45 protein-coding genes and 3 pseudogenes are annotated in these 56,909 nt (G+C 71.3%); 18 read left to right on the top strand and 30 right to left on the bottom strand.

Translation table 11 applies throughout. The features are described from left to right. Window positions 1-121: 121 nt before the first annotated feature. Window positions 122-904, top strand: a complete 783-nt coding sequence (locus ACWDR4_RS15095) for a helix-turn-helix domain-containing protein (protein ID WP_450408525.1) — start codon at window positions 122-124, stop codon at window positions 902-904. After that, window positions 883-1,079, top strand: a pseudogene (locus ACWDR4_RS15090) (DUF397 domain-containing protein). The gene ACWDR4_RS15095 and the pseudogene ACWDR4_RS15090 overlap by 22 nt, the downstream one beginning before the upstream one ends. Before the next feature lie 87 nt (window positions 1,080-1,166). On the opposite strand, the gene ACWDR4_RS15085 reads toward ACWDR4_RS15090, so the two are convergent. The 6 genes from ACWDR4_RS15085 to ACWDR4_RS15060 all read right to left on the bottom strand — a co-directional run bounded on the left by ACWDR4_RS15085 (window position 1,167) and on the right by ACWDR4_RS15060 (window position 9,973). Further along, on the bottom strand, window positions 1,167-3,419 hold the full coding sequence (locus tag ACWDR4_RS15085; RefSeq protein WP_450408522.1) for a protein kinase domain-containing protein: 2,253 nt from the start codon (window positions 3,417-3,419) through the stop codon (window positions 1,167-1,169). A 119-nt stretch (window positions 3,420-3,538) separates the two neighbouring features. Next, window positions 3,539-6,655, bottom strand: a complete 3,117-nt coding sequence (locus ACWDR4_RS15080) for an efflux RND transporter permease subunit (protein ID WP_450408519.1) — start codon at window positions 6,653-6,655, stop codon at window positions 3,539-3,541. A 180-nt stretch (window positions 6,656-6,835) separates the two neighbouring features. Continuing rightward, complete coding sequence (locus ACWDR4_RS15075; RefSeq protein ID WP_389350216.1) at window positions 6,836-7,519, bottom strand: response regulator; 684 nt, start codon at window positions 7,517-7,519, stop codon at window positions 6,836-6,838. A gap of 50 nt (window positions 7,520-7,569) precedes the next feature. Next, window positions 7,570-8,799, bottom strand: coding sequence for a sensor histidine kinase (locus ACWDR4_RS15070; protein WP_450408581.1), 1,230 nt, complete (start codon window positions 8,797-8,799; stop codon window positions 7,570-7,572). Between the two features lie 53 nt (window positions 8,800-8,852). Then, a complete protein-coding gene (gene pspAA / locus ACWDR4_RS15065; RefSeq protein WP_450408516.1) occupies window positions 8,853-9,131 on the bottom strand; it encodes a PspA-associated protein PspAA in 279 nt (92 codons plus the stop codon). A 44-nt stretch (window positions 9,132-9,175) separates the two neighbouring features. Beyond that, window positions 9,176-9,973 carry a PspA/IM30 family protein gene (locus tag ACWDR4_RS15060; RefSeq protein WP_450408580.1) on the bottom strand — a complete coding sequence of 266 codons (798 nt, stop codon included), beginning with the start codon at window positions 9,971-9,973 and terminating at the stop codon, window positions 9,176-9,178. A 224-nt stretch (window positions 9,974-10,197) separates the two neighbouring features. On the opposite strand from ACWDR4_RS15060, the gene ACWDR4_RS15055 reads away from it, so the two are divergent. Together ACWDR4_RS15055 and ACWDR4_RS15050 are read left to right on the top strand one after the other, a co-directional pair. Next, window positions 10,198-10,824 (top strand): DUF3043 domain-containing protein, encoded by a 627-nt coding sequence (locus tag ACWDR4_RS15055; RefSeq protein ID WP_450408513.1) that lies wholly within the window; start codon window positions 10,198-10,200, stop codon window positions 10,822-10,824. Window positions 10,825-10,907: 83 nt separating this feature from the next. Further along, window positions 10,908-11,615, top strand: coding sequence for a class I SAM-dependent methyltransferase (locus ACWDR4_RS15050; RefSeq protein WP_450408510.1), 708 nt, complete (start codon window positions 10,908-10,910; stop codon window positions 11,613-11,615). 108 nt (window positions 11,616-11,723) lie between these two features. Here the strand turns inward: ACWDR4_RS15050 and ACWDR4_RS15045 are convergent, their stop codons facing one another. Then, window positions 11,724-11,939, bottom strand: coding sequence for a hypothetical protein (locus tag ACWDR4_RS15045; protein ID WP_369036758.1), 216 nt, complete (start codon window positions 11,937-11,939; stop codon window positions 11,724-11,726). 115 nt (window positions 11,940-12,054) lie between these two features. Between ACWDR4_RS15045 and ACWDR4_RS15040 the strand changes: the two genes are divergently transcribed. Next, a complete protein-coding gene (locus ACWDR4_RS15040) occupies window positions 12,055-13,254 on the top strand; it encodes a bifunctional adenosylcobinamide kinase/adenosylcobinamide-phosphate guanylyltransferase (protein ID WP_450408508.1) in 1,200 nt (399 codons plus the stop codon). Between the two features lie 246 nt (window positions 13,255-13,500). On the opposite strand, the gene ACWDR4_RS15035 is transcribed toward ACWDR4_RS15040, so the two are convergent. Next, entirely contained in the window at window positions 13,501-14,373 is an 873-nt protein-coding gene (locus ACWDR4_RS15035; protein ID WP_450408505.1) for a class I SAM-dependent methyltransferase, read from the bottom strand. 134 nt (window positions 14,374-14,507) lie between these two features. On the opposite strand from ACWDR4_RS15035, the gene cobT reads away from it, so the two are divergent. The 3 genes and pseudogenes from cobT to ACWDR4_RS15020 all read left to right on the top strand — a co-directional run. Further along, on the top strand, window positions 14,508-15,611 hold the full coding sequence (gene cobT / locus ACWDR4_RS15030) for a nicotinate-nucleotide--dimethylbenzimidazole phosphoribosyltransferase (protein ID WP_450408502.1): 1,104 nt from the start codon (window positions 14,508-14,510) through the stop codon (window positions 15,609-15,611). 53 nt (window positions 15,612-15,664) lie between these two features. After that, window positions 15,665-17,468, top strand: a pseudogene (locus ACWDR4_RS15025) (phosphatidylglycerol lysyltransferase domain-containing protein). Window positions 17,469-17,920: 452 nt separating this feature from the next. Further along, window positions 17,921-18,112 (top strand): annotated as a pseudogene (locus ACWDR4_RS15020) (hypothetical protein); the annotation flags it as partial. Here ACWDR4_RS15020 and ACWDR4_RS15015 read toward each other — a convergent pair. After that, entirely contained in the window at window positions 18,055-18,816 is a 762-nt protein-coding gene (locus ACWDR4_RS15015) for a hypothetical protein (RefSeq protein WP_450408499.1), read from the bottom strand. The pseudogene ACWDR4_RS15020 and the gene ACWDR4_RS15015 sit on opposite strands and share 58 nt — an antisense overlap. Window positions 18,817-18,915: 99 nt before the next feature. Here ACWDR4_RS15015 and ACWDR4_RS15010 point away from each other — a divergent pair, with 99 nt between their 5' ends. After that, entirely contained in the window at window positions 18,916-19,755 is an 840-nt protein-coding gene (locus ACWDR4_RS15010; RefSeq protein WP_450408496.1) for an adenosylcobinamide-GDP ribazoletransferase, read from the top strand. Window positions 19,756-19,790: 35 nt separating this feature from the next. On the opposite strand, the gene ACWDR4_RS15005 is transcribed toward ACWDR4_RS15010, so the two are convergent. From ACWDR4_RS15005 to ACWDR4_RS14990, 4 genes are all read right to left on the bottom strand, one after another. Then, window positions 19,791-20,450 carry a spherulation-specific family 4 protein gene (locus tag ACWDR4_RS15005; protein ID WP_450408494.1) on the bottom strand — a complete coding sequence of 220 codons (660 nt, stop codon included), beginning with the start codon at window positions 20,448-20,450 and terminating at the stop codon, window positions 19,791-19,793. A 42-nt stretch (window positions 20,451-20,492) separates the two neighbouring features. After that, complete coding sequence (locus ACWDR4_RS15000; protein ID WP_450408492.1) at window positions 20,493-21,944, bottom strand: hypothetical protein; 1,452 nt, start codon at window positions 21,942-21,944, stop codon at window positions 20,493-20,495. Then, on the bottom strand, window positions 21,941-23,464 hold the full coding sequence (gene pelF, locus ACWDR4_RS14995) for a GT4 family glycosyltransferase PelF (RefSeq protein ID WP_450408489.1): 1,524 nt from the start codon (window positions 23,462-23,464) through the stop codon (window positions 21,941-21,943). Before pelF ends, ACWDR4_RS15000 begins: the two co-directional genes overlap by 4 nt. A 155-nt stretch (window positions 23,465-23,619) precedes the next feature. Further along, window positions 23,620-25,668, bottom strand: coding sequence for a hypothetical protein (locus tag ACWDR4_RS14990; protein WP_450408486.1), 2,049 nt, complete (start codon window positions 25,666-25,668; stop codon window positions 23,620-23,622). A gap of 333 nt (window positions 25,669-26,001) precedes the next feature. Here ACWDR4_RS14990 and ACWDR4_RS14985 point away from each other — a divergent pair, with 333 nt between their 5' ends. The 3 genes from ACWDR4_RS14985 (at window position 26,002) to sucB (ending at window position 31,133) form a co-directional block, all read left to right on the top strand. Continuing rightward, a complete protein-coding gene (locus tag ACWDR4_RS14985; protein ID WP_450408484.1) occupies window positions 26,002-27,543 on the top strand; it encodes a leucyl aminopeptidase in 1,542 nt (513 codons plus the stop codon). 342 nt (window positions 27,544-27,885) lie between these two features. After that, the gene (gene lpdA / locus ACWDR4_RS14980) at window positions 27,886-29,274 is read left to right on the top strand and encodes a dihydrolipoyl dehydrogenase (protein ID WP_450408481.1); all 1,389 of its coding nucleotides are present in this window, start codon (window positions 27,886-27,888) and stop codon (window positions 29,272-29,274) included. A gap of 59 nt (window positions 29,275-29,333) precedes the next feature. Beyond that, a complete protein-coding gene (sucB, locus tag ACWDR4_RS14975) occupies window positions 29,334-31,133 on the top strand; it encodes a 2-oxoglutarate dehydrogenase, E2 component, dihydrolipoamide succinyltransferase (RefSeq protein WP_450408479.1) in 1,800 nt (599 codons plus the stop codon). 69 nt (window positions 31,134-31,202) lie between these two features. On the opposite strand, the gene ACWDR4_RS14970 is transcribed toward sucB, so the two are convergent. After that, complete coding sequence (locus ACWDR4_RS14970; RefSeq protein WP_450408476.1) at window positions 31,203-31,874, bottom strand: hypothetical protein; 672 nt, start codon at window positions 31,872-31,874, stop codon at window positions 31,203-31,205. 295 nt (window positions 31,875-32,169) lie between these two features. On the opposite strand from ACWDR4_RS14970, the gene ACWDR4_RS14965 reads away from it, so the two are divergent. Both ACWDR4_RS14965 and aceE read left to right on the top strand, forming a co-directional pair. After that, entirely contained in the window at window positions 32,170-32,793 is a 624-nt protein-coding gene (locus tag ACWDR4_RS14965) for a GntR family transcriptional regulator (protein WP_450408473.1), read from the top strand. A gap of 281 nt (window positions 32,794-33,074) precedes the next feature. Beyond that, window positions 33,075-35,789 carry a pyruvate dehydrogenase (acetyl-transferring), homodimeric type gene (gene aceE, locus ACWDR4_RS14960; protein WP_450408472.1) on the top strand — a complete coding sequence of 905 codons (2,715 nt, stop codon included), beginning with the start codon at window positions 33,075-33,077 and terminating at the stop codon, window positions 35,787-35,789. A gap of 226 nt (window positions 35,790-36,015) precedes the next feature. Here the strand turns inward: aceE and ACWDR4_RS14955 are convergent, their stop codons facing one another. The 4 genes from ACWDR4_RS14955 to ACWDR4_RS14940 all read right to left on the bottom strand — a co-directional run bounded on the left by ACWDR4_RS14955 (window position 36,016) and on the right by ACWDR4_RS14940 (window position 40,279). Continuing rightward, a complete protein-coding gene (locus ACWDR4_RS14955; RefSeq protein WP_450408469.1) occupies window positions 36,016-37,044 on the bottom strand; it encodes an MBL fold metallo-hydrolase in 1,029 nt (342 codons plus the stop codon). Next, on the bottom strand, window positions 37,041-38,288 hold the full coding sequence (locus tag ACWDR4_RS14950) for an aminotransferase class I/II-fold pyridoxal phosphate-dependent enzyme (protein ID WP_450408466.1): 1,248 nt from the start codon (window positions 38,286-38,288) through the stop codon (window positions 37,041-37,043). Before ACWDR4_RS14950 ends, ACWDR4_RS14955 begins: the two co-directional genes overlap by 4 nt. 135 nt (window positions 38,289-38,423) lie before the next feature. Next, on the bottom strand, window positions 38,424-39,161 hold the full coding sequence (locus ACWDR4_RS14945; RefSeq protein ID WP_450408465.1) for a hypothetical protein: 738 nt from the start codon (window positions 39,159-39,161) through the stop codon (window positions 38,424-38,426). Between the two features lie 323 nt (window positions 39,162-39,484). Beyond that, a complete protein-coding gene (locus ACWDR4_RS14940; RefSeq protein WP_450408462.1) occupies window positions 39,485-40,279 on the bottom strand; it encodes an RNA polymerase sigma factor SigF in 795 nt (264 codons plus the stop codon). A 312-nt stretch (window positions 40,280-40,591) separates the two neighbouring features. On the opposite strand from ACWDR4_RS14940, the gene ACWDR4_RS14935 reads away from it, so the two are divergent. Then, window positions 40,592-41,005, top strand: coding sequence for a DUF2795 domain-containing protein (locus ACWDR4_RS14935; RefSeq protein ID WP_450408459.1), 414 nt, complete (start codon window positions 40,592-40,594; stop codon window positions 41,003-41,005). Window positions 41,006-41,081: 76 nt separating this feature from the next. Here ACWDR4_RS14935 and ACWDR4_RS14930 read toward each other — a convergent pair whose 3' ends face one another. From ACWDR4_RS14930 to ACWDR4_RS14920, 3 genes are all read right to left on the bottom strand, one after another. Beyond that, on the bottom strand, window positions 41,082-41,315 hold the full coding sequence (locus tag ACWDR4_RS14930; protein WP_450408457.1) for a DUF6158 family protein: 234 nt from the start codon (window positions 41,313-41,315) through the stop codon (window positions 41,082-41,084). 66 nt (window positions 41,316-41,381) lie between these two features. Next, on the bottom strand, window positions 41,382-43,004 hold the full coding sequence (locus tag ACWDR4_RS14925; protein ID WP_450408454.1) for an ABC-F family ATP-binding cassette domain-containing protein: 1,623 nt from the start codon (window positions 43,002-43,004) through the stop codon (window positions 41,382-41,384). Window positions 43,005-43,177: 173 nt separating this feature from the next. After that, a complete protein-coding gene (locus ACWDR4_RS14920) occupies window positions 43,178-43,837 on the bottom strand; it encodes a histidine phosphatase family protein (protein WP_450408451.1) in 660 nt (219 codons plus the stop codon). A gap of 105 nt (window positions 43,838-43,942) precedes the next feature. Here ACWDR4_RS14920 and ACWDR4_RS14915 point away from each other — a divergent pair, with 105 nt between their 5' ends. The 3 genes from ACWDR4_RS14915 (at window position 43,943) to ACWDR4_RS14905 (ending at window position 46,607) form a co-directional block, all read left to right on the top strand. Next, complete coding sequence (locus ACWDR4_RS14915) at window positions 43,943-45,436, top strand: phosphatase PAP2 family protein (RefSeq protein ID WP_450408448.1); 1,494 nt, start codon at window positions 43,943-43,945, stop codon at window positions 45,434-45,436. Between the two features lie 104 nt (window positions 45,437-45,540). Continuing rightward, a complete protein-coding gene (locus ACWDR4_RS14910) occupies window positions 45,541-46,374 on the top strand; it encodes a class I SAM-dependent methyltransferase (protein ID WP_450408445.1) in 834 nt (277 codons plus the stop codon). 62 nt (window positions 46,375-46,436) lie between these two features. Continuing rightward, entirely contained in the window at window positions 46,437-46,607 is a 171-nt protein-coding gene (locus tag ACWDR4_RS14905; RefSeq protein ID WP_389356723.1) for a hydrophobic protein, read from the top strand. 43 nt (window positions 46,608-46,650) lie between these two features. Here ACWDR4_RS14905 and ACWDR4_RS14900 read toward each other — a convergent pair whose 3' ends face one another. The 9 genes from ACWDR4_RS14900 to ACWDR4_RS14860 form a co-directional block, all read right to left on the bottom strand. Next, a complete protein-coding gene (locus tag ACWDR4_RS14900; protein WP_450408441.1) occupies window positions 46,651-47,322 on the bottom strand; it encodes a GvpL/GvpF family gas vesicle protein in 672 nt (223 codons plus the stop codon). A gap of 33 nt (window positions 47,323-47,355) precedes the next feature. Then, on the bottom strand, window positions 47,356-49,227 hold the full coding sequence (locus ACWDR4_RS14895) for a transketolase (protein WP_450408438.1): 1,872 nt from the start codon (window positions 49,225-49,227) through the stop codon (window positions 47,356-47,358). Then, entirely contained in the window at window positions 49,224-50,630 is a 1,407-nt protein-coding gene (locus ACWDR4_RS14890) for an NAD(P)/FAD-dependent oxidoreductase (protein ID WP_450408435.1), read from the bottom strand. Before ACWDR4_RS14890 ends, ACWDR4_RS14895 begins: the two co-directional genes overlap by 4 nt. A 195-nt stretch (window positions 50,631-50,825) precedes the next feature. Beyond that, window positions 50,826-51,377, bottom strand: a complete 552-nt coding sequence (locus ACWDR4_RS14885; protein WP_450408432.1) for a GNAT family N-acetyltransferase — start codon at window positions 51,375-51,377, stop codon at window positions 50,826-50,828. Between the two features lie 52 nt (window positions 51,378-51,429). Continuing rightward, the gene (locus ACWDR4_RS14880) at window positions 51,430-51,684 is read right to left on the bottom strand and encodes a DUF1049 domain-containing protein (protein ID WP_450408429.1); all 255 of its coding nucleotides are present in this window, start codon (window positions 51,682-51,684) and stop codon (window positions 51,430-51,432) included. A gap of 88 nt (window positions 51,685-51,772) precedes the next feature. Further along, window positions 51,773-52,699: a S66 peptidase family protein gene (locus tag ACWDR4_RS14875; RefSeq protein WP_450408426.1), complete on the bottom strand. Its 927-nt coding sequence runs from the start codon at window positions 52,697-52,699 to the stop codon at window positions 51,773-51,775. Next, window positions 52,696-54,666, bottom strand: coding sequence for a prolyl oligopeptidase family serine peptidase (locus ACWDR4_RS14870; protein ID WP_450408423.1), 1,971 nt, complete (start codon window positions 54,664-54,666; stop codon window positions 52,696-52,698). Before ACWDR4_RS14870 ends, ACWDR4_RS14875 begins: the two co-directional genes overlap by 4 nt. A gap of 3 nt (window positions 54,667-54,669) precedes the next feature. Further along, window positions 54,670-55,974: a M20/M25/M40 family metallo-hydrolase gene (locus tag ACWDR4_RS14865; protein ID WP_450408420.1), complete on the bottom strand. Its 1,305-nt coding sequence runs from the start codon at window positions 55,972-55,974 to the stop codon at window positions 54,670-54,672. Continuing rightward, a complete protein-coding gene (locus ACWDR4_RS14860) occupies window positions 55,967-56,800 on the bottom strand; it encodes a M55 family metallopeptidase (protein WP_450408417.1) in 834 nt (277 codons plus the stop codon). The genes ACWDR4_RS14865 and ACWDR4_RS14860 overlap by 8 nt, the downstream gene beginning before the upstream one ends. Between the last annotated feature and the right edge of the window lie 109 nt (window positions 56,801-56,909).

Here is a 56,909-nt window from a genome sequence, read left to right as displayed (position 1 = left end):
TACCGTTTGTGCACAAATCGTCACCGAGTGGCACGCATCCTCAACAGGGAGCCCGTGTCCCAGCGTTGAGATCGGGACGCCAACCGGAACCACCACAGACACGAAACGAAGGGTGCGATCGATGACCTTCAAGCCACAGCAGCTGACCCCGTACCACTCAGCCCGCCACTACTTCGGCGCCGAGCAGCGCCGCCACCGCGAGGCCGCGCGACTGTCCCTCGTACAGCTGGCGGAGATCCTCAACTCCAGCAAGAGCACGCTGGCCCGCGTCGAGACAGCCGAACTGATGCCGCCACCCGACCTGCCCGCCCAACTCGACGCGGCCTTCGGCACGGACAAGCACTTCCACGGGCTGTACGAACTGGCGAAACGCGAGGCGCATCCGGACCAGTACCGCCGGTTCATGGACTTTGAGGCGCAGGCGGAGGTCATCGAGACCTACGATCCGCAGGTCGTCTCAGGGCTGTTGCAGACCAGGGAGTACGCCAACGCCCAGCTCAGCCTCCAGGAGGAGCTGGCCCGCGAGCAAACCGAAGAACTCGTCAACGCCCGAATGTCCCGCCAGGATCGCCTCCGCTCAGCCCAGCCCCCGCTGCGGTGGTCGATCATCGACGAGGCAGTCCTCCGGCGGCCGTTCGGCGGCGCGGCGTGCATGCACAAGCAACTGGCCCAGCTGCTCGAACAGGTGGATACTCCGGACAGTAAGGTCCAGGTGATGCCCTTCAGTGCCGGTCCGTACTACCTGATGGGCGGCTCACTGCATCTGCTGGCTCTTCCCAACGGCTCCACCCTGGCCTATGAAGAGGGCATCGAGGTCGGCCACCTCTACGAGGACCGGGACTCGGCGGAGCTGATCCAACAGGCCATGGAGGACTACAAGTCATGCGACACACCCCCGAGCTGAGTTCCACCCGCTGGCGCCGGAGCAGCTACAGCAACGCCAATGGGGGGCCTGCGTCGAGATCACCGAGGACCTCCCCGGCGTCGTCCCCGTCCGCGACAGCAAGAACCCCCAAGGTCCCGTACTCGTCGTCCCAGCCGCGATCTGGGACACCTTCGTCAACTCCCTGAAGGCGTAGGACAGAACGGCGTAAGACAGAACAAGGAAAGCGGCCGGGTCGCATACGCGACCCGGCCGTCCTTCTCCCCCCCTCACCCCTCCCCCCTTACCCCCCTGCGTGGTGAGCGGGGTCGAGGCTGAAGACGGTGCCGTCCGGGGTGCTCACGATCAGCGCGCCGCCGTACGGCAGTACCTGGGACTTGATCACGTCGCCGCTCGCGAGCTGCTCGGCGTGTGCGCCCGTCTCCCACAGCAGCGTGCCCTTGCGGGTGTCGAGGGCGGCGACCCGGCCACTGGTACTGGACAGGTAGAGGGTGCGGGTGCGGGCGTCGTACGTGGGCTGCCCCGAGCCCTCGACGCCGGTCCGGGTCTGCCACAGCTGTTTGCCGGTCAGCGGGGACACGGCGGTCACCTGGCCGTTGGCCTGGGCTGTCCACAGGGTGTCGGCGGCCAGCCGCACCGAGCCGTCATAGGTCTTCGTCAGCTTCGTCGTGGTGGCGGCGCCGGTGTCCGGGTCGAGCAGCCAGATCTCGCCGAACGTCAGCTCCTCGGGGCGCGCCGGGCCGATGTCGCCCCCGACCACGAAGGCCAGCCGGCCGTCGACGGTCCCGAGCAGACCGCTCGTGTACGGGGTCTTCAGCCGCTGGAGCACCGATCCGTCGGCCTTGTCCAGCTCCAGGAGCACGGCGTCCTGGGTCTCGTCGTCCGGGAAGCAGTGCGCATACAGGCGGGAGCCGGCCGTCGTGAACTGGCAGTAGTCGCCGGAGGGCAGCTGCGTGGTCCAGCGGTCGGCGCCGGTGCGCGGGGAACGGGCCGTCACCAGCCGGCCGCTGGTGTCGGGGGTCAGGACGAGGTCGCCGGACACGATCTGGTCGACGGTCGCGTTGCTCCGCTCGCGGGCCCACAGCTGCTCGCCGCTCTCGGTGTCGAGGGCGACGATGCTGGCCTTCGCGCCCCCGGTGTCGTCGTAGACGGAGTGCTGGACGAGCATCGCGTCGTCCAGCACCCCGAGGAGTTCGAAGACGTTCCGCCCCGTGTCCGCGCCCTCGGCGGAGGACGCGAGCGCGGAGCGCCAGACGGTGTCGCCGGTACGGCCGTCCAGCCGGACCGGGAGGACGTTGTTGCCCGCGCAGTAGACCGCGTCCTCGTACCGCCGGCAGGTGGCGTCGCCCGGGTCACCGCTGTCCATCGCCAGCGCGTTGACCTCGCCCCGCGCCGCCGTCTCGAACATCGTCCTCTGCCAGGGCTGCCATCCGGTGGGCACCACCGCCCAGCGGGAACCCGCGGCCGGGGCGGTGCTCGCCGCCGGGGAGTCGGCGGCGAAACCCGGCCCGAACCCGATGTACCACGCCGTCCCCAGGGCCAGCACGCTCATCGTGCAGACCGTCGCCAGCACCGTGCGGACCCTGTGGCCTCTGCGGCCCCCTGCGCGCCTGGCCCCTGTGGCCCGTGTGGGCGCCGCCGGGTCGGCACCACCGGCGTGGGTCTCCTCGACGGTCCGCAGCACGTCCCGGCGGAGCGTCATGGTGCCCGGATCGGCGGGGTCGGGTTCGGGCAGGGCCGCCTCGAACTCCTGGGCCAGTGCGTCGAGTCCGGGCCGGTCGGCGGCCTCCTTGGTCAGGCAGCGCTCCAGGACCGCGCGCAACGGCTGCGCCACGCCGCCCAGTTCGGGCGCATGGTGGACGACCCGGAAGGCGGTCAGGTAGGGGCTGTCGGCGTCGAAGGGGCCGCGTCCGGTGGCCGAGAACACCAGGAGCGCCCCGAGGGAGAAGACGTCCGAGGCGGGTCCGACCTTGCGGGCGTCGGTGAACTGCTCCGGTGACATGAAGGGCGGGGTGCCGATCATCTGGCCGGTCTCGGTCAGGGTCTGGTGGTTCTCCGCCGCGCGGGAGATGCCGAAGTCGATGACACGGGGGCCGTCCTCGGCCAGCAGGACGTTCGCCGGCTTCAGGTCCCGGTGCACGACCCCGGCCCGGTGGATGTCCCGCAGCGCCTCCACCATGCCGAGGGCCAGCTGCCGCAGTTCCGCCGGACGCAGGGCGCCGCCCTCGCGGATACGGTCGGCGAGGGAGCGTCCGGGCACGTACTGGGTCGCCATCCAGGGCCGTACCGCCTCGGGATCGGCGTCCACGACCGGTGCGGTGAAGGCGCCGCTCACCTTGCGGACGGCCTCGATCTCCTGCCGGAACCGGGCGCGGAAGACCTTGTCCTCAGCGTACTGGGCGTGCACCACCTTCACGGCGACCTCACGCCCGGAGCGCGACCTGCCCCGGTAGACGATGCCCATGCCGCCGGAGCCGAGCCGATCGACCAGTTTGTACCCGCCGACCGATTTCGGGTCCTCCTTGTGCAGCGGCACGCCCGATTCCCCTTCCCATGTACGGCAGTTCGAGCCCACACAATACGGAACCCGATCACGCCGACGGCCGGGTACCGAACCTCGGGGGTTCGACACCCGGCCGCTGTGGGGTCGGACGGTCACACGCCCGCGGGCTCCGCCTCCTGCACCGGCGTGCCCGTCGTGCCGGTCTTCTTCGCCGCCTTCTTCTTCGCCCGCCGTTCCTTCCGCAGCTCCACCATCGCGTAGAGCGTCGGAACGAGCAGCAGGGTCAGGGCGGTTGACGTGATCAGACCGCCGATGACGACCACCGCGAGCGGCTGGGCGATGAAGCCGCCCTCGCCCGTCACGCCCAGTGCCATCGGGAGGAGGGCGAAGATGGTCGCCAGGGCCGTCATCAGGATCGGGCGGAGACGGTGCCGGCCGCCTTCGACCACGGCTTCGACGACTCCGTAGCCCTGGCCTCGGTACTGGTTGATCAGGTCGATCAGCACGATCGCGTTCGTCACCACGATGCCGATCAGCATCAGCATGCCGATCATCGCCGGGACGCCCATCGGGGTGCCCGTGATCACCAGCAGGCCGATCGCGCCCGTCGCCGCGAACGGGATCGACACCAGCAGGATCAGCGGCTGGATCAGCGAGCGGAACGTCGCCACCAGGAGCATGAAGACGATCGCGATCGCCGCCAGCATCGCCAGCGCCAGGTTCTTGAACGCGTCGTCCTGGTCCGACGTCACCCCGCCGATCTCCGCCGTCGCGCCCTCCGGGAGCTTCAGCGCGTCCAGCTTGGTCGTGAGGTCCGCGCTGACCGCGCCCGTGTTGTCGCCGGTCGGGCGGGCCGAGATCGTGGCGGCCCGCTGGCCGTCGATCCGGGTCATCGACACGGGGCCGTCGACCAGCTGGACGTCCGCGATGTCGCCGAGCTTCACCGCGCCCAGCTGGAGGGCCTTCAGCTCGGCCAGGGTGCCTGCCGGCTTCGCCGACCTGATGACGACGTCGCGCTCGGTGTCGTCCAGGGTCGCCTTGGCGGCCGTCGTGCCCCTGACCGCCTCGGCGACCGCCGCGCCCAGCGTCTGCTGGTTGTAACCGGCCGCCGCCGCCTTGGAGTTGGCCCGCACCGAGATACGCGGCACGCTCTGCGCCAGGTTGCTGGTGACGTCGGTGACGTCGTCCAGGCCGGCCACCGTGTCGCGGACCTCGTCCGCCGCCTCGCGCAGGACGTCCGCGTCCGCCGCCTTCACGACGACGCTCAGATCCTGGCTGCCGAAGCCGTCACCGGCCGCGATGGTGGTCGTACCGATACCGGAGAGCTTGCCCAGGCCCTCCTCGATCCGGTCCTGGACGTCGTCCGCCGACGCGGAGTCCTCCAGCATGATCTGGTACGAGGCCTGGTTGGTGTCCGTGCCGCCGCCGAAGGCCGCCAGGAAGCCGGACGAGCCGATCGTCACCTGGTAGTCCTTGACGCCCTTCACGTCCGCGAGCAGCTGCTCGACCTTCTGCGCCTGGACGTCCGTCGCCGCCAGGCTCGTACCCGGCTTCAACTCCTGCTTGACGGTGAGGACTTCCTGCTCGCCCTGGTCGAAGAAGTTCGTCTTCAGGAGCGGGGCCATGCCGAAGGTGCCGATCAGGACGACCGCCGCGATCGCCACGCTCATCAGCCGGCGCCGGGTCGCGAACCGCAGGACAGGCACGTACACGCGCTGGAGCCTGCTCTTCGCCTCCTTCTCCTCGGCCAGCCTGCGGGCCTCGTCCGCGTCGTCCGGGGTGTCCTTCGGGGCTCGCAGGAACCAGTAGGAGAGGACGGGTACGACCGTCAGGGAGACCAGGAGCGACGCCAGCAGGGCCGCCGTCACCGTCAGGCTGAACGAGCCGAACAGCTGGCCGACCATGCCGCCGACGAGGCCGATCGGCAGGAACACCGCGACCGTCGTGAGCGTCGAGGACGTCACCGCGCCCGCGACTTCCCTGACCGCCTTGAGGATGGCCTCCTGGCGCTCCTCGCCGTAGCCGAGGTGGCGTTTGATGTTCTCCAGGACCACGATCGAGTCGTCGACGACCCGGCCGATCGCGATCGTCAGCGCGCCCAGCGTCAGCATGTTCAGGGACAGGTCCCTGGTCCACAGGACGATCAGCGCCAGGACCACCGACAGCGGGATCGAGACCGCCGTGACGAGGGTCGAGCGCACCGAGGCCAGGAAGACCAGGATGACGATGATCGCGAAGAGCAGGCCGAGGCCGCCCTCCGTCGTCAGGCCCTTGATGGACTTCGCCACCGCCGGGCCCTGGTCGCTGACCACCGTGATCGTGGCCCCGGTCCCCAAGTCCTTGCGCATGTCGGCGAGTTTGTCCTCGACCGCGTCCGAGATCGCGACCGCGCTGCCGTCGTTGTCCATGGTGACGCTGACCGCGAGGCTCGGCTTGCCGTCCGTACGCGTGATCGAGTCGGCCTTCGCCGACTCCTGCTTGACGGCCGCGACGTCGGCGAGGCGCACCGGCTTGGCCTGAGAGCCGGGCGCGCCCGTCACCATCAGGTCCTCGATCTGCTCCACCGAGGTGAAGCCGCCGCCGACCTGGACCGTGCGGTTGTTGCCGTCCTCGTCGAAGGAGCCCGCCGGGACGGTCGCGCCGCCCGCCTGGAGCGCCTGGGCGAGGGCCGCTGAGGTGAGACCGGCCGCCGTCAGCTTCCTGTCGTCCGGGGTGACGGTGACCTGGAGGTCCCGTACGCCGTCGACCGTGACCTGGCCGACGCCGTCGATCGCCCGCAGGTCGGGGACCACCGTGCGGTCGAGCCGGTCGGCGAGGGCCTGCTGATCCTGGTCGGAGGTGACGGCGAGGACGACCGTCGGGATGTCGTCTGTCGAACCGGCGACGACCTGCGGGTCCACGTCGTCCGGGAGCAGCACGCGGGCCCGGTTGACGGCCTGCTGGACGTCGGCGACCAGCTGCTTGGTGTCGTTGCCGAAGTCGAAGGACGCCGTGATCAGCGCGTTGCCCTCGCTGGCCGTGGAGGTGACGCCGGTGATGCCGTCGACGCCTTCGAGGTTGTCCTCGATGGGCTCGACGACCTGCTTCTCCACCACGTCGGGGGACGCACCCTGGTACGGCGCCAGGACGGACACCACCGGGAGTTCGATGGTGGGCAGCAGCTGTTGCTTGAGCTGCGGTATCGCTATCGCCCCGAAGACGATCGCGACGATCGACATCAGCCCTATCAGGGCCCGTTGCGCGAGGCTGAACCTGGACAGCCAGGACATGGGTGAGCGTCTCTCTTCTGTGGCCTGAGCGGAGGAAGGGCGCACGCGTGACACCTACACGCGTCACACATATGAGCGCCTGCCCCTACACCCTGAGCCATAGGACACCCCTGTTTCGTAGCCCCCAGGTCCCGTTTCCTTACCCGGTCCCTACTCCGGCCGCAGTACGCCCTTCGAATCTCACTCCACCCTTGGACGTACCAGCCCGGACTCGTAGGCGATGACGACGAGTTGGGCCCGGTCCCGGGCGCCCAGCTTGGCCATGGCCCGGTTGACGTGCGTCTTCACCGTCAGCGGGCTGACTTCCAGCCGCTCCGCTATCTCGTCGTTGGAGTGCCCGCCGGCCACCTGCACCAGCACCTCGCGCTCCCGTCCGGTCAGCGCGCCCAGCCGCTCGGCCCGGGCCGGATCACGGCCGTCGTCCAGGACGTCGCCCTGCGCGAGGAACTGGGCGATCAGCCCCTTGGTGGCGGCCGGCGACAGCAGCGCCTCGCCGCCGAAGGCGACCCGGATGGCGTTGAGCAGTTCGTCGGGCTCGGCCCCCTTGCCGAGAAACCCGGACGCGCCCGCGCGCAGCGACTGCACCACGTACTCGTCGACCTCGAACGTCGTCAGCATCACCACCCGCACATGGGCGAGCCCCGGGTCCGCGCTGATCAGCCGGGTCGCGGCCAGTCCGTCGGTGCCGGGCATCCGGATGTCCATCAGCACGACGTCGGCCCGCTGCTCCCGCGCCAGCCGCACCGCCTCCGCCCCGTCGGACGCCTCCCCGACCACCTCCATGTCGGACTCCGAGTCCACGAGCACCCGGAAGGCACTGCGCAGCAGGGCCTGGTCGTCGGCGAGCAGGACACGGATGGTCATGGGCGGTCCTCACGAATCGTCATACATCGAAATACATCGTCATGCGCGTCTCATACCGGGGTGGCGGCGCTGTCCGCGGCTCGCGGGCGGCTCTTCACCGGCAGGATCGCATGCACCCGGAAGCCGCCTCCGTATCGGGGACCGGCGGTGCAGTCGCCGCCGACCGCGGTGACCCGCTCCCGCATCCCGAGCAGCCCGTGCCCGCCGCCCTCCTCCGGCCCGTCGTCCTGCCCGGGCCCGTTGTCGAGCACGGTGATCTCGATGTTCGGACCCACGCGTACGACGCTGACCTCGGCCTTCGCCTCCGTCCCCGCGTGCTTCTGTACGTTCGTCAGGGCTTCCTGGATCACCCGGTAGGCGGCCAGGTCGATGGCCGCGGGAAGGGTGGTGCCCTGGTCGGCGCGGGCGACCTCGACCTGGAGACCGGCGTTGTGGAAGGTGCCGACCAGCTCGGCGAGCCGGTGCAGACCGGGGGCCGGTTCGGTGGGCGCCTCCGGGTCCCCGGACTGACGCAGCAGCCCGACCGTCGCCCGCAGCTCGTTCAGCGCGGAGCGGCTGGCCTCCCGTACGTGGGCGAGGGCCTCCTTGGCCTGGTCGGGGCGCTTGTCCATGACGTGTGCGGCGACTCCGGCCTGGACGTTGACGAGGGCGATGTGATGGGCGACCACGTCGTGCAGATCACGGGCGATTCGCAGCCGCTCCTCGGCCACCCGGCGGCGGGCCTCCTCCTCACGGGTGCGTTCGGCTCGCTCGGCGCGCTCCCTTATGGCGTCCACGAAGGCCCTACGGCTGCGTACGGCGTCCCCGGCGGTCGCGGCCATGCCGGTCCAGGCGAAGATGCCGAGGTTTTCCTGCGCGTACCAGGGCAGGGGGCCGGCCAGCATCGCGGAGCCGGTGAGGACGGTCATCGTGAGGAGGCCGACGCGCCAGGTGGTGGGGCGGTCGGTGGTCGACGCGACGGTGTAGAGGGCGATCACGGCGGACATCGCGACGGGGGCGCGGGGGTCGGCGGTGACGGACTCGACGACGGAGGCGGTGCCGGTGAACGCGAGCACCTTCATGGGGGCGCGGCGGCGGAGGACCAGGGCCGCGGCGCCGAGGACCATGAGGACCAGGCTGAGGGCGTCGGGATTACGGGCGGTCCAGCCGCCGCCGTGCTTTCCGTGCGGGTCTACGAACGAGGCGGCCAGCATGCAGGCGAGGACCGCCGCGGCGAGGGCCACGTCCAGCACGAGGGGGTGCGCCCTGAGGTGACGCCGGGCACGCTGGAGGGGGGTCACGTCTGTCAAGGTAGCTCACCTGGGCGTTGGGCTGAACGGGGCTGAACGGAACCTCAGCCCGGGATCAAGCCGTCGTCGCCCAGCAGTTCCCGGACCTCCTCCAGCGTCGCGTCCGGCGACGGGAGGATGAGGTCCGACGGGTCCAGGGCGTCGTCCGGCAGGGGCTCGCCGAGATCGCGGACCTTGTCCAGCAGGAGGTGGAGGGTGCGGCGGAAGCCGGGGCCGTCGCCGATCTCCATCTCCGCCAGGAGTACGTCGTCGAGCTTGTTCAGTTCGGTGAGGTGGCTGTCCGCCAGCCTCACCTGCCCCTCCCCCATGATCCGTACGATCATGTCGCCCTCCTCAGGCGTGGGCCACTGCTAGATGCCGCTGTGGGTTACTGCTTGTCGAAGCGCGGAGTGTCCTTCGGCTGCTGCTGGGACTGCTGCTGGCCCGCACCGCCCTCGATGGCCTGCTGCCCCGACGACGATCCGCCGGCCAGCTCGGCCTTCATGCGCTGCAGCTCCAGCTCTACATCCGTACCACCGGAGAGCCGGTCCAGCTCGGCCTGGAGGTCGTCCTTGGCCATGCCCGTGGGGTCGTTCAGGGCGCCGGAGGCGAGCAACTCGTCGATCGCACCCGCCCGCGCCTGGAGCTGGGCCGTCTTGTCCTCGGCGCGCTGGATCGCAAGGCCCACATCGCCCATCTCCTCGGAGATGCCGGTGAACGCCTCGCCGATCCGGGTCTGGGCCTGGGCGGCGGTGTACGTCGCCTTGATCGTCTCCTTCTTGGTGCGGAAGGCGTCGACCTTGGCCTGGAGGCGCTGCGACGCGAGGGTGAGCTTCTCCTCCTCGCCCTGGAGCGTCTGGTGCTGCGTCTCCAGATCGGTCACCTGCTGCTGGAGGGCGGCGCGGCGTGAGAGCGCCTCGCGGGCCAGGTCCTCACGGCCCAGCGCGAGCGCCTTGCGGCCCTGGTCCTCCAGCGTGGAGGACTGCTTGTTCAGCTGGGCGAGCTGCAGCTCCAGACGCTTGCGGCTGGTCGCCACGTCGGCGACTCCGCGGCGCACCTTCTGGAGCAGTTCCAGCTGCTTCTGGTACGAGTAATCGAGGGTTTCGCGCGGGTCCTCGGCCCGGTCAAGGGCCTTGTTCGCCTTCGCGCGGAAGATCATCCCCATACGCTTCATGACACCGCTCATGGGCTTCGCGCGCCCCCTTCTGACGGACTCCAGCTCCAGCATCTGCAACAGGACCAACAGTACGGGCCCTGACTCCATTACCGCACTGTTCCGGGCCCGATGCGCTCATCCCCAAGGACGACTGCGATCCGTCCCGCTCCGGCGTAGGGAGTAGGTGGCCCCCTACTGTCTGTCTCCTAGAGACGACCGGCGTTGCCGGATCGTTCCCCACTCGGCTGGGGTCCATGCCCCGATACCCCTTACCCTTGGGTTTTGTGTTCCGTAGCCGCGCCAAGGAAGAGAAGGCACCCGCCGACAAGGCGGCCGTGACCGACTCCAAGCAGACCCGTGACCCGCAGGCCCCGAAGGGCAGGCCCACTCCCAAGCGGAGCGAGGCCCAGACCCAGCGCCGCAGCGTGGCCAATACGCCGAAGACGCGCAAGGAGGGGGCCAAGCGACAGCGCGAGGAGCGCCGTGCCGCGATGGACCGCCAGCGCCAGGCCCTCGCCAACGGGGACGAGCGCTATCTCCCCGCCCGCGACAAGGGCCCGGTGCGCCGTTTCGCGCGCGACTTCGTGGACTCGCGCTTCTGTGTCGCCGAGTTCTTCCTGCCGATGGCCGTGGTCATCCTCGTCCTGAGCATGGTGCGGGTCGGCGCGCTGCAGAGCATCGCGCTGCTGATGTGGCTCTTCGTGATCGTGCTGATCATCGTCGACTCGGTCTTCATCGCGCTCCGGCTGAAGAAGCAGCTGGCGGCGCGCCATCCGAACGAGCGGACGAAGGGCGCGGTCGCCTACGCGCTGATGCGCTCCCTCCAGATGCGTCGCCTCCGGCTGCCGAAGCCGCAGGTCAAGCGCGGAGAGCGGCCCTGAGCACTACGTCATTCTCCGGGGGCGCGGCGGATGCCTGGCTGCACAAGCTGGGCGGGCTGCGGAATGTCGTACGGCAGGAACTGGTGGCCCGGCAGCTCGACGAGCAGATAGCCGGGCGGTTCCCGGTCGGGCAGCGGCTGCGGGTGCTGGACGTCGGTATGGGCCAGGGCACGCAGGCACTGCGGCTGGCCCGGGCCGGTCATCAGGTCACCGGTGTCGAGAAGGACCCGAAGATGCTCGGCGCGGCCCGTGCGGCCCTCGCCGCCGAGCCGGAGGGCATCCGTGACCGCGTCCGGCTCCTCGAGAGCGACGGCCGCGACACCGGGGTGCACTTTCTGCCGGGCAGTTTCGACGTGGTGTTGTGCCATGGCGTACTGATGTACGTCGAACTGCCGGACGCCCTGCTGGCGGGGCTGGCGCGGATGCTGGCGCCGGGCGGCCTGCTGTCGTTGCTGGTGCGCAACGGGGATGCGCTGGCCATGCGGGCGGGGCTTGCCGGGGACTGGGCAGGCGCGCTGGGCGCCTTCGACACGGACTCCTACACGAACCGGCTCGGGCTCGATGTGCGTGCCGACCGGTTGTCCACGCTGACTGGGACGCTCGCGGGGATCGGGGCGCCGTTGCATGCGTGGTACGGGGTGCGGGTGTTCACGGACACGGCGGATGACGACGCGGAGATTCCTGGCGAGGCCGAGGTTGAGGCGTTGCTGGCCGTGGAGGAGCGGGCTGGGCGGACGGATCCTTACCGGCAGGTGGCTGCGTTGCTGCACCTGTGTGGGGTTCGGGGTTGAGAGAGGTAGTTCGTTGGCCGCGGGCCGGTGGGGGCTTGTCGCGCAGTTCCCCGCGCCCCTAAAAGCGCCCCTGGAGGGGCGCCCTTCGGGGCGCCCCTCCAGGTACCGCTACGCGTCCTGGGCGTCGTGCAGGCTCATCGGGCCGTAGATCTCCGTGGTGTCCTCGAACAGGCGTACCTGGTCCGTGCCGCCTGCGAGAAGGTCCTTCCAGTACTCACCGATCCAGGACTCGGCGTCCCCCTGCGTCGTGAACTCCTCGGGCTCCACCGCGGGCTGGACCTCCGCCCCGTCGGTCTTCTCGAACCGCCACGTCCATGCCGCCATGTACGCCTCCAAGATGTGAACCACTGCAGACCAGGAGCCTGATCTTGATCCGGCTCCTGGTCCGAGAGCCTATCCGGACGCGCAAGACCTGCGGGGACAGGCGAAAATCAGGTTCGTGGAACTCACTCTGCTCGGCACCGGTGCCCCCGCGGGACTCCCCCGCCCCGACTGTGCGTGCGCGGCCTGTACCGGCGCGCTCGGCGTGCACGCGCGGGCGGCCACCGCGCTGCTCGTGGACGGCACACTGCTGCTCGACCTCACCCCCGGCGCCGTGCTCGCCGCCGCGCGCGCGGGGCACTCGCTGGGCGGCGTACGGCAGGTGCTGTTGTCGCATCCGCACGACGGGCCCGCCGTCGAGGTGCCGGCGGGGCTGCCGCAGCCCGGACGGGTGCCGGACGGGCGGGAGTTGGCGCTGCTGACCGGGCACCGGGTGCGCGCGGTCCCGATGGACGCGCCCGGTACGGGGTACGCGGTGACCGGTCCGGACGGGCAGCGGCTGCTGTACCTGCCGCCGGGCGCGGCGCCGGCCGGGCTGGACGAGAACGGTCCCGCGTACGACATGGTCCTCGCGGATGTCGTGGGGCGGCCGGACGCGCTGGCCCGGCTGCGGGCGGTGGGGGCGCTGGGCCCGGCCACGGACGTCATCGCCGTCCATCTGGACCATGACGTGCCGCCGGGTGCGGAACTGCGGCGCAGGCTCGCGGCGGCGGGTGCGCGGGCGGTGGCGGACGGTACGACGTTGACGGTCGGGGTGTACGAGGACGTACCGGACGTGCCTCGGCGGACGCTGGTGCTGGGGGGTGCGCGGTCCGGGAAGTCGGTGGAGGCGGAGCGGCGGTTGGAAGCCTTCCCGGACGTGCTGTACGTGGCCACGGGTGGGACGCGGAACGGGGACGGGGAGTGGGCGGCGCGGGTGCACGCGCACCGGGAACGGCGGCCGGGGTCATGGCGTACCGCCGAGACCTGTGACCTCGTACCGCTGCTGGAGGACGAGGGCTCGCCGTTGCTCATCGACTGTCTGTCGCTGTGGCTGACGGATGCGATGGATCGGGTGGGGGCGTGGGACGACGCGGAGTGGGCGGGGGGCGGGGAGAAGGAACTGCGGCGGCGGGTACGGGAGTTGACGGCGGCGGTCCGTTCGACGCGGCGGACTGTTGTCGCCGTGTCGAACGAGGTGGGGTCGGGGATCGTCCCGGCGACGGCATCCGGGCGCCGGTACCGGGACGAGCTGGGGCGCCTGAACTCGGCGTTCGGGGCCGAGTGCGAGCACGTGCTGCTGGTGGTGGCAGGGCAGGCGGTCGCGCTTCGGGGGTGAGAGGGCGCCCGGGGCTGGTGCCGGGGGGTGGGTCGCGCAGCCCGGCGCTAACGGGGCGCCGCTCTCGGTGGGACGGGAGCCGCCCCAGGCGACACGCATGCCCGCAGCAAGGCGACCAGGCCCGCCCCTCCAGGGGCGCGAGGAACTGCGCGCTCAACCCCCACCCGCCCGCAGCCAAACGGATCGGGACGGGCGGGGTCTTTAGGGGCGCGAGGAACTGCGCGACCAGCCCCCACCGGCCCGCGGCTACCCCTCCCGCCTCGCGATGATCCGGTACGTGTTCGCCAAACGCGCCCTCCGCAGCAGAGCACGCGGCTCCCGGTGATCCGCCGCGATGATCGTGCACCGCTGGGACTCCAGTTCCGTCACCAGGTTGGCCAGCGGCATCAGGTGGAGATGGCGGGGCTGGGCGTACCAGGGCCACCACCTGCCCAGCAGCGTGCCGAACGCCCCGTGCGGATCCGGGACCTCGATCAGGAGGTGGCCGCCGGGGCGCAGAGCCCTCAGAGCCGCGCGGAGTTCCTCGCGGGGATCCGGGGTGTGCTCCAGGTGATGGAACATGCTGACGACGTCGTAACGGGCGTGCAGGCTGTTGACGATCCGCTCATCCGTGAGGCGGCCCCGGTGGGCCTCCTCGATGTGGCCCGAGGCCCGGGCCTTCTGGACACGGCGCGTGGTGTCCACGCCGTCGAACGCCGTGTACGGGAAGTAGCGCTTCGCCGCCGCCGGGAACGCACCCTCCCCCGTCCCCACGTCCAGCCAGCTCTCCGGTTCCGGGAAGCGGAGCATCGCCCGGGCCGCCGCGCGGTGCCGGCGGGGCGCGACCAGGTGGGGGGCCTCGGGCAGGTCCTGGTGGTAGAAGGCGAGGCCCTCCGCGGTGAGGCGGGGGTTCTGGAAGGCGTGCGCGCAGTCCCGGCACTCGTCGACGACGAACGTGCCCGGCCCACGCCATCCCCGCCACCCCCGCTGCCCTCGCTGTCGGGGGTCCGGCGTACGCAGGCGGGTGCGCAGGCTCTTGGAGCCGCACCACGGGCAGTCCTCCCGGCGCGGCTCGTGGAACCCGTCGGTCGTCCCGGTCTCCTGTGGGGCGGTCGCCCTGGGGTTGGGGGCGGGGGGCATGGGCGGCTCCTGCCAACGGAGGTGCTCCGACATTGCGTATCAAAACGTTACGTAGGGGATCGTGATCCCGGGTGCAATGACATGGCTTCCACGTGGCGGCGCCCTGTTCGATCGCTGCCGGTACTGTTCGGCGAATGAGCTCGCTTAATCTCGACGACTTCACCGATCTGATCGAGCGTCCCGACGGCGGTGTGCGCCGCGACGCGGAGGCGCGCCGGGAGCGTCAGATCGTGCCGCCCGGGTCACTCGGGCGCCTCGACGACCTGGGTGAGTGGCTGGCGGCGGCGCAGTCCTCCGTACCGGTGCGGCCGGTCGAACGGCCGCGTGTCGTGCTGTTCGCGGGGGATCACGGGATCGCCGGGCTGGGTGTGTCGGCGCGGCCCGCCGGCAGTGCCGACCAGTCCGTGCGGGCCGTGCTGGACGGCTCCAGCCCGGTCGCCGTGCTCGCGCGGCGGCTCGGCGTCCCGGTGCGTGTCGTCGACATGGCGCTGGACTGCGAGCCGGACGCGCTGCCCGACGGGGTCGCCGGGCACCGGGCGCGGCGCGGCAGCGGGCGGATCGACGTCGAGGACGCGCTGACCCTGGAGGAGGCGGAGGCCGCCTTCCTCGCTGGGGTCGCCGTGGCCGACGAGGAGGCCGACTCCGGTACGGATCTGGTGGTGCTCGGCGATGTGAGCGTCGGCGGGACCACGCCCGCTTCCGTGCTGGTTGCCGCGTTGTGCGGGACCGACGCGTCCGTCGTCACCGGGCGGGGCGGGCTGCCGATCGACGACCTGGCATGGATGCGCAAGTGCGCCGCGATCCGTGACGCGCTGCGACGGGCCAGGCCGGTGCTCGGGGACCAGTTGCAGCTCCTGGCGACGGTGGGCGGCGCCGACCTCGCCGCGATGACCGGGTTCCTGCTGCAGAGCGCGGTGCGCAAGATGCCGGTGATCCTGGACGGCGTGGTGTCGGCCGCCTGTGCGCTGGTCGGGCAGCGGATCGCGTTCCGGGCGCCGGACTGGTGGCTCGCCGGGCACAACAGCGGGGAGCCGGCCCAGGCGAAGGCCCTGGACCGGATGGCCCTGGAGCCGTTGCTCGACCACGGGGTGACCGTGGGCGAGGGCGCGGGCGCGCTGCTGGCCCTGCCGCTGGTGCAGGCCGCGGCGGCCCTGGCGGCGGAGCTGCCCGAGGTACCCCAGGCGCCCGAGAAGCCCGAGACGGAGGACGTGAAGGAGACGGAGACGGAGGCCCTCTGAACGGAGGGATATATGGGGCATATCACACAACATGCCCCATATGATCGCTCTCCATGGGAGATGCCCGGCTCACGCCGAACGTTCAACGACGTGCCAGTGCCCGTGCCCGTGCCAGTACCACCGCCTCACGGCGAGCCGCCGCGTTCGCCGTCTGGTACCTGCGGGTCGTCACCTTCGTCAATCTCCTCAGCGCGGTGTGGGTCTCCTTCGGGAACGACGTACGGCGGCACAACGAGGAGAACTTCTTTCACGCCTTACCTGCTGACCGCCGGCTTCGCCTCCGGGGTGTTCACGATGTTCCTCGCGATCACCATGCGGCGCCGCAAACGGGCCGCCTGGATCCTGAACATCGTGATCGGCTCGCTGTTCCTGCTGCTGTTCGCGCTCGCCATGTTCTTCGCGGAGATCCGGGAGCACGCGCAGAACTGGATCTCGCTCGTCCTCACCGCCGCCTTCGTCGCCGCGCTCGTCGTGGGAAAGCGGGAGTTCTACGCCAAGGGCGACCGGTCCAACGCGCGGCTCGCCGCCGCCGTCGCGGTCGGCGGGCTGCTCGCCTCCTCGCTCCTCGCCGCGCTCCTCGTCACCGTCGCCAACCAGGCGGACGACAGCCACCGTTCGACGTTCCTGGAGCGCTGGAACTACGGCACGATGCGGCTGATCTCCGTCGCCGCCGACGACTCGGGCTTCGCGGGGATCTCCACGCCCAACTGGGTCGACGTCGTCATCAACATCATCAGTACGCTGCTGATCCTCGCCGTCCTCTACGCCGCCTTCCGCTCCCGTCGTGCCGTCGACCCGCTCACCGAGGACGACGAGACCCGGCTGCGCGCCCTCCTCGACCGCAACGGCGACCGCGACTCCCTCGGCTACTTCGCCCTGCGCCGCGAGAAGAGCGTCATCTGGTCCCCCACCGGCAAGGCCGCCGTCGCCTACCGCGTCGTCGGCGGGGTCTCGCTGGCCGCCGGTGATCCGATCGGCGACCCGGAGGCCTGGCCCGGCGCCATCGACCCGTGGCTCGCCGAGGCCCGTGTCCACGGCTGGATCCCGGCCGTGATGGGGGCGGGCGAGGAGGCCGGGACGGTGTACGCGCGGCACGGTCTCGACGCCCTCGAACTCGGCGACGAGGCCATCGTGGAGACCGCCGAGTTCACGCTGGAGGGGCGGGCCATGCGGACCGTCCGGCAGGCCTGCAACCGGGTCAAGCGGGCCGGGTACACCGTGCGCATCCGCCGCCACGCGGACATCCCGGCCGAGGAGATGACGTACCTCCTCCAGCGCGCCGACGACTGGCGGGACGGCGCCACCGAGCGCGGGTTCAGCATGGCGCTGGGGCGGCTCGGCGACCCGGACGACGGGCAGTGCGTGATGCTCGAATGTGCAGACAGCCGCGCGGGGGAAGGTGCGGGCGAGTTGAGGGCCGTGCTCTCCTTCGTTCCCTGGGGTCCCAACGGCCTGTCGCTCGACCTCATGCGGCGCGACCGGGACTCCGACAACGGGCTGATGGAGTTCATGGTGATCGAGCTTCTCCAGCGGGCCCAGGAGATCGGGATCACTCAGGTGTCGCTCAACTTCGCCATGTTCCGTTCCGTCTTCGAACGTGGCGGGCGCATCGGCGCGGGGCCGGTGCTGAGGCTGTGGCGGTCGCTGCTCAGCTTCTTCTCCCTCTGGTGGCAGATCGAGTCGCTGTACCGCGCCAACGCGAAGTACCGGCCCATCTGGGAACCCCGGTTCCTGCTCTTCGAGAAGAGCGCGGACCTGCCGCGCATCGGCATCGCCGCCGCCCGCGCGGAGGGCTTCCTGGAGGCACCGGGACTGCCGAAGTGGCTGCACCGCAGACACCTGGAGTCGAAGAGATGAGCACGCAGACATCGAGCACGGCCTGATGGGTATGGTCGTCCGCCGGGCCCGCGCCGAATGGGGGCCGCTGTACGTCGCCGTACGCGGGCCCCTGCTCCGGCGGCGGTGGCGGGCGGTGACGGCACGGACACCGGCCCGTCGGCGGCCGTGGTGGGCCTCGCCGCGTTCCTGGGTGGGCGCTACCGAACACTTGCCCAGTGCTCCATCCTTCAGGGTGGAGGTGAAGGGCATCCTGAGGCCGACGGCCCGGAGAGCTGCAGCACCACTGCTAGCGTCGCCTTGTCCGACAACGCAGTTGGCGGACCTACCGCCGGACTGGCGGGACGTCAAGCCTGTGGAGACCTTGTCAGACCACCCCCGGGTGGCAGGGGCCGATGAAGCAGGAACCCGAGGGAGCACCGCCTAGCGGTGCTGACCGCAATCGCCTGCGTTCACGCAGGCGAGGAAGTCAACGGGCGTACGTGACCGCCGGTGCGGTGATCGTCGCGATGGTGGTGGAGGTGGTCCTCAAGGACAACCTCGCGGGCAAGGAGCATCTGGCGGCCATCGTGGCCGTACTCGTCCGGTGCGGGGTCTCGGCGCTGCGTCACCGGCGTACGGCGGGAGCGGGGGCCGGGTCGGGCTTGCCGCCGATCAGGTCCTGAATGCGGCGCCGGGGGCCGGCCCAGCGGCGGTCGTGGCGGTAGGCGCGCAGGGTGGAGCGGGAACGGGCGCGCGGGCGGCGGACGTAGAAGCGCTTCGCCCAGGGCGAGCCGGGGCGGGCCAGCCGGATGGCGCCGATGATCGCGACGAAGGGGACGATCACCCCGAAGATCGCCGTGCGGGCCTTGCCCTTGCTCAGGGCGAGGAGGGCGAAGAGGAAGTTGACGCCGACGCTGAGGATGGCTCCGGCCCGGTTCTGGATGTCCTCGTCGCTGAGTCCGTTCACCCCGAACGGCACGAACCCCAGGAGGACCAGGCCGACCAGTGCCGCCGTCAGCACCACCACCTCGACACTCTGCCGGCCGGCCTCGCTCCAGTAGACGTCGTCGAGGTGCAGGATCAGCGCGAACTCGTCCAGCACCAGGCCCGCGCCCATCCCGAACAGCACCGCGCACAGGCTCGCGCCGAAGCCGCGCTGTCCGCTGGCCACGGCCCCGAATCCGCCCACGACGGTCAGTACGACCCCGGGCACGACGTGATGGATGTGCATCCCGCCCGCCTTCACGTTGCCGAACGGGCCCTTGCCCGCGCGGATCATCCGGGTGACGACCCGGGTGATCACAAACGTCAGGACGAACGCGGCGAGCGCCAGGAGCAGCGGCAGCTTGCCCGGCTCGATGATGTTCCGCTCCAGCCAATGACCCATGCGCGCACTTTATCCGCTTATACGCCGTTACCGATCACTTCGACCGCTTGTTCGCCGCCCGCCCTGGGCAGTTCTCACCCCTGCGGGTACTCTGCGCCGGTGTCCACGCCCCCGCCGCCCACCGAGCCGCCCAGGCCGTCCGAGCCCCCTTCCGACTCCCCGCCCTCCGATCCCCTTGACGGGCTCCGGTTCGCCTTCGGCACGCTGACCGTGCTGCCGGTGAAGGTGACCCGCTGGGACCGGGACGCGGCGCGCGGCGGCATGCTGTGCGCGCCGGTGGCCGGTCTGGTCGTCGGTGCGTGTGCCGCTCTGGTCGGCCTGCTGCTCCTGTTCCTGGGCGCGGGTGCGCTGCTCGCCGCCGTCGCCACGGCCGCCGTGCCCGCCGTACTCACCCGGGGGCTCCATCTCGACGGTCTCGCCGACACCGCCGACGGGCTGGGCAGCGGCAAGCCCGCCGAGGACGCGCTGCGCATCATGAGGCAGTCGGACATCGGCCCGTTCGGGGTGGTCGCCCTCCTGCTCATGCTGCTGGCCCAGGTGGCCGCGCTCGCACAGCTGTACGGCGACTCATGGGCCCGGGGTGCGCTCGCCGCCGTCGTCTCGGCGACCGCCGCCCGGCTGGCCCTCACCCTGGCGGCCCGCACCGGCGTACCGGCCGCGCGGCCCGAGGGGCTGGGGGCGGCGGTCGCGGGAACGGTCCCCGTGCGCTCGGCGCTGCTGGTGACGGCCCTCGTCACGGCCCTGGCGGCCGGCTACGGGGCGTTCTTCGGACCGTTCGACATCGTCCGTACGGCCTTCGCGGTCATCGTGGCCTGCGCCGCCGCCGAACTCCTCCTCCAGCGCTGCACGCGCCGCTTCGGCGGGGTCACCGGCGATGTCTTCGGCGGCCTCGCGGAGACAGCGGCGACGACGGCACTGGTCGTGCTGTCGCTGGGCTGAACCCACCCCGTCCACCCGGTCCACCCGGTGTCCGCTCAGCCCACGGGCACGGTCACGGTGTGGGGCAGGGTTCCCCAGGGGTGATCCCCGGTGCCGGGTACCGCGCAGTGCAGGGCGGCGCCCCGGGTCCTCGCCTCCGCTGCGGGATCGGCGTCCGGCGGGACGCCGTACACGAGGTGGCACAGGCTCGTTCCGGGGGCGCGCCAGGGCTGGGGGCGCTGGGTGCGGTACGTGTCCCAGGTGCCCTCGAAGGTCACCAGGACGTCGGCGATCCTGGCGTACGAGGGGTGTGGCGGGGTGCCGTGGTTCAGGGCGAGGGTGCGGCAGCCGGCGCCCCAGGCCGCCGAGGCCAGACGCCGGTAGTGGTCGAGCCCGTCGGGGCCTGTGGTGACCTGGTCGAGGAAGACGCCGTCGGCGCCGTACCAGTCGTGGTGGCGGACCAGGTCGCGGACGACGGCGGTGACCGGTCGGCGGGCGTAGGCGGTGTCGGCGTATCCGAGGACCCGGACGTCGGCCGCGCGGAGGCGGGCGGCGATCTCGGCGAACGCCGGGTCGGGGTGATCGCCGGGGCCGTTGGCCGGGTTCAGGACCACCCCGTACAGGCGGGGCGCGGCGGCGAGGATCGCCTCCCATTCGGCGGGGCGGACGGAGGGGTGCTCGTAGTACGGGACGAGGAGGCGGCTGTTCGGGCTCATGTGAGGGGCTTTCGTTCGGTCGACCGGGGGTCCTGGAGGTCGTCAGCGGTGGGCCGTCGCTCTGCCCAGCAGGACGCCGACCAGGACCGTCTGGACTCCGGCCGCCGTGCCGTACACGGTCAGGGCCACCCAGTGCGGGCTGCCCGCGTGGGTCGCCAGGGCGAGGGTCTGGGCCAGGGCGGCGGCGCAGCAGGTCGCTGCCGCGTGGAGGACTGCGCCGACGGACTGGAGCAGGAGGCTTGTCCAGAGGACGACACCCAGGAGGAGCAGGCCGGTGAGTCTGATGCCTTGTGTGCCTGGGGAGGTCGGCCAGAGGGTCGAGGTGGTGAGGCTGAGGGTGAGGAGGGTGGTGAGGTAGGTGGTGAGGTACTTGATGAGGGTGAGGGTTGTGGTGTGGCGGAAGGTTTTTGGGGTGGTGGTGGAGCGTAGGGCGGTGAGGGTGTTGCTGCGGAAGCGGTGGAGGAGGTATTCGGCGGGGCCCATGCTGAGGGTCAGTGCGAGGGCGTCGTCCAGGGAGTAGAGGACGAGGATGCCGGTGCTCAGGCCGAACAGGGCGTACGGGAGAGACGCTGCGAGTTGGGGGCCCTTTGTTGTCGGTCGGCTGCGGGTTCGTTGTGGCTTGTCGCGCCCACGCGGCGGTAGCCGCAAATCAAATACAGCCCCGCGCCCCTTTGGGGCGCTCCTGGCAGGCGTGACTTTCAGTGCGGCCAGGATCGCCACCGTCGCCAGGGAGGTCAGCAGCAGGAGGGCTCTTGCCTCGTTCGGTATGGGGTGGATCATGGTCAGGGTTGCGCCTGCCGTCATCGGCAACAAGGCGGCCAGGAGGGCTCGTTCGCGGTGCAGTACCAGGAGGATCGTGGCCGCTCCCAGGTAGCAGGACTGGCCGGCTGCGAAGAGCACGGCGGTCGGGTCTCCTGATCCGCCGGCAGCCAGTGCGGCCAGGGTGCCCAGCAGGGCGCCGGCCGGAGCCCCTAGGAGCAAGGTGCGGCGGGCCGAGTCGGGGGCGTCCAGGCTCAACCAGGAGTATGCGCGGTGGGACAGGGCCTGATTCCAGGTCCAGGCGACCAGGGCTCCTGTCAGGAGTGGGAGGCCCGGGGCGGCCAGGAGGGGGGCTCCGAGGACGTAGCCGAGGCCGGGGAGGGCGAAGACCACGCCTCTCAGGAGACAGGCCAGCAGGTCGGTCCGCCAGGGGTCGTGGGGTGGGCCCTCCGGTTCGGGGTAGCGGCGCTCGACCCGGTCGTACAGCTCCTCGGCGAGTGCGAAGGAGTTCTTGACGCCGTACCGCTTGCGTATCTGGTCGTCCGACATGCCGTCGGACTCCAACAGGGCGGCTATCTCGTCCGGGTGGACGGCGGCGGCTATGAAGTCGTCGAGTCTGTCCGCCAGTTGGTCTATCGGGTCGGGCTCGGCCCAGCTGGGCGGCTTGCGTTGGCGGGGTATCACGGGGAGCGTGTCGGAGCCCGCGCCCGGCGGCATCCGGATGCTTCCGCTCACCAGCCGGTCCCGTCCGTCGCTACGGCCCGGTACCAGGGGTCGCGCAGTTCGAGGGTCCAGTCGGCGACGGTCTCCAGGGTGGGCTCGTAGGCCTGGGGCCCGCCGGCGAGTTCCTGGTAGATGGTGCGGAAGGCGTCCACGGAACGGCGGAGCGTGAAACGGTCGATCACCCGCTGACGGGCCGACTGGCCGAGTTTCAGGCGCCGTTCGTCGTCCCGGAGCAGGGTCAGGGCGGCTGCCGCCATCTTCTCCGGCTCGCGCGGCGGGACCACCAGACCGGTGTCGCCGACGGCCTCGCTGACGCCGCCCACGTCCGTCGAGACCGTCGTACGGCCGCAGGACATCGCCTCGATGATGGAGAACGGGAAGCCCTCGGAGATCGACGACAGCATGACGATGTGACCGGCCGCGTAGGCGCGCCAGACCTCGCTGATACGGCCCTCGAAGGTCAGCCCGTCGGTGACGCCGAGTTCGGCGGCGAGTTTCTCCAGGCGAGTCTTGTAGGCCTCGCCGCCCGCCGGTACCGGGCCGAACAACCGCAGCCTGGTCTCCGGGAGTTCGGCGCGGACCATGGCGTACGCGTGGAGGAGGGTCTCCAGGTCCTTGATCGGGTCGACGCGTCCGCACCAGGTGAGGGTCGGGACCTCGGGCTCGGGGCCGGCGTGCGGGAAGGCGTGCGGGTCGACGCCGTTGTAGACCGTGCGGATCTTGTCGGCGTCGGCGCCGCCGCGCTCCTCCCAGCGGCGGTTGTACTGGTTGCAGGGGGTGATGAGGTCGGCCTCGCGGTAGCCGAGGGTGTTCAGCTCGCGGTAGAAGCCGAGCATGAACGCCTTGACGGGCCAGCGCTGTTCACCGCTGCGGTAGCCGAGGTAGCGCTCGCGCAGATAGATGCCGTGCTCGGTGAGGAGGAAGGGCACGCCGTCCAGCTTGTGCGCGGCGAGCGCGGGCAGGGTGGCGAGGCCGCTGCTGACCGCGTGGGCGACGGAGTCCTCGGGGATGCGGGTGCCGAGGGGGCGAAGTGCGTGTTCCAGGAGGTCCGTTGCCGTCAACGCGTCGTGAACTGTCGGGCGTGCTTCGGCGGTTGGGAGGTGGGGCGTCGTCCAGATCCGCATCAGCGAGCGCAGCGCCGATTCCGTGCGCAGGGCCGCCGACAGGCGTCCGTCGCGGGCCAGTTGGGCCAGTTCGTAGAAGGCCTCGCCGAAGTCGCAGGGGGCCTGAGGGTCCAGGAAGGAGAGGAGGAAGCGTTCGTAGGTGGCGATGAAGCGGCGGCGGGACCGGCCCAGGGGGGCGCGGGCGCGGCCTGGGCGGGGGCCCCAGGTCGGTACGGAGGTGTGTTGGTAGATGTTGGGTGGTAGCTCCCAGGTCACGGGTTCGCGGCCGTTGCCGGTGAGGGAGATTATGTGGAAGTCGACTTCGGGCATGCCCTTGACCAGTTGGTCGCACCAGGTGCTTACCCCTCCGTGGACGTGCGGGTAGGTGCCTTCGGTGAGCATGGTTACGTGGCGGCCGGTTCGCAGCACGGGTTGCTCTCCCCTGGGTGCGGGTGATGTGTGGGGGGTCGGGACCGATGCCGAGTGCGGGTGCGTTGTGGCTTGTCGCGCCCACGCGGCGGTAGCCGCAAATCAAATACAGCCCCGCGCCCCTTCGGGGCAGCTGCCTCGAAGGGGCAGCGCCTCTATGGCAGGTTCAGCGTTAGCCCGGACTGCAGTAGGTCCGGGGTGGTCCAGGCTGACTGTCTGCCTGCGTACGGGGTGCCGAACGTCGTGGTGCCCAGCAGGAGTTGCTTGGTTGTTCCCGTCGGGGCTGTGAACGGGATCTGGGTGCCGGGCGGGGCCGTGACCGTGATGGTGGTGCCGACTCTGTATGCCGTGACCGTGTTGTTCGTGACTGCGGTCTGCCAGGCCGCTCGGCGTTGGAGTTCGGTGCCGATCTCGCTCTGGCGGGGGTTCTCCAGTGGGGTGTTGTCGGCGTACAGGGAGCGGTAGTCGGTGAGGACCTGGTTCAGGACCGGGTACAGGGTGCGGTCCTCGGCCAGGTTGGACTGGTGGGCGTAGTGCGGGCGCGGGTCGCCCGAGATGGCGTGCCCGAGTGCGGTGCGGGCCTCCTGCGGGACGATGTGCGAGAGGTAGCCGGTGGCGGTGTCCAGCGGCTCGTCCAGGCAGGTGGAGGTCGGGTTGTTCTCGCAGATGCCGCTGCCGCCGTCGGCCGCCGAGGTGTAGATCCAGTTGTACTCGTCGGCCATCTCGGCCGCCGTGCCCGTGTTGTAGTACACGTTCATCGGGTAGCGCGGCACGGTCAGTATGCTGCTGCCCGCCGAACGCTGGTCCGGCTCGCGGGAGTTGTCGGAGGCGGTCCACTCGATGCCGTTGTCGGCGAGGGCGCCCGCGAGGTTCGGGTTGTCGTCGGGCTGCTGGGGCAGGGTTCGCAGGCCCGAGTGCTCGCCGGTCACCAGCTCGCCGCGCTCGGTCGAAAGACCGTGCGTGAGGCCCCAGTTGTAGTTGTCCGCGATCTCCGTCGAGATGTCTGCGCGGCTCATGTACTGAGTTGAGCCATCCGTGTTCCTGGCGCAGCTCCAGGGCACGGTGGAGGTGTCCTGGACACAGCCGAGGTACTGGTGGGTGTACGTGTGGTTCACCCAGCGGTAGTCGGCCTTGTCGGCGAGGAGCTGGTCGGTGAGGGCGTCCGTGCCGCCGTTCTCGCTCTTCCACTCCTCCCCTGAGCCCGCGTTGTAGACCATGTCGAACGTGAAGCCGCTGCTCTGCTGCCACTCGGCCGCGTACACGGCGTCCGCCGCCGTCATACGGATCGGCGTGGTGCCCTCGCCGTCACCGCCGACGCAGTCGAAGTCGCCCGGTGTGCAGTTGCGTTCGGCGTCCCAGCGACTGTCCGGCGCGAAGACGTCGTCGACGTGGACGGAGAAGTAGTTCCGGCTCTGGCCCAGATGCACTCCCTGGGTCAGCCATTCCACGATCCCCCGGGCCAGCACCCGGAACTGCTGCTGGTACGCGTTGTACGCGAAGGTCACGACGAGTTCGCGGCGCCCGTCGTGCGCGTACTCACCGACCAGGCTCCCCCGGCCGGTCCCGCCCGGTACGGCGGCGTCGACGTAGCTGGTGAAGCCCGTCCGAGGGCCGGCCACGAAGCCGTAACTCTCCTGTACGGAGGGCGAGTTGTCCTCGAAGGCGAGCGGGCCGTCGAGATAGCCGAAATAGCCCTGCCGGCCCGCGTCGGTGACGGCGGCCTCCTGGCCGTCCAGCGTGCCGGAGTAGGAGCTGTAGTCGAGGCCGACCCCCGGGTGCGCCCAGGTGTAGGCGTCGACCTGCGGGATGCCGTACGTCGTCTCGTAGGCCTCCAGAGCCGTCTGCTCCGCCGAACCCGCCCCGAACGGGGCCTCGTTGGGCAGCACCACGCCCTGGAACCTGGCCCGGGGTGTCCCGCCCACCGTGTCGCTCAGGAACGCGGCGTCGATCGTCGGGCGGCTCGTGTCGTTCAGGTCGACGGTCGTGTACGGGATGCCCGTGTCCGCCAGCTCGGCCGTGATGGCCTCCACCGGGCTGTCGCCGTTGTCCACGACGAGCACCCTCAGGTCGATGCGCGGCTCCTCGGCCGCCGCCGCACCGGGTGCCCCGAGGCCCAGCGCCAGCAGTCCGGTCGCCGTCACGGCGACGACTGTGGTGTACCGGGTGTACCGGGAAAATTTCCATCTGCGCGCACTCGGCGCCATGTTCGCCCCTCCCCCAACAGCGCCCGCTCGGTGGTCGATTCCGAGCAGGATCCGAAGAAAGCATGCAGAAGCGGTAAGCAAGCAACTCCCCACAACCGGGGAGTGTGACTGAGGTCACCGGAAGTGAAGGGTGAGAAGTGGCCACAGCGTCACTGCCAGGTGAACGTCCGCAGGAATGAGCGAAACCGGCCACCGAGCGTAGGCTCGTGCCGGGTGTACCAACCCCGGTACGGACCACCCCCCAGGGCCGGATTCAGGGTCGCTTGTCGGGCCCGGTCGCCCCACTCCACTCGGCCACAGAAACTTTTCAGACGGAAGCGAGAATTCACCACCGTGACTGCTCTCACTCTCAGCACCGCCGCGGCGCCCGGCCTCCGGGCCGACGCGATCGTCGTCGGTGTCGCCAAGGGCGCTGCATCCAAGTCGGGAGGGCTGGTCCTCGCACCGGGCGCCGAGGCCGTGGACCAGGCGTACGACGGCAAGCTCGCCGACGTCCTGGGAACCCTCGGCGCCTCCGGTGCCGAGGGCGAGGTGACCAAGCTGCCCGCTCCGGCCGGCTTCAAGGCACCCATCGTCGTGGCCGTGGGCCTCGGCGCGCTGCCCGAGAAGGACGAGACCTTCGGCGCCGAGTCGCTGCGCCGGGCCGCCGGTGTGGCCGCCCGCACCCTCGCCGGCGCCAAGAAGGCCGCCTTCGCCCTGCCCATCGAGGACGCCGCCGACGCCGGTGCGATCGGCGAGGGCGCGCTGCTCGGGGCGTACGCCTTCGACGCGTACAAGGAGATCGGCAGGAACGGCAAGGACGCGAAGAACGGCAAGGGGCCGCTCGCCGAGATCGCCCTGCTCGGCGGCAAGCCGCGCGACGCCGCGTACAAGGCGGCCGTCGCCCGTGCCACCGCCGTGTCCGAGGAGCTGAACCGCGCCCGCGACCTGATCAACACCCCGCCGAACGACCTCAACCCGGAGGCCTTCGCCGCCGTCGCGCAGGCCGCGGCCGAGGAGCACGGCATCGGCGTGCAGGTGCTCGACGTCCAGGCGCTGGAGGAGGGCGGCTACGGCGGCATCCTCGGCGTCGGCGCCGGTTCCGCCGCCGGGCCCCGGCTGGTGAAGCTGACGTACACGCACGAGGCCGCGAGCAAGCACCTCGCCTTCGTCGGCAAGGGCATCACCTACGACTCGGGCGGCATCTCGCTCAAGCCCGCCGGGCACAACGAGACGATGAAGTGCGACATGAGCGGGGCGGCGGCGGTCTTCGCCGCGGTCGTCGCCGCCGCGCGGCTCGGTCTCGCGGTCAACGTCACCGGCTGGCTGGCGCTGGCCGAGAACATGCCGTCCGGCTCCGCCACCCGCCCGGGTGACGTGCTGCGCATGTACAGCGGCAAGACGGTGGAGGTCCTCAACACCGACGCCGAGGGCCGGCTCGTCCTCGCCGACGCCCTGTGGGCCGCCTCGGCGGAGAAGCCGGACGCGATCGTCGACGTGGCGACGCTCACCGGCGCGATGATGCTGGCGCTGGGGAACCGGACGTACGGGATCATGGCGAACGACGACGCGTTTCGCTCCGCGGTGCACGAGGCGGCGGAGGAGGTGGGGGAGGCGGCGTGGCCGATGCCGCTGCCGGATCACCTGAAGAAGGGGATGGAGTCTCCTACCGCCGACATCGCGAACATGGGTGAGCGGTACGGGGGTGGGCTGGTCGCGGGGCTGTTCCTGCGGGAGTTCGTGGGTGAGGGGATCACCTGGGCGCACCTCGACATCGCGGGGCCCGCGTTCAATGAGGGCGGTCCCTTTGGGTACACCCCCAAAGGTGGGACCGGGACTGCGGTTCGTACGTTGGTGCGGCTGGCTGAGCTGACTGCTGTCGGCGACCTGGGCTGAGAGTGCGTTGAGCGGTTTTAGGTGACGGGACCTCGCGTGCGGGTAGTGCCGGGGTCCCGTTTCGCCTACTAGCTCGGTCGCGTGCGTCGTCTTGCGGGTGCGGGTCGTGTGTGGCTTGTCGCGCAGTTCCCCGCGCCCCTGGGTACGCTCCCCAGCCGTCTGCTTCCAAGCACTGGGGTGTCCGTCACACCAGCCCGGCGTCTCGTCCGGGGCTGACAAGTGCGAAGATGGGGCTCGGCAGGATAGGGCCCCCACCACAGGGCCGAAGAAAGACGGCCGGACACCAGCCGCCGCCCGGTCACTGACGACCGGCGTACGGCGCACATGCATGGAGGACGTGACGTGGCGAACGACGCCAGCACCGTTTTCGACCTAGTGATCCTCGGCGGTGGCAGTGGCGGTTACGCCGCGGCGCTGCGCGGGGCCCAGCTGGGGCTTGACGTCGCCCTGATCGAGAAGGACAAGGTCGGCGGTACCTGCCTGCACCGGGGATGCATCCCCACCAAGGCCCTGCTGCACGCGGGCGAGATCGCCGACCAGGCCCGCGAGAGCGAGCAGTTCGGCGTCAAGGCCACCTTCGAGGGCATCGACGTCCCGGCGGTCCACAAGTACAAGGACGAGGTCATCTCGGGTCTGTACAAGGGACTCCAGGGGCTCGTCGCCTCCCGCAAGGTCACCTACATCGAGGGTGAGGGGCGGCTCTCCTCCCCCACCTCCGTCGACGTGAACGGGCAGCGGATCCAGGGCCGCCACGTCCTGCTGGCGACCGGCTCCGTGCCGAAGTCGCTGCCGGGCCTGGAGATCGACGGCAACCGGATCATCTCCTCGGACCACGCCCTCGTCCTGGACCGGGTGCCGGAGTCGGCCATCGTCCTCGGCGGCGGTGTCATCGGCGTCGAGTTCGCGTCCGCGTGGAAGTCCTTCGGTACGGACGTCACGATCATCGAGGGTCTGAAGCACCTGGCCCCCCTCGAGGACGAGAACTCCTCCAAGCTTCTTGAGCGCGCGTTCCGCAAGCGCGGCATCAAGTTCAACCTGGGCACCTTCTTCTCGAAGGCCGAGTACACCGCGAACGGTGTCAAGGTCACCCTTGCCGACGGCAAGGAGTTCGAGGCCGAGGTGCTGCTCGTGGCGGTGGGCCGTGGGCCCGTTTCCGCCGGCCTCGGTTACGAGGAGCAGGGCGTCGCGCTGGACCGCGGCTACGTCCTGGTCGACGAGTACATGCGGACGAACGTCCCGACCATCTCCGCCGTCGGTGACCTGGTCCCGACGCTCCAGCTCGCGCACGTCGGCTTCGCCGAGGGCATCCTGGTGGCGGAGCGTCTGGCCGGTCTGAAGGCCGTCCCGATCGACTACGACGGCGTGCCCCGGGTGACGTACTGCCACCCCGAGGTCGCCTCCGTGGGCATCACCGAGGCCAAGGCCAAGGAGATCTACGGTGCGGACAAGGTCGTCGCTCTGAAGTACAACCTCGCGGGCAACGGCAAGAGCAAGATCCTCAAGACCGCGGGCGAGATCAAGCTCGTCCAGGTCAAGGACGGTGCCGTGGTCGGCGTCCACATGGTCGGCGACCGCATGGGCGAGCAGGTCGGCGAAGCCCAGCTGATCTACAACTGGGAGGCGCTGCCCGCCGAGGTCGCGCAGCTCATCCACGCCCACCCGACGCAGAGCGAGGCGCTCGGCGAGGCCCACCTGGCCCTGGCCGGCAAGCCGCTGCACTCCCACGACTGATCCCTCGGTCGACGGACGACGACACAGACTTCCGCAATTCGTAAGGAGCAACCGAAACCATGGCGGTTTCCGTAACCCTTCCGGCGCTCGGTGAGAGCGTCACCGAGGGCACTGTCACCCGCTGGCTGAAGGCCGAGGGCGAGCGCGTCGAGGCCGACGAGCCGCTGCTGGAGGTGTCGACCGACAAGGTCGACACCGAGATCCCCTCGCCCGTCTCCGGTGTCCTGGCGTCCATCAAGGTCGCCGAGGACGAGACGGTCGAGGTCGGCGCCGAGCTGGCCCTGATCGACGACGGCAGCGGCGCCCCCGCTGCCGCCCCTGCCCCGGCCGCCGAGCCCGTCGCGGCTCCGGCTGCTGCCCCGGCCCCCGTGGCCGAGGCGCCCGCCGCCCCGGCCCCTGCCCCGGCTGCGGCTCCGGCCGCCGCCGCTGCTTCTCCCGCAGGGGTCGGCGCGTCCGGCACCGACGTCACCCTTCCCGCGCTCGGCGAGAGCGTCACCGAGGGCACCGTCACCCGCTGGCTGAAGTCGGTCGGCGACAGTGTCGAGGCCGACGAGCCGCTGCTGGAGGTGTCCACCGACAAGGTCGACACCGAGATCCCGGCACCCGTCTCCGGTGTGCTCCTGGAGATCGTGGTCGGCGAGGACGAGACCGCCGAGGTCGGCGCCAAGCTGGCCGTGATCGGCGCCCCGGGTGCCGCTCCGGCGGCTGCCCCGGCACCGGCCGCCCCGGCTCCGGCGCCCGTCGCCGCCGCCCCGGCGCCCGCTCCGGCCCCGGCCGCGCCCGTCGCGCCCCCGGCCCCCGTGGCTCCGCCCGCTCCGGCCCCCGCGCCGGTCCAGGCCGCGGCTCCGGTCGCTCCCCCGGCGCCCGCGCCGGCCGCGCCCGCCCCGGTCACCCCGGCTCCGGCTCCCGCCGCCGCGCAGGCCACCGACGAGGGCGCGTACGTCACCCCGCTGGTGCGCAAGCTCGCCGCCGAGAACGGCGTCGACCTGGGCACCGTCAAGGGCACCGGCGTCGGCGGCCGTATCCGCAAGCAGGACGTCCTCGCCGCCGCCGAGGCCGCGAAGGCCGCCGCGGCTGCTCCGGCGCCCGCTGCCGCCGCCCCGGCCGCCAAGAAGGCTCCGGCCCTGGAGGCCTCTCCCCTCCGCGGCCAGACCATCAAGATGCCTCGCATCCGCAAGGTCATCGGCGACAACATGGTGAAGGCCCTGCACGAGCAGGCCCAGCTGTCCTCGGTCGTCGAGGTCGACGTCACCCGCCTGATGCGCCTGCGCAACAAGGCCAAGGACTCCTTCGCGGCCCGCGAGGGCGTCAAGCTCTCCCCGATGCCGTTCTTCGTGAAGGCGGCGGCCCAGGCGCTGAAGGCGCACGCGCCCGTCAACGCCCGGATCAACGTGGCCGAGGGCACGATCACCTACTTCGACACCGAGAACATCGGTATCGCGGTGGACTCCGAGAAGGGCCTGATGACCCCGGTCATCAAGCACGCGGGCGACCTCAACATCGCCGGCATCGCCAAGGCCACGGCCGAGCTGGCGGGCAAGGTCCGGGCCAACAAGATCACCCCGGACGAGCTGTCCGGCGCGACCTTCACCATCTCCAACACCGGCTCGCGCGGCGCGCTCTTCGACACGATCATCGTGCCGCCGAACCAGGTCGCGATCCTGGGCATCGGCGCGACGGTCAAGCGCCCGGCGGTCATCGAGACGGAGGAGGGCACGGTCATCGGCGTACGCGACATGACGTACCTGACCCTGTCCTACGACCACCGCCTGGTCGACGGCGCCGACGCGGCCCGTTACCTGACGGCCGTCAAGGCGATCCTGGAGGCGGGCGAGTTCGAGGTCGAGCTGGGCCTCTGATCAGCCTCGCAGCAGTACGCACGGTGCCCCGCCCGGAGTCTTCCGGGCGGGGCACCGTCGTTCCGGCCTCTAATGGGGCTTGAGCTTGTTGTCCGTCCAGCCCACCAGCGACTCCACCCACACGTTCGGGATCGCCAGCTTGGCGGCCTTCGGGAGGTGCCTGGTCCGGTAGGCCCTCAGGACGTCGTACGTGGCGTCCAGGCAGTCCCGGGAGGTCAGCTCGCCGGTCTCCGGGTCGACGCCGACCAGGAACCCTCGCTTCTCGACGACGGGGATCATCTCCCGGGCCGCCGCGACATCGCTCCGCGACGAGTCCGTACAGCGGTAGCGGCTGTACGGGTGCTCCGACCTGCCCGGATAGTGCGCGTCCCGGGACATCTCGCTGAGCATCCTCTTGTACGAGCCCTCCGCGTGCCAGGCCCCGATGTCACCGCCGGGCGGGGTGTAGAGCTTGCCGGACGGGTTCTCGACCGCTCCGTACACCCAGCGGTCGGTGCCCGTGATCCGGAAGCCCCAGCCGACGTGCCCGAACTTCTGCGCACCGTCGGGCTTCACGAAGACGCAGGCTCCGCCGGAACGCCGGGGCCCGGCGGCGGCCGACATGCCCTGGAGCCCCTCGACAGCACCCGTCGCCGTGGCCGGTTTCTCCTCGCTACTCGTGCCGGCGCCGAACTGGCACCCCGTCACGCCCACGACCACCCCGGCCACCACCGCCGCGACCCACAGACCGAAACCGTTCATCCCATCCCCCGATGGTCCGAGGGACGCCCCGTTCGCGAACCCTCCGCAGACGGCGACACCCGGTGCGGGCCCGCGGGTTTCACCGACGAGAGGGCGGTGACACGGCGGTGACGGCTCCGCACCGGCACCGGTACATCCGCCGCCGTACGCGCTGTGGCGTGCGCCCTGTCCAGTCTGTAACGCTCGTCTCACGTGCGCCCGCACTCGTGCCCGGAAACCCTCTGGACAGGGACGCGGCCGTATTGTCTATAGGTCAACGCCCCTGGGGCCGAAGCCCCTCCCTCAAGGAGCCCTCATGACCGCGCCCGTCGTCCACTCGCTGCGCGAGCAGATCCGCGAGCACATCGTGGAGGGGATCGTCAGCGGGCGCTGGAAGCCGGGCGAGCGGATCGTCGAGCGCCGGATCGCGACCGAGCTGGAGGTCAGCCAGACCCCCGTACGGGAGGCGCTGCGCGAGCTGGAGTCGCTGCGGCTGATCGAGTCGGCCCCCAACAAGGGCGTCCGCGTCCGGAATCTCACCGCCGCCGACCTGGAGGAGAGCTACCCCGTCCGGGCCGGCCTGGAGGCCATCGCGGCCGAGCTGGCGGCGGAGAAGCTCGCGGACGACTGCTCGGCCCTCGAACCACATGTCGCCGCCCTGTACGAGGCCGACCGCGAGTCGGACGGCACCGGCCAGGTCCGGCACACGGTGGCGTTCCACCGCGAGATGGTGCGCGCGGCCGGGAACTCGGTGCTGCTGCACACCTGGGAGGGGCTGGGCATCGAGGTGTTCACGGCCCTGTCGATCCGCTGGCTGGGGACGGTCCAGCAGTCGTACGCGGAGGAGCACGATGAGCTGGTCGCAGCCTTCCGGCGCCGGGATCCTCGGATCGCGGAGCTGGTGAAGGCGCATGTGCTGGGCTGCGCGCCGCGCCCCTGACGCGCCCGGCAGGCACCCGGTACGCACCCGAGTACGCACCCGCTCACCTGCGAAAATCCCCGGAAAACGCGGCACGGCGTGCCCGCCCGAAAGGCACCCCGTGCCTACTTTCTTGCTATCAAGAGGTTTTGCCCTTCAACCCTTTGATCGATCATCGATCAGCGAGTTATTGTCGCCGACGGGTCCCTACAAGGACCCACCGCCCTGTCCTGCCAATGACCAAGGGCACCCCCGAACCCTTACCGACGAGGGAACCCCCTTCGACTGAGGAAGGCGGCGACATGACCGACCCCAAGGCCATCCAGCCGAGCGAGCTCGACCAGCTCCCCGACCGCGACCCCGAGGAGACCGCCGAATGGCAGGCCTCCCTGGACGCGGTCACCAAGGCGGCCGGGCCGCACCGTGCCGCATATCTGATGCGCCGCACACTGGAGCGCGCCGAGGGCAACGGCATCGCGCTGCCCAAGCTCCTGGAGACGGACTACGTCAACACCATCCCGACCGCCGCCGAGCCCGCAGTGGACGGCGACGAGGCGATGGAACACCGGATCGCCTCCTGGAACCGCTGGAACGCGGCGGCCATGGTGACCCGGGGCAGCAAACACGGCGTCGGCGGCCACATCGCCACCTTCGCCTCGGCCGCCTGGCTGTACGAGACGGGCTTCAACCACTTCTTCAAAGGCAAGGAATCCCAGGAGTCGCCCGGCTCGGGTGACCAGCTGTACATCCAGGGCCACGCCTCCCCCGGTATCTACGCCCGCGCCTTCCTCGACGGCCGGCTGACCGAGGACCACCTCGACAACTTCCGCCGCGAGTCGGGCGGCAACGGCCTCCCGTCGTACCCGCACCCGCGCCGGCTGCCCTGGCTGTGGGAGTTCCCGACGGTGTCGATGGGCCTCGGCCCGCTCTCCGCGATCTACCAGGCGCGCTTCAACCGCTACCTCACCAACCGCAGCATCAAGGACGTCTCCGCGTCCCACGTCTGGGCGTTCCTCGGCGACGGCGAGATGGACGAGCCGGAGTCGACGGCGGCACTCGCGCTCGCCTCCCGCGAGGGCCTGGACAACCTGACCTTCGTCATCAACTGCAACCTCCAGCGTCTCGACGGCCCGGTCCGCGCGAACTTCAAGATCGTGCAGGAGCTTGAGGCGCAGTTCCGCGGCGCGGGCTGGAACGTCATCAAGACCCTGTGGGGTACGGCGTGGGACGAGCTGTTCCAGCTCGACACGACGGGCGCGCTCGTACGGCGGCTCCGCGAGGTGCCGGACGCCCAGGTGCAGACGTACCAGACGCGTGACGCCGCCTACATCCGCGCCGACTTCTTCGGCAAGGACCCGGCGCTCGCCGAGATGGCGAAGCTGCTGAGCGACGACAAGATCCTTGAGTGTTTCCACCTGTCTCGCGGTGGCCACGAGTCGCGCAAGGTGTACGCGGCCTACAAGGCGGCGCTCGCGCACAAGGGCGCGCCGACGGTGATCCTGGCCCAGACGGTCAAGGGCTTCACGCTGGGCAAGGGCTTCGCGTCGAAGAACGCCAACCACCAGATGAAGAAGCTGACGGTGGACGAGTTCAAGCAGATGCGTGACCTGCTCGAACTCCCCATCTCCGACAGCCAGTTCGTGGACGGTGTGGTCCCCTACGGCCACCCGGGCGCCGACTCCCCCGAGGTCCGCTACCTCCAGGAGCGCCGCGCGGCGCTGGGCGGCCCGGCTCCGGCCCGCCGTACGCAGGCGCTGGACCCGCTCCCCGCCCCCGCCGAAAAGGCGTTCACGTCGTTCGACAAGGGCTCCGGCTCGCAGAACGTGGCGACGACGATGGCCTTCGTACGCCTGGTCAAGGACCTGGTCCGCGACAAGGAGACGGGCCGCCGATGGGTACCGATCGTGCCCGACGAGGCACGCACCTTCGGCATGGAGTCGCTCTTCCCCTCCCTCGGGATCTACTCCCCCAAGGGCCAGACGTACGAGCCGGTCGACCGCGACCAGTTGATGTACTACAAGGAGGCCAAGGACGGCCAGATCCTCAACGAGGGGATCACCGAGGCCGGTTCCATGGCGGACTTCATCGCCGCGTCGACGTCGTACTCGACGCACGGCGAGCCGATGATCCCCTTCTACATCTTCTACTCGATGTTCGGCTGGCAGCGCACCGCCGACCAGATGTGGCAGCTCGGCGACCAGCTCGGCCGCGGCTTCCTGGTCGGCGCGACGGCGGGCCGTACGACGCTGACGGGCGAGGGCCTGCAGCACGCGGACGGCCACTCCCCCGTCATCGCCGCGACGAACCCGGCGGCGCTGTCGTACGACCCGGCGTTCGCGTACGAGGTGGCGGTGATCGTCCGTGACGGCCTCCGCCGGATGTACGGCGAGGCTGCGCCGGGCGAGGACCCGAACGTCTTCTACTACCTGACGGTCTACAACGAACCGATCCCGCAGCCCGCGAAGCCGGTTGCGCCGGGGCTCGACGAAGGCATCGTCAAGGGCCTGTACCGCTTCAACACGGCGGAGTCGGCGGGGCTGAGCGTGAGCGCGGCCAACGCGCCGCGTATCCAGCTGCTCGGCTCCGGTACGGCGATCCACTGGACCCTGGAGGCGCAGCGGCTGCTCGCCGAGGAGTGGGGCGTGGCGGCGGACGTCTGGTCGGCGACGTCCTGGACCGAGCTGCGGCGGGATGCACTGGAGGCGGATGCGGCGCTGCTGCGGGGTGAGGAGCGGGTGCCGTACGTCCGGCAGGTGCTTCAGGGTGCCGAGGGGCCGGTGCTGGCGGTGTCGGACTACATGCGCCAGGTGCCCGACCAGATCGCGCAGTGGGTCGAGCAGGACTACTCGTCGCTGGGCGCGGACGGATTCGGCCTGTCGGACACGCGGGACGCTGCGCGGCGGTACTTCGGGGTCGACGCGGAGTCGATCGTGGTGGCGGCGTTGGCGCAGTTGGCGCGGCGGGGGGATGTGAAGGCGACGGCGGTGAAGGAGGCACGGGAGCGGTACGGGTTGTAGGCCCCACCGTTTTTCGCCCCCGCCGCCCCTACCCGTTCCCATCCCTGGGGGCTGCGCCCCCAGACCCCCGCTGTCGGCCTGAACGGCCTCGTCCTCAAACGCCGGACGGGCTGAGTCAGTCAGCCCGTCCGGCGTTTGAGGACGAGGCCGTTCAGGCCGAAAGGGGGGTCTAGGGGCGCAGCCCCCAGGGATGGGACGGGTAGGGGCGGCGGGGGCGAAGAAAAACTCAGCCCAGCACCCGCGAACCCCCCACCGGCAGGTCCCACAGGTCCTCGCGGGGCAGACCCGCCTTCTCCCAGGCGGCCCGCGCGCGGGTCAGCGGTTCGAGGACCGGCTCGGCCGACAGGACGAACGTCGCCCAGTGCATCGGAGCCATCCGACGCGCCCCCAGGTCCACGGCCGCCTGCACCGCCTCCTCCGGATCACAGTGCACGTCACTCAGCCACCACCGCGGGTTGTACGCGCCGATCGGCAGCAACGCGAGATCGATACCCGGGTAACGCTGCCCGATCCGACCGAACCAGTGGCCGTACCCGGTGTCACCCGCGAAGTAGACGCGCTGACCGTCCAGGTCGGTGAGCACCCAGCCGCCCCAGAGCGTGCGGCAGGTGTCGGTGAGGCCGCGCTTGGACCAGTGGTGGGCCGGTACGAAGTCGAAGCGGACGCCGTCCAGTTCGGCCGTCTCCCACCAGTCCAGCTCGGTGACGTGGGTGAACCGGCGGCGCCGGAACCAGCGACCGAGCCCGCCCGGCACGAACACCGGGGTGTCGCGCGGGAGTCGGCGCAGGGTCGGGGCGTCCAGGTGGTCGTAGTGGTTGTGGCTGATGACGACGGCGTCCACGCGCGGCAGCGCGCTCCAGGCGACGCCCACGGGGGTGATCCGGGCCGGGGTACCCAGGATGCGGCGCGACCAGACGGGGTCGGTGAGGACGGTGAGCCCGCCGATCCTGACCACCCAACTGGCGTGCCCCGCCCAGGAGACGGCGACCGTGCGCGCGTCCACGCGGGGCAGCGGGCCGGGTTCGAAGGGCAGGCGTGGAATGTCGGCGAGGCCTTCCGGCGTCGGCCGTACCGCGCCCTCTCGGGCGAATCTCGCCATGCCCCTCAGGCCGGGCAGCGGGGCGGTCAGCCGGTCGGCGAAGGAGCGCGGCCACACCCGGTCGCCGTGCGACGGCTGAAGCGCCTCGGGGGTCGTAGTCGGGCCGGTACCTGTACTGATGCTCGTGGTCGTGGTCGACTCGGACTGCTGCGTCATCGAGGAGGCTCCCGTCGCTGAGCGTCGTCACGGAGATCGTCGAAGATCGATCCCACCAGGGTCAACGCGCGTCGCACGTGTGGCAGTTCCAGTGGTTCGGGTGATCTGAGCGACTGCGCCCGTTCCTCGGGCGTGTCGCCGAGCAGCGCGCCCGTGGCCAGCCGGACGCGCAGCGCCGCGAGGTCGTCCCCGAACCGGTGACCGCCCGGCGCGGGCATCCCGAGCCGGGCGCTGAGGAAGTCCTCCAGCTCCTGGGCGTCACCGACACCGTGTGCGCCGAGCGCGGTCCGCAGGGGGCCGAGATCGACGTACAGATGACGGCCCGCGCGCGGGGGCCGGGCCAGACAGCCCGCGGCGATCACCGCGCGGTGCACGGCGACGGCCACGCGCGCGTGCAGGCGTACGCCGGCGGTGAGCCGTTCGGTGACCGGCTCCGGCTCGCCGAGGGCGTAGGCCGCCGCGGCGGCGACCGGTTCGGCGATCCGGGCGTCGAGCGCGGTGAGCACGTCGAGCACGCGCGCGCGTAGGGCGTCGCCGGCGGCGTTCGCGGGGAAGCGGGCGAGGGCGGCCGGCCAGCCCGGCGGCAGCAGCGCGCCGCACAGGTCGGTGACGACAGTGACCTGGTCGGGCAGCATCTCGGCCGGGCTGAGCAGCACGGTGTCGTGCGGCCGGTGCAGGGTGTCGCGCCAGGTCTCGTCGCTGACCAGGTGCAGGCCCTCCGCCGCCGCTGCCTCGGCGGTCTCGTGCAGGAGTTCGGGCGGGGCGACGGTCGCCGTCGGGTCGTCGGCCACGGACAGCACGAGCAGCCGGGGATCACCGCCCTCGGCGCGCACCCTCCGTACGGTCTCCAGGAAGGCGTACGGGTCCGGCACGCCCCCGCACTCGGCGGGCGTGCCCACATGGAACACGGATCTGCCCAACGCCCGTACCTGGGGCGCCCACCAGGCCGCGCAGGGCCGGGGCACCAGGACGTCGCCGCCGATCGCGGCGGTCAGCGCGAGCAGCAGGGCCGGGGCTCCGGGGGCGGCGGCCACCCGGTCGGGGTCGGTGGACAGGCCGCGCCGGGCCCAGTAGCCGCAGGCCGCGTCGAGGAGCGCGCGGCCGCCGCCGGTCGGCTGGGCGTCGGGGCGGTTGGCCGCGGCGGCGAGGACTGCGGCGAGTTCGGGCAGTACGGGGAGTCCGTCGCCGGGGAGCGGCGGGCCGTAGCGGACGGGGCCGTGCCCCTGGGGGTCCGTCCGCCGCATGCGTACCTCCGCGCGGTTGCCGATGGGGTGCCTGGTGGCTGCCTGTGGGTGCTGGTACCCACGGTCACAGGGACTCATGGGAGACCGCTCGGGTTGCTTCGACCGACCGCGCGGAGGGCGCGGGCGGCATCCCGGTCACCCGCGCGCGGACGTGCCCCTGCGGCGCAGCCGGTGTACGGCGGCCCCGGCGGCCCCCGTGATCAGCACTCCCCCGGCGACCAGCGCGGGCACCGAGTCGGTGAAGGCGCCGCCCTGACCGGCTTCTACCCCGCGCTGCACCGGGGCGGGGGTGGGCTCGGCGGGGTGCGTGGGGATGTGGGTGGGCTCGTGCGTGGGGATGTGCGTCGGGGTGTGGGTCGGGCAGGAGGCCACGCCCTGGAAGCCGCTGCTCTGGACGCCGCTGCTCTGGGGGGCGACGCCGTACGACTCGGTGCCGCAGGTGCCGGTGCCGTCGCGCGTGACGGTGAACGTCGCCTGCCACGCCTTGCCCTGCCCCCCGTCCTGCCCCGGACACGTACCGTCGGCGGACCATTCGGAGGCAGGGGCGCCGGCGCTCTGGTCGCCCTCGATGGTCAGGTCGGGCGCGATCTTCGCCGTGCCGCTGTAGGCGGGGCCGGCCGTCAGGTCGTCGTTGCCGGGGACCTGCTGGAGCTGGACGGTGCCCAGTTCGAAGCCCTGCGAGTGCGCGTCGATGGACGCGGGCGGGGTCCCGCCGGTCGCCTCGCAGGCCACGGAGACGGTGACGGTGCCGCCGGGACCGACGGTGCCCGGGCTGACCTCCCCGGCGGCGTCCGCGGACACGGCCGAGGCGGCGGTGCCCAGGACGGCACCGGCTACGGCGGCGACAGACAGGGCACGGGCGGTGCGGCGCATGGCTGGGCTCCTTCGAGCGGCGGCTGCGGAGCACGTCGGGTGATGCCCCGCACCCCCATGACAGCCCGCCGGGGCGCGGGGCGCGCGCGGCCGGACACCATTCGCGGGACAGACACGCCCGAGCGGGTGACGGGCCGGCCCGCTGGTGCCCGGCCACGTCTGTCCGTGCCGACCCACACCCGTACGTCGGCGGACATGATGTCCCGCCACATCACACTGGCCATGGACGAGCACGAAGGGCCGCGGTGTCCGCGCCCGTAGGGGCGCGGGGAACTGCGCGACCGGCCCCCACCGGCCCGCGGCGAACACCACAACCGGCGGAGCTAGGCGGCGTCCTTCATGACCTGGTCCCGCAGCCGGTTGCAGGAGCGGCTGATCAGGCGGGAGACGTGCATCTGGGAGATGCCGAGCTGCTCGGCGATACGGCTCTGGGTCATGTCCCCGAAGAACCGCATGTAGAGGATGGCGCGCTCACGCTCGGGCAGTGCCCGCAGCCGGGGCTTGACGGCCTCGCGGTCGATGACGGTGTCGAGGGCCGGGTCGGCCGCGCCGAGGGCGTCGCTGAGGGAGTATCCGTCGTCGCTGCCGGGCAGTTCGGCGTCGAGGGAGAGCGCGGTGAAGCTCTCCAGCGCCTCCAGGCCGGCCTTGACGTCGTCCTCGCTCATGTCGGCGTGCTGGGCGATCTCGGCGATGGTGGGCCTGCGGCCCGGGATGGTCTGCGCCAGGTCCTGGGAGGCGAACCGTACGCGGTTGCGCAGGTCCTGGACCCGGCGCGGGACGTGCAGGGTCCACATGTGGTCGCGGAAGTGGCGCTTGATCTCACCGGTGACAGTGGGTACGGCGTAGCTCTCGAAGGCGTTCCCGAGTGCGGGGTCGTAGCGGTCGACGGCCTTGACCAGGCCCAACGCGGCCACCTGGCGCAGGTCGTCCATGTTCTCGCCGCGACTGCGGAAGCGGCCCGCGAGCCGGTCGGCCATGGGCAGCCAGGCTTCGACGATCTTCTCGCGCAGTGTGTCGCGCTGCTGGCCCGGGGGAAGGGCCGCGAGCTTGCGGAACGACTCGGCGGTGTCGGGGGCGTCATGGTGGGGATGGCGCTTCGGACTCACTTGGGTGCGCATGGTGCGTCCCAACTCCCTCGAAAGTGCTCTGGGATGGACGGTCACCGTGGAAGCGTGCGTCCAGCCCGGACAGACACACCCGGGGCGGCGGTACACCGCTCCCACGGACGTGCCTCCTGTCCGAAGCACTGATGTTGCGGCTGCCCCGCCTTATGCGTACCAAACAGGTTTTCGAGGACGACACCTGGTGACTCGTCGGACAACGACTGCGCGCGGGTCGCGCGGGTGCCGGCCCCGATGAGGTGCGTGGCGGTGTGTCGGCACCGGATCTTCGGGTACGCGGCGGGCACCCCCGAAGCTCTGGAGGCAGTCATGCAAGGCAGCGGTCGCGTCAGCGCCCATCGCGACGACGAGATGAAACACCAGGTCCAGGACCTGCTAAGGTCCGGCCACCCCACAAGCACCGAGGAGTGGCACGACCCGGAGCCCTCCGCCGAGGACGACCCGCCGATCGCGGGCGGCCCGGTGGCCCCCGGCCGCTCCCCGGCCGGACTGGAGACGGTGCGCTTCGAACTGGCCCGCTTCCTGGCCCGTACGTCCTTCCCGGCCGGCCCGCGCGAACTGCGCGGCCTTCTGCGCGCCGGCCACGCCCCCGACACCCTGGTCGAGCCCCTGGAGCAGCTCCCCAGGAACGCCCGCTACGCCTCCGTACAGAAGCTCGCCGAGGCGATCGTGAGCGGCGGCACCGTGAGCGGCGACCCGGAGTCACACCCGCGCGAACCGTGACCGCACCGGGCCGCAGAACCGAGACAGGGACACCGAGGACCATGCGGCGCCGATGCTCAGTCCCCCGTGCCGATGCTCAGTCCTCCGTGCAGCCCCGGTCCCGGGCACCCTCGCGGGTGCGGCCCGCGGCGACCGGGCGGCGCGGGTGGCGGCGCAGGTACTCGCCCTCCAGCCCCGCCATGCGCGCGTTGTGGGTGCGCAGGGCGTCGTTCGAACCGTGCAGGAGCGTGTCGTGGCGGGTCCGGTGGATCGTCTCCAGCTCCTTCATCAGCTGCTGGTCGTCCAGTCGGCCCGGGTCGACTCCGGTCATGGTGGCACCCCACTCGTCGAGTCGTTCGATACGGCCCGGGTACCCCTGGCCGCACGAGCGAAGCCCCTAGCGGGCCCGCTCCACCCGCCGCTCGTCCCACACGGGCCCCGGGGTCTCCCGGACCCGCCCATCGGAGCCGAAGACCAGATAGCGGTCGAACGAACGAGCGAACCAGCGGTCGTGGGTGACGGCGAGGACCGTCCCCTCGAACGCCTCAAGACCCTCCTGGAGGGCCTCGGCGGACTCCAGGTCGAGGTTGTCCGTCGGCTCGTCCAGCAGCAGCGCGGTGACGCCCTCCAGCTCCAGGAGCAGGATCTGGAAGCGGGCCTGCTGGCCCCCGGAGAGCCGGTCGAAGCGCTGCTCGGCCTGCGCGGTCAGCTCGTAGCGGCGCAGCCGGGAGCTGGCCGCGCCCCGGTCCTGCGCATGCTCGGACCACAGGATGTCGAGGAGCGTACGGCCCTCCAGCTCGGGGTGGGCGTGCGTCTGGGCGAAGTGCCCGGGCACGACCCGCGCGCCGAGCTTCCACTCACCGGTGTGGTTCACGGAGTTGTCACCGGCGAGCAGCCGCAGGAAGTGCGACTTGCCGGAGCCGTTGGAGCCTAGGACGGCGACCCGTTCGCCGTAGAAGACCTCCAGGTCGAAGGGTTTCATCAGGCCGGTCAGCTCAAGTCCCTTGCAGGTGACGGACCTTACGCCGGTCCGGCCGCCCTTGAGCCGCATGGTGATGTCCTGCTCGCGCGGCGGCTCGGGTGGCGGCCCGGCCTCCTCGAACTTGCGCAGCCGAGTCTGGGAGGCCGCGTACCTCGACGCCATGGCCGGGCTGTTCTCAGCGGCCTGACGGAGGTTCAGCACCAGCTTCTTCAACTGGGCATGCTTCTCGTCCCAGCGCCGGCGCAACTCATCGAAGCGCGCGAACCGTTCGGCCCGCGCCTCGTGATAGGTGGCGAACCCGGCGCCGTGCACCCACGCGTCCGCACCGGCGGGACCGGGTTCGACGGACACGATCTTCTGCGCGGACCGGGAGAGCAACTCCCGGTCGTGGGAGACGAAGAGAACCGTCTTCCGCGTCTCCGCGAGCCGCTCCTCCAGCCACCGCTTGCCGGGGACGTCGAGGTAGTTGTCCGGCTCGTCGAGCAGCAGCACCTCGTCCGTGCCGCGCAGCAGCGCCTCCAGCACGAGCCGCTTCTGCTCACCGCCGGACAGCGTGCGCACCTGCCGCCACTGGGCCTTCTCGTACGGCACCCCGAGCGCGGCCGTGGTGCACATGTCCCACAGCGTCTCGGCCTCGTAGCCGCGCGCCTCGGCCCAGTCGGACAGAGCCTGCGCGTACTGGAGCTGGGCCGCCTCGTCGTCGACGGTCAGCATGCCGTGCTCGGCCACGTCGACGGCCTTCGCGGCCTCCTGGATCCGGGGCGTGGCGACCGACACGAGCAGATCCCGTACGGTCGTCTCGTCCCGTACGGACCCCACGAACTGGCGCATCACACCGAGCCCGCCACCCACGGTGACGGACCCGCCGTGCGGTTTCAGCTCACCGGAGATCAGCCGCAGCAGGGTCGTCTTCCCGGCCCCGTTGGGCCCCACCAGGGCCACGACGGCCCCTTCGCCCACCCGGAACGACACATCGCCGAGCAGCGCCCTCCCGTCGGGGAGGTAGTACTCAAGGTGCGCCGCTTCCAGATGTCCCATGAGACCGCATTCTGCGGTCCGACCGTGACCCCGGGCAAACCCATAAACGCACGGGCCCCTGGTATGGACGCCCAGGCAAACGGTGCTGGCCGACTCCGGTCCACACCAGCGCCCCGACAGGGGCGCGGGGAACTGCGCGACCAGCCCCCACCGACCCGCAGCCGAAGAACCACCTACCCAGCGGAGCCCAGAAGCTCTCCAGCAGGCCCACTCTCACCGGACCCGGCCGCAGCCACCACCGCCCCCGCCCAGGACACCGCCTTCCACCCATCCACCGGCGACCCCTCCAGGACAACCACACCGGTGTTGTCGAGCCGATGCTCGGCAGCGAAAGCCACGTCGACATTGTCCACCCGGGCCGCCGCCCACATCCGGATCGCGGCACCGTGACTGACCATGGCAACGGTCCCGACCCCACTGTCGGCGGCCTCCGCCACCACCGCGTCGAACCTCCCGAGCGCCTCCACACCGTTCTCCCCGCCCGGCATGCGCAGCTCCGTCTCACCGCCCGCCCAAGCGAACACGGTGGTCATGTACAGATCCGCCGCCTCGGGGTCGCCCCGCATCTCCAGGTCGCCGGCGGCCACCTCCCGGATCCCGTCCCGCACCAGTACGTCGAGGCCGCGCACCCCGGCCAGCGGGGCGGCGGTCAGCTGCGTACGGATCAGGGTGGACGCGTACAGCGCGTCGATGTCCTCGCCCGCGAGCGCCTCCGGCAGGGCGGCGGCCTGCCGCTCCCCCAGCTCGGTCAGTCCGGCCCCCGGAACCGCGGTGTCCAGCAGATACAACACGTTCGACGGGGTCTGACCGTGCCGGATGAGGAGCAGACGCATACGGGTTTTCCTCTCGCCCTACGACACTTGCGACAAGCCCCACAACACGTACAACCGACGCGTTCGACAAGACAAAAGGGCTCACTTCAGGGTACCCAGAGCGTCATGACCGCAGACATCGACCTCACCGTCCCACTGCCCGGCCGCCACGCCCTGCGCAAGTACCTGCTGAATCTGGACTCCCGGTTGTTCGAGACCGCCGCCACCCGGCACTGGCCGGGCGCCGAGCGTGTCCTGCCGAGGCTGAGCCGCAGTGCGAACCACGGCGTCCTGTGGATGGCGACGGCGGCTGCTCTGGCGGCCACCGGGAGCCCCAGGGCCCGCCGGGCCGCCGTCCGGGGCCTCGCCTCCCTCGCGGTGGCCTCCGCGACGATCAACACGGTCGGCAAGCGCTCGGTACGCCGTCCACGCCCCGTCCTGGACCCCGTACCGCTGGCCAGGCAGCTGAAGCGGCAGCCGATCACCACATCGTTCCCGTCCGGTCACGCGGCATCGGCGGCGGCCTTCGCGACCGGGGTCGCCCTTGAGTCCCGGGGCCTCGGGGCGGTGGTGGCGCCGGTCGCCTTCTCGGTGGCGATGTCCCGGGTGTACACCGGCGTCCACTTCCCCAGTGACGTACTGGCGGGCGCGGCCCTGGGCGCGGGCGCCGCGTTCGCCGTACGGAGGCTCGTGCCGACCCGCGACCAGTCCGTGCCCCCGGCCCGGCCGCATGCGACGGCCCCGGCGCTGCCCGACGGCGAGGGGCTGATCCTGGTGGCGAACACGGCGGCGGCCACCGCGGACCGGGCCAGGTCGCTGGGCGACGTACTGCCGCTGGCGGAGATCGTGGAGTGCGCGCCGCAGGACGTACGGGAGGAACTGGAGAAGGCGGCGGCCCGCTGCCGGGTGCTCGGGGTGTGCGGCGGCGACGGCACGGTGAACACGGCTGCCGAGATCGCCCTGCGCCACGGAAAGCCGCTCGCCGTCCTGCCCGGCGGCACGCTCAACCACTTCGCGCTCGACCTGGGCGTGGCGGACGTCGAGGACGTCGGCCGGGCGGTGCGGCAGGGCGAGGCCGTGCGGGTGGACGTGGGCCGGTTCCGGTCCGGGGAGCAGGAGGGCGTCTTCCTCAACACATGCAGCCTGGGCGTCTATCCGGAGCTGGTGCGCGAACGGGAGCGCTGGTCGGACCGGATCGGCGGCTGGCCGGCCGGGGTGGTCGCGGCGGCACGTGTCCTGCGCACCGACAGTCATCCCCTGGAAGCCCAACTCCAGGGCGGCTCCCGCCCGTTGTGGCTGCTGTTCGCAGGCAACGGCACCTACCACCGGCTGGGCCTCGTGCCGGCCCGCCGGCTCGACCTGGCGGACGGACGGCTCGACGTACGGGTGGTGCACGGCGGCCGACGGCCCGCGCTGCGCCTCCTGGCGGCGGCCGTGGCGGGCCCGCTGACCCGGTCCCCCGCCCACGCGGGCGTCCGGGTCCACCGTCTCCACGTGGACGACGTGACGCCGGGCACCCTCCTCGCGTACGACGGCGAAGTCACGGAGGTGACGGGCGGGGTGACGCTCGACAAGCTCCCGGAGGCGCTGACGGTCTACCGCCCGCTCGACCAGAGCTGACCACCTGATCCCGTCGTCCACACTTCAAGACGCGGGTCTCATAATTCGGCACGACTGCGTACGGTGAGGGAGGACGAGCCGAGAAGACGAGAAGGGGCACGGTCATGTCGAAGCCGCAGTCGCAGCCGCAGGAGACCGCCGTCTACACGCACGGGCACCACGAGTCCGTGCTCCGCTCGCACACCTGGCGCACCGCCGCCAACTCGGCCGCGTACCTCCTCGGTTCGCTGAAGCCGCACATGCGGATCCTGGACATCGGCTGCGGTCCCGGCACGATCACCGCCGACCTGGCGGAACTGGTCCCCGACGGACAGGTCACCGGCGTCGACCGGGCGCCGGACATCCTGGACCGGGCCAGGGCCACGGCGGCCGAACGGGGCCTCGGCAACGTGGAGTTCGCGGTCGCGGACGTCCACGCGCTGGACTTCCCGGACGACACGTTCTGCGTGGTCCACGCCCATCAGGTGCTCCAGCACGTGGGCGACCCGGTGCGGGCGCTGCGCGAGATGCACCGGGTCACCAAGCCGGGCGGGTACATCGCCGTCCGCGACGGGGACTACCGTGCCATGGCCTGGTATCCGGAGTCGGCGGGCCTGGACGACTGGCTGGACCTGTACCGCCGGGTGGCCCGCGCCAACGGGGGCGAGCCGGACGCGGGGCGCCGGCTGAAGTCCTGGGCGCTGCGGGCCGGTCTCACCGACATCACGGCCACGTCCAGCACGTGGACGTTCGCGGACACCGGCGAGGTCGCCTGGTGGAGCGGTCTGTGGGCGGACCGGACGCTGGCGTCGGCGTACGCGGACCGGGCCACGGAGGGCGGCCTCGCGACGGCGGAGCAACTGCGGGCGGTGTCGGAGGCGTGGCGGGAGTGGGGGCGCCGGGAGGACGCCTGGTTCACCGTGCCGCACGGCGAGATTCTCTGCCGGAAGGCCGTCTGATTCGGCGACCGATGTCTGAGTCGCGGATTTCGGGAAACCCGGTCTGCAGGAGGTTCGACACTATGGTTCCCATTCTGCTCGTACTGCTTCTGGCCCTGATTCTGTTCGGTGCCGGATTCGCGGTGAAAATTCTCTGGTGGATCGCAATCATCGTGCTCGCCGTCTGGCTCCTGGGATTCCTGGTGCGGGGCACGAGCGCGAGCGGATCAAGGGGCCGCTGGTATCGCTGGTAGCCGGTCCCGATAAAGATTCAGCCCTGCGGCCCGAGGACCTGATTCAGGTCCTCGGGCCGCGACCCGTGCCGCTTCCGAAGAAGGAGTAGACGGCCCAGGGGCCGGTGAGTTCGACCCTCGGACCGTCAACGTCACTGTTTGTCCGGTCGACCAGTTCCACGAATTGTTCGGAATCCTCGCGCGTCACCAGATAAGCCGCGTCGAACAGATTCGACGACGTGTACAACCGGTGGTCCTCAGCGTGCCGGGAAAGGGCGCGGTGCAATCGACCGGCGAACACCTCGGCGTTCCGCCGTGTGCTCTCGTCGTCCATTTCGCGTTCTTCGAGGTACACCTTCACGCCCCACTCCACCCGCCCGGCAAGACGGTCGAGAGCGCGCCGGAAGTCGTCCTCGCGTTCCTCGATCATCACGCGTACGGCGCTGTCGTCCCGGAAGACGGTGGCGGGCCGTAGCGGCAGCGGGGTCGTGACGGCGGTCAGCGCGTCGATCACGGCGTGGTGGGCCCGCTCGGTCGCGGGCGGCCGGTCGCCGTCCGCCATCCGGTGCCGGAGCGGCTCCTCGGCGAAGTCCGCCTCCGGCACCGTGCTGACGACGGCGACGAGACCGTGGTGGGTGAGCAGTTTGGGCGGAGCGCCCGCGACCCCCGTCAACTGGGCCTGGAGGGCCGCGTCGAAGGGACGGCAGACGGCGTACACGTACCGCAGTCCGGTCATGGGGTCTCCTCCGTCCACGTCCCCGTCCACGTCTCACGGCGTGATCGCTTCCTCCACGAGCAGCCGGCCCGCCGCCATGATCGAGTCGGCGTCGATGCCCGCGGCGTGCAGCTGCTCGTCGGGGGTCGCCGAGCCGGGCATCGTACGGACGGCGAGGCGTACCAGGCGGGGCATGGGCCGTCCGTCGAGGAAGGCGTCGAGCACCGCGTCGCCGATGCCGCCCTCCTCGCGGTGGTCCTCGACGGTGAGCAGACAGCCGGTCTCCTCGGCGGCCCGGCGCAGGGTGACCCGGTCGACGGGCTTGACGGAGTACAGGTCGACGACCCGGACCGGGATGCCCTGGGCGCCGAGCGCGTCGGCGGCGGACAGGGCCTCGTGGACGGTCACGCCCGCCGCGACCACCGTCAGCCGGTCCTCGTACCCGGCGGTCCGCAGCACCTTGCTGCCGCCGATCGGGAACTCCTCACCGGGCCCGTACAGCACCGGTGTCCCGCCGCGCGAGGTGCGCAGATAGCCGATGCCGTCGAGGCCCGCCATCGTGGCGACGAGCTGCGCGGTCTGGTGGGCGTCGCACGGATACAGCACCGTCGAGCCGTACAGCGCACGGAACATCGCCAGGTCCTCCAGGCCCATCTGGGAGGGCCCGTCCTGCCCGATCGAGACGCCCGCGTGCGAGCCGACGACGTTGATCCGGGCCCCGCTGACCGCCGCCATCCGCAGGAAGTCGTACGCGCGGCTCAGGAAGGCCGCGAACGTCGACACGTACGGTGTCCAGCCGCGCGACGCCAACCCCACGGCGGTGCCGACCAGTTGCTGTTCGGCGATGTAGCACTCGAAGAACCGGTCGGGGAACTCCTTGGCGAAGGCCTCGGCGCGCGTCGAGTCGCTCACCTCGCCGTCGAGGGCCACGACATCGCCCCGCGCATGGCCGAGCGCGGCGAGCGCCTGCCCGTAGGCGTCCCGGGTGGCGACCTCGGCTCCCCTGTCCCAGCGGGGCAGTTCGAGGTCTCCGGCCCGTACGGCGTGCAGGGCCCGGGCGGCGCGCGGCTCGGGCGGCCGGACGCGCAGCTCGCGCGGGCCGCCGAGTTCGGCGATCGCCTCGTCGGTGTCGGGCAGCGGCTTGCCGTGCAGTCCCTCGCGGTCCTCGACGGAGGCGACGCCCTTGCCCTTGAGGGTGCGGGCGAGGATGACGACGGGCTGCCCGGTCGTGGACTCGGCCTCGCCGTAGGCACGGTCGACGGCCTCGACGTCGTGTCCGTCGACCTCGACGGTGTGCCAGCCGAAGGCCTTGAACCGGCGGGCGTACGCGTCGAGATCGTGTCCGTGCCGGGTCGGCCCGCGCTGCCCCAGCCGGTTGACGTCGACGATGGCGACGAGGTTGTCGAGATGCTCGTACGAGGCGTGCTCGGCGGCCTCCCACACCGACCCCTCGGCCAGCTCGCTGTCCCCGCACAGCACCCACACGCGGTACCCGGTGCGGTCGAGCCGCTTGCCGGCCAGCGCGATCCCGACGCCGACGGGCAGCCCCTGGCCGAGCGACCCGGTGGCCGTCTCGACCCACGGCAGCCGCCGGGGCGTCGGATGCCCTTCGAGCCGGCTGCCGAGCGTACGGAAGGTGAGCAGTTCGGCGTCGTCGATGACACCGACTGCCTTGTAGGCGGCGTAGAGCAGCGGCGAGGCATGCCCCTTGGAGAGGACGAAGCGGTCGTTGCCGGGGTGGGCCGGGCGGTCGAAGTCGTAGCGGAAGTGACGGGCCAGGAGTACGGCCATCAGGTCGGCGGCGGACATGGACGAGGTCGGATGCCCGGAGCCCGCGGCGGCCGAGGCCCGAACGCTGTCGACACGCAACTGCTGTCCCAGCTCGGCGAGTTCGGCGGTGCTGGGCAGGGGTTCGACGGTGTTCACGACTTTCCTTCCGTTGCCTCGGACGTTGCCTCGGACTGTTCCGGAGCCCGCGCCGGGGACTGTTCCGGCACTCGCGCCAGCTCCGGGGACGCCGTGTCCAGCGGCACCGACCAGGACCGTACGAGCCCCAACTGCACGCCCTGGCGCGGCAGTACGGCGTCCAGCAGCCAGTCCGCCGCGACGCGTACCCGGTTTCCGGGCATCGCCGCGAGGTGGTAGCCGCGGGTGACCGCACCGGCGAGCGGCCCGGACAGCGAGACGCCGAGCGGGTTGGCGGCGGCCTTGACCCCGCCCAGATCGACGACGAACCCCAGGTCGTGGTGGCGGTAGGCGCGGCGGGAGCCGATGCCGAGCGAGGCGGCGACATTGCGGGCCGCGACCTTGCCCTGCCGCCAGGCCTGCTGCGCGGTCATGCCGGTGCTGTGCCTTTCTGGGGGAGTCCCCCCAGACCCCCCGCGGCCGGGGTTGTTGAGGTCGGGCACGGCGGCGGCGTCCCCGCACGCGAACACCCCGGGATGGCCCGGCACTTGGAGGTACGGGTCGACGATGAGCCGCCCGCGCTCCAGGGGCGAGCCGATGCTCTCGACAAGGGGATCGGGCCGAACCCCGACACACCACACAAGGGTGCGCGACTCGACGAACTCCCCGTCGGACAACAGGACTCCACCGTCCGTCGCCTCCTGCACGGAGGTTCCCGTCCGTACGTCGATGCCCCGTTGGCGCAGCACCCGGTCGGCGGTGCGCGACAGTTTCTCGTCCAGCTCGGGCAGGACACGCGGTGCGACGTCGAGGAGCAGCCAGCGTGGGCGCAGGCCTTCGCGCAGGGGCTGCTTGCGCACCAGCGCATCAGTGAACAGCTGCCCCTGCGCGGCGACTTCGGTACCGGTGTAGCCGGCGCCCACCACGACGAACGTACAGCGGGCGGCGCAGCTCTTGGGGTCGTCGGCGGTGGCCGCCAGTTCGATCTGCCGGGTCACGTGGTCGCGCAGATACAGCGCCTCGGGCAGGCCACGGAAGCCATGCGCGTTCTCGGCGACGCCGGGCACGGGCAGCAGTTTGTTGACGCTGCCGACGGCGAGGACGAGCCGGTCGTAGCCGAGGGTGCCGTGGCCGCCCTCGGGGTCCGTGTAGCGCACGGTGCGCGCGTCGAGATCGATGCCGTCGGCCTCGGCCTCACCGAGCACCAGGCGCACATCGCGGAGGGTGCCGGGGAGGGAGACGGTGACGCGACGGGGTTCCAGGACACCGGTGGCGACCTGGGGCAGCAGGGGCAGATACAGGAAGTGGTCGGTCGGGTTCAGCAGGGTGATGTCGGCCTTCTGCCGGGTCAGCCGGGCCAGGTGGCGGGCCGTCTGGTACCCGGCGAAGCCGCCGCCGACGATCAGGATGCGGGATCGACTCACGTTTCGCCTCCGACGAGGTCGCGCGTACAGCCTTCGGTCACCCGCACGAACACCACTACGAGCATCCGTACGGAACCTTCCGCGTCCCCCTGGCCAGGACCCCCAAACGTCAGCCGCGCCCCAAAGGGGCGCGGGGAACTGCGCGACCAGCCACGACGTACCCGCAGGCAACGCACCAGCCTTCCAGCGGAGCTCTCAGCCCTTCAGCAGGTCCGAGGTGATCGCCCACCGCTCGTGGTCCCGCCAGGCGCCGTCGATGTAGAGGAAGTCCGGGGAGAAGCCCTCCAGCCGGAAGCCGCAGCGGCGGGCGAGGGCGATCGAGCCGGTGTTGCCGGGCTGCACGTTGATCTCCAGGCGGTGCAGTCGCAGCGGCGGCCCGAACGCGTACCGCACGACGAGATCGAGCCCCTCGCCCATCAGCCCCCGCCCGGCCGCGTGCGCGAAGGCCCCGTATCCGAGGGCCCCGCACAGAAAGCCGCCGTGGACGATGTTGTTGATGTTGATGAACCCGGCGACGGCACCACCGTCGTCCTTCTCGCACACGAGGAACCCCGCCTTGGTCGGGTCCTCGATCAGTCGCCCGGCGTACGCGGCATAGGCGTCCGGGCTCGTCGGCGGAGCCAGCCAGGGGTGGTGCAGTTCCCTGCTCTCCCGCACCCGGGCGATGAACTCCGCACCGTCCTCATAGGTGAACGGGCGTATGCCCACGCGGGGCCCTTCGGCGAGAAATCCACGGCGTTCAGACACCCGGAACACCCTACGCGAGGCCCCTGTTCACCGCTCCCACCTGCACCCTTTCTTACTGGCGGCGCCGCATGAAGTAGGCCCCGCAGAGGGCGCCGATGACCGCTGTGCCGAGCAGCGCCATCCACAGCGGCATGGTCACCTCGGGGATCAGCAGGCGGATCTTGGTGGCGCGGGTGTTCTCGAAGATGAAGATCAGGGCAAGCACGGCGAGCGCCCCCACGGCGACCCTGACGGGCGTCAGCAGCCCCCGCGCACCACCAGTCCCGCCACCGGCCTTGCCGCCGCTCTCGGAGGTCTTCGGGCTCATACAGCCAGCATGGGCCGATCCCGGGCTTCCCGCGCGCCCGGAGGTACGCCGGACGGGTGAGGGCGCCGAAGGCCGACGCGCGCTCCGCTCACCGCAGCGCCGGTTCCTCCAACGTGAGTGTCCCCGCGTCCGCGTCCAACTCGGCGGCCACCCCGAACGGAATCGTCAGCGCCCCCTCGCAGTGCCCGAACCCGAAGCCCTCCACCACCGGCACCCCGAGCCCGCCGAGCCGGTCGGCGAACACGGCCCGCAGCCCCTCGTACGGACCGCACCGCTCCCACGAGCCGAGCGCGATCCCGGCGACGCCGTCGAGCCGGCCGGTGCGCAGGAGCTGGGTGAGGGTCCGGTCGACGCGGTACGCGCTCTCCCCCACGTCCTCGATCATGAGCAGCCCGCCGCGCGCACCGGGCCGGGCGTGCGGGGTGCCCAGCTCGCCGGCGAGCATGGCCAGACAGCCGCCGAGGGTGACACCCCGGGCCCGCCCCGGCACCAGCGCGGAGCCCGCCGCGGCGTCGATGACCCGTACCGACTCCGGGTCGAACAGTGTGGCCCGCAGATGTTCCTGCGCCCGCGCGTTCTTGAGGAAGTCGACGGCGGACGTCATAGGTCCGTGCAGGGTGGCGAGCCCGAGGCGGACCGCGAAGGCCTCGTGCAGCGCGGTGATGTCGCTGTAGCCGACGAACACCTTGGGCCCGGCGGCCCGCAGCGCGTCCCAGTCGAGCAGGTCGATCATGCGCTGAGAGCCGTAGCCGCCCCTGGCGCACAGAACGGCGTCGACAGCGGGGTCGCACCAGGCGGCCTGGAAGTCGGCGGCCCGGTCGGCGTCCGTACCCGCGAGATAGTCGAACTCCCCGTGCCGGTCCAGGACATGGGGTGCGACGACGGGGTCGAGGTCCCAGCCGCGCAGGATGTCGAGCCCGGCCTGCAACCGCTCCTCGCGCACGGGCCCGCTGGGTGCGACGACGGCCACGCGAGCCCCGGGGGCCAGCCTCGACGGCCGTACCAGCGGCTTCACTTGGTGAGTTCCAGGGTCGGGATGCCGGGCGGGTTGAGGCCGAACACCTGCGCGTACAGGGAGAGTTCGGACTCCAGGACGCGTACCGTCGTGTCCGCCCGCCGGAATCCGTGGCCCTCGCCCTCGAACGCGATGTACCGGTGCGGCACCTGCCGTCCCTCCGCCGCGAGCCGGGCGAGGAACCGCTCGCACTGCACGGGCGGGCAGATGACGTCGTCCAGACCTTGCAGGAGCAGGAAAGGTGCGGCGATGTCGGCCGCGTGCTCGGCGGGCGAGCGTTCCAGATAGCGGCCCGGAACCTCGGCGAGCGGGCCGACCAGGGTCTCCAGGTACTGCGACTCGAAGTCGTGGGTCTCCCCCGAGCCCCAGCCGGCCAGGTCGAGGATGGGGTAGAGGATCGTGCCGCAGGCGTAGACGTCGGTGCTGGTCAGGGAGGCCGCCGCGGTCCAGCCGCCCGCGCTGCCGCCCCGGACGGCGAGCCGGGCGCGGTCTGCGGTGCCCTCGTCGGCGAGGGCGAGGGCGACGGCCGCGCAGTCCTCGACGTCGACGACACCCCACTGCTCGCGCAGCCGGTTGCGGTACTCGCGCCCGTGCCCGGTCGAGCCGCCGTAGTTGACCTCGGCGACGCCGATGCCCCGCGAGGTGAAGTAGGCGATCTCCAGGTCGAGCACGAGAGGCGCCCGCCCGGTCGGCCCGCCGTGCGCCCACACGACGTACGGGGGCAGCTCGTCGCCGGGCGCCATGTACCCGGGGTGGTGCGGCGGATAGATGTGCGCGTGGATGTCCCGGCCCTCGGGGCCGGTGAAGGTGCGGATCTGCGGCTCGGGATAGTGCACGGGGTCGACCGGGTCGTGGTGCGCGGCGCCGATCACCCGGGCCCGTCCCGTACGGGTGTCCAGCTCGACGACCTCGTACGCGCTGCGCGGGCTGGCCCCGACGGCGACGACCCGCTCCCCGTGCACGGCGAGGGTGGACCCGAACTCGGTCCAGGGACCGGCCGCGTCGACGACATCGCCGGTCTCGGGGTCCAGGATGCCGAGCGCGGTCGCCCCGCGCCCGTGCACGACGGCGACGAGACCGCCCTCCAGCGGTGCGAACCAGCGCTGCCCGACCTTCCACAGCGCGCTGCCGAACTCCTCCGGCCGGGGGCACACGGGCACGTCGTCGCGGTACAGGTTCCACCAGCCGGAGCGGTCGCTGGAGTACAGCAGGGAGCCGTCGTGCGCCCAGTCCACCTGGGCGATCGACTCCTCGGGGCCTCCGGCGACCGTCCGGGCTCCGCTCAGCGTGCCGCCGTCACCGACCTCCGCGACCACCAGCTCGGTCCCGTCCCAGGGCATCCGCGGATGGTCCCAGGCGAGCCAGGCCGCGCGCTGCCCGTCGGGCGAGATCCGGGGCCCGGTGACGAACCGGTGCCGGTCGTCGGTGAGTTCGCGTACGGCGTCCCGGTCGTCGGCCGCCGATCCGTCCAGCGGCACGGCCGCGAGCACACGCCGCACATCGGTGGGTCCGTCGCCGGTGAACTCCTCCAGCACACACCAGACTTCACCGAGTTCGAGCCTCAACTGCGGCTCCACCCAGCGCAGTCCACCCCCGGCCGAGGACAACGGCGTGAGCGGACGCGGCTCGTGCCCGTCCTGAAGGCAGTACAGCCGCTGGTCGGCGAAGTTGACGAACACGACCACCGACCCGCCGTCGCGCACCGCACCGGCCCACGGATGCCCGCCGTACTCCATGACCCGGCTGCGCACGTTCCACGGCGCGTCCAGGACCTGCTCCTGGGAGCCGTCGGCGCATCGCCGCACGAGGGTGCGCCGACCGCCCTCGGTGGGCCGGGGCTCGGTCCACCATGCCTCGTCGCCGACGAACCCCACGTACTCCGGGGACCCGTCGTGCTCGGCGGCCAGGGCCGCGTCGATGGGCGAGGGCCATGATCCGTACGGCAGTGTCTGCACTGTCTCCCCCATGGGCTAGGCCGTCCGCAGGAACCGGTCGAGGACCTGGACGCCGAAGTGCAGCGCCTCGACCGGGACACGCTCGTCGACACCGTGGAAGAGCGCCTGGTAGTCGAAGCCCTCGGGGAGCCTGAGCGGCGCGAATCCGTAGCCGGTGATGCCGAGTCGCGAGAACTGCTTGGCGTCGGTGCCACCGGACATGCAGTACGGCACCACATGCCCCTCGGGCGCGAACTCCTCGACGGCGGCCCGCATTCGGGCGTACGTGGGTGAGTCCACCGGCGCCTGCACGGCCACCGAGCGGTGGTGGAACTCCCAGGCGACGTCGGGGCCGGTGAGTTCGTCGAGGGTCGTGCGGAACTCGTCCTCGCAGCCGTACAGGAAGCGCCCGTCGACATACGCGACGGCCTCGCCGGGGATCACGTTGACCTTGTAACCGGCGTTCAGCATGGTCGGGTTGGCGCTGTTGCGGACGGTCGCCTCGACAAGCGTGGCGGCGGGGCCGAGCTTGGTGAGGAGCCCGTCGACGTCGTCCAGGTCGGGCTCGATGCCGTAGAGCGCGGCGAGTTCGGTGAGAGCGGCCCGGACGGTGGGAGTGAGGCGCAGTGGCCACTCGTACGCGCCGATGCGGGCCACGACGGCGGCGAGGCGGGTGACGGCGTTGCTGTGGTTGACCTTCGAGCCGTGTCCGGCGCGTCCGCGAGCGGTCAACTTGAGCCAGCCCGTGCCCCGTTCACCGGCGGCGATGGGGTACAGGTGCCGTCCGGCACCGTCGTGGAAAGTGAACGCCCCTGATTCGCCGACCCCTTCGGTGCACCCCTCGAACAACTCCGGGTGTTCGGCGGCCAGGAACTCGGAGCCGTCCTCGGCGCTGTCCTCCTCGTCGGCGGTGAACGCGACGACGATGTCCCGCCGGGGTCTGACGCCCTGGCGGGCCCAGTCGCGGACGACGGCGAGGATCATCGCGTCCATGTTCTTCATGTCGACCGCGCCCCGCCCCCAGACGACGCCGTCGCGGATCTCCCCGGAGAACGGGTGCACGCTCCAGTCGTCGGCCCGCGCGGGTACGACGTCGAGGTGTCCGTGCAGGAGCAGCGCGTCGGCGGCGGGGTCGGTGCCCTCGATCCGGGCGACGACGTTGGTGCGCCCCTTGGTCCGTTCGAGGAGCGTGGGTTCGAGGCCCGCCTCGGCGAGCAGCGCGGCGGCGTACTCGGCGGCGGGGCGCTCCTGACAGTCACCGCCGCCGTTGTTGGTCGTGTCGATCCGGATGAGATCGGAGGTGAACGACACCACCTCGTCGAGCGCCTGCTGCTCAGCCATACTGCTCCTCCACCGCGGCCGAGACGATCGTCGTGACCGCCTTGAAGGTACGAATGCCCTCGTACATTGTGCCGCTGGTGTACGCCACCTTCCGCTCCCCGATCCGCGCCACACCGGGCACGACGGTCGCGGCCATGGCGAGATGCTCGGCATCGAACTCCAGTGCGACGGTGAAGGGCCCGCCGACGACGGGCTCGTGCCGTACGGCCAGCGCGGCGGCCTCCTTCGCTGCGGCCCGGATGTCGGCGGCGGTCCTGGCGGGCGTACGGCACACGGCGGCGTACCGCGACACATGGTCCTTGACGGCGACCTTCAGTGCCTCGGGCGCGTATCCGAGCGCGTCCTCGCAGGCGAGGTCGTCCCCGGTGACGAGGACGACGGGCACGCCGTACTCGGCGACCACATGGGAGTTGAGGAGCCCCTCGCTGGCCCGTACGTCGTTCACCCACACGCCGGTGATGGAGTTGGCGAGGTAGGTGTGGGCGAGGACGCCCTCCATGCCGGCGCCCGCGTGATAGCCGACGAAGGCGATGCCGTCGACGTCGCCGTGCTGCACGCCCTCCACCATGGACAGCGACTTGTGGCGCCCGGTGAGCATCTCGACGCGCTCGTCGAGCCGTTCCAGGAGCAGGTTGCGCATGGTCCAGTGGGCCTCGTTGATCAGCACCTCGTCGGCGCCGCCGTCGAAGAAGCCGAGCACGGCGGCGTTGACGTCCGAGGTGAACATCGAACGGCAGCGCTCCCACTGCGGAGTGCCCGGCAGTACGTCGGCCGGCCAGGTGACGCCGGTGGCGCCCTCCATGTCGGCGCTGATGAGGATCTTCATCGTGAAACAGTCCCGTCGCAGGTCAGCGGCTCGCTGTCCGAACGTTACGCGCCGGGCTCCGTCCCGGCCAGGAGGCGTTCCGCGGCCCGGCCCGGGGCCCCACCGCATC

The organism is Streptomyces sp. NPDC000878, assembly GCF_053599695.1.
Note: the sequence above shows the minus strand (reverse complement) of the source record. Positions and strands in the feature narration are given on the sequence as shown.

Excerpts from the sequence above, each read along its gene's own strand:
- ACWDR4_RS14940 (WP_450408462.1), bottom strand. The coding sequence starts at position 40,279 with ATGCGCACCCAAGTGAGTCCGAAGCGCCATCCCCACCATGACGCCCCC.
- ACWDR4_RS15060 (WP_450408580.1), bottom strand. The coding sequence starts at position 9,973 with ATGAGCGGTGTCATGAAGCGTATGGGGATGATCTTCCGCGCGAAGGCG.
- ACWDR4_RS14935 (WP_450408459.1), top strand. The coding sequence starts at position 40,592 with ATGCAAGGCAGCGGTCGCGTCAGCGCCCATCGCGACGACGAGATGAAA.
- ACWDR4_RS14930 (WP_450408457.1), bottom strand. The coding sequence starts at position 41,315 with ATGACCGGAGTCGACCCGGGCCGACTGGACGACCAGCAGCTGATGAAG.
- ACWDR4_RS15045 (WP_369036758.1), bottom strand. The coding sequence starts at position 11,939 with ATGGCGGCATGGACGTGGCGGTTCGAGAAGACCGACGGGGCGGAGGTC.
- ACWDR4_RS14920 (WP_450408451.1), bottom strand. The coding sequence starts at position 43,837 with ATGCGTCTGCTCCTCATCCGGCACGGTCAGACCCCGTCGAACGTGTTG.
- ACWDR4_RS14880 (WP_450408429.1), bottom strand. The coding sequence starts at position 51,684 with ATGAGCCCGAAGACCTCCGAGAGCGGCGGCAAGGCCGGTGGCGGGACT.
- ACWDR4_RS14870 (WP_450408423.1), bottom strand. The coding sequence starts at position 54,666 with ATGGGGGAGACAGTGCAGACACTGCCGTACGGATCATGGCCCTCGCCC.
- ACWDR4_RS14990 (WP_450408486.1), bottom strand. The coding sequence starts at position 25,668 with ATGGCGCCGAGTGCGCGCAGATGGAAATTTTCCCGGTACACCCGGTAC.
- ACWDR4_RS14955 (WP_450408469.1), bottom strand. The coding sequence starts at position 37,044 with ATGACGCAGCAGTCCGAGTCGACCACGACCACGAGCATCAGTACAGGT.
- ACWDR4_RS15035 (WP_450408505.1), bottom strand. The coding sequence starts at position 14,373 with ATGCCCCCCGCCCCCAACCCCAGGGCGACCGCCCCACAGGAGACCGGG.
- ACWDR4_RS14910 (WP_450408445.1), top strand. The coding sequence starts at position 45,541 with ATGTCGAAGCCGCAGTCGCAGCCGCAGGAGACCGCCGTCTACACGCAC.
- aceE (WP_450408472.1), top strand. The coding sequence starts at position 33,075 with ATGACCGACCCCAAGGCCATCCAGCCGAGCGAGCTCGACCAGCTCCCC.
- sucB (WP_450408479.1), top strand. The coding sequence starts at position 29,334 with ATGGCGGTTTCCGTAACCCTTCCGGCGCTCGGTGAGAGCGTCACCGAG.
- ACWDR4_RS14915 (WP_450408448.1), top strand. The coding sequence starts at position 43,943 with ATGACCGCAGACATCGACCTCACCGTCCCACTGCCCGGCCGCCACGCC.
- ACWDR4_RS14865 (WP_450408420.1), bottom strand. The coding sequence starts at position 55,974 with ATGGCTGAGCAGCAGGCGCTCGACGAGGTGGTGTCGTTCACCTCCGAT.
- ACWDR4_RS15080 (WP_450408519.1), bottom strand. The coding sequence starts at position 6,655 with ATGTCCTGGCTGTCCAGGTTCAGCCTCGCGCAACGGGCCCTGATAGGG.
- ACWDR4_RS15005 (WP_450408494.1), bottom strand. The coding sequence starts at position 20,450 with ATGAGCCCGAACAGCCGCCTCCTCGTCCCGTACTACGAGCACCCCTCC.
- pspAA (WP_450408516.1), bottom strand. The coding sequence starts at position 9,131 with ATGATCGTACGGATCATGGGGGAGGGGCAGGTGAGGCTGGCGGACAGC.
- ACWDR4_RS14950 (WP_450408466.1), bottom strand. The coding sequence starts at position 38,288 with ATGCGGCGGACGGACCCCCAGGGGCACGGCCCCGTCCGCTACGGCCCG.
- ACWDR4_RS14945 (WP_450408465.1), bottom strand. The coding sequence starts at position 39,161 with ATGCGCCGCACCGCCCGTGCCCTGTCTGTCGCCGCCGTAGCCGGTGCC.
- ACWDR4_RS14860 (WP_450408417.1), bottom strand. The coding sequence starts at position 56,800 with ATGAAGATCCTCATCAGCGCCGACATGGAGGGCGCCACCGGCGTCACC.
- ACWDR4_RS14965 (WP_450408473.1), top strand. The coding sequence starts at position 32,170 with ATGACCGCGCCCGTCGTCCACTCGCTGCGCGAGCAGATCCGCGAGCAC.
- ACWDR4_RS15055 (WP_450408513.1), top strand. The coding sequence starts at position 10,198 with ATGCCCCGATACCCCTTACCCTTGGGTTTTGTGTTCCGTAGCCGCGCC.
- ACWDR4_RS14905 (WP_389356723.1), top strand. The coding sequence starts at position 46,437 with ATGGTTCCCATTCTGCTCGTACTGCTTCTGGCCCTGATTCTGTTCGGT.
- ACWDR4_RS14970 (WP_450408476.1), bottom strand. The coding sequence starts at position 31,874 with ATGAACGGTTTCGGTCTGTGGGTCGCGGCGGTGGTGGCCGGGGTGGTC.
- ACWDR4_RS15095 (WP_450408525.1), top strand. The coding sequence starts at position 122 with ATGACCTTCAAGCCACAGCAGCTGACCCCGTACCACTCAGCCCGCCAC.
- ACWDR4_RS15075 (WP_389350216.1), bottom strand. The coding sequence starts at position 7,519 with ATGACCATCCGTGTCCTGCTCGCCGACGACCAGGCCCTGCTGCGCAGT.
- cobT (WP_450408502.1), top strand. The coding sequence starts at position 14,508 with ATGAGCTCGCTTAATCTCGACGACTTCACCGATCTGATCGAGCGTCCC.
- ACWDR4_RS15015 (WP_450408499.1), bottom strand. The coding sequence starts at position 18,816 with ATGGGTCATTGGCTGGAGCGGAACATCATCGAGCCGGGCAAGCTGCCG.
- ACWDR4_RS14900 (WP_450408441.1), bottom strand. The coding sequence starts at position 47,322 with ATGACCGGACTGCGGTACGTGTACGCCGTCTGCCGTCCCTTCGACGCG.
- ACWDR4_RS14925 (WP_450408454.1), bottom strand. The coding sequence starts at position 43,004 with ATGGGACATCTGGAAGCGGCGCACCTTGAGTACTACCTCCCCGACGGG.